The 57,671-nt window shown below is 49.8% G+C and carries 43 protein-coding genes (1 of these 43 only partly in view); 17 read left to right on the top strand and 26 right to left on the bottom strand.

The features are described from left to right. Positions 1 to 2,517: the 5' portion of a SusC/RagA family TonB-linked outer membrane protein gene (locus JTN23_RS14610; RefSeq protein WP_247235595.1), read on the bottom strand. Its footprint begins 780 nt before the window's first position; 2,517 of the gene's 3,297 nt are visible here — the first part of the coding sequence; the start codon lies at positions 2,515 to 2,517; the stop codon falls past the left edge of the window. Next, positions 2,514 to 2,759: a DUF4974 domain-containing protein gene (locus JTN23_RS14605; RefSeq protein ID WP_247235594.1), complete on the bottom strand. Its 246-nt coding sequence runs from the start codon at positions 2,757 to 2,759 to the stop codon at positions 2,514 to 2,516. The genes JTN23_RS14610 and JTN23_RS14605 overlap by 4 nt, the downstream gene beginning before the upstream one ends. Positions 2,760 to 3,448: 689 nt before the next feature. Here JTN23_RS14605 and JTN23_RS14600 point away from each other — a divergent pair. From JTN23_RS14600 to JTN23_RS14590, 3 genes are all read left to right on the top strand, one after another. Further along, complete coding sequence (locus tag JTN23_RS14600; protein WP_247235593.1) at positions 3,449 to 3,985, top strand: YceI family protein; 537 nt, start codon at positions 3,449 to 3,451, stop codon at positions 3,983 to 3,985. 24 nt (positions 3,986 to 4,009) lie between these two features. Beyond that, positions 4,010 to 4,945 carry a ring-cleaving dioxygenase gene (locus tag JTN23_RS14595; RefSeq protein ID WP_247235592.1) on the top strand — a complete coding sequence of 312 codons (936 nt, stop codon included), beginning with the start codon at positions 4,010 to 4,012 and terminating at the stop codon, positions 4,943 to 4,945. Between the two features lie 224 nt (positions 4,946 to 5,169). After that, entirely contained in the window at positions 5,170 to 6,351 is a 1,182-nt protein-coding gene (locus tag JTN23_RS14590; RefSeq protein WP_247235591.1) for a dienelactone hydrolase family protein, read from the top strand. A gap of 223 nt (positions 6,352 to 6,574) precedes the next feature. On the opposite strand, the gene JTN23_RS14585 is transcribed toward JTN23_RS14590, so the two are convergent. Next, positions 6,575 to 6,991, bottom strand: coding sequence for an OsmC family protein (locus JTN23_RS14585; RefSeq protein WP_247235590.1), 417 nt, complete (start codon positions 6,989 to 6,991; stop codon positions 6,575 to 6,577). 140 nt (positions 6,992 to 7,131) lie between these two features. Beyond that, entirely contained in the window at positions 7,132 to 7,989 is an 858-nt protein-coding gene (locus JTN23_RS14580) for a helix-turn-helix domain-containing protein (RefSeq protein WP_247235589.1), read from the bottom strand. A 265-nt stretch (positions 7,990 to 8,254) separates the two neighbouring features. Here JTN23_RS14580 and JTN23_RS14575 point away from each other — a divergent pair, with 265 nt between their 5' ends. Together JTN23_RS14575 and JTN23_RS14570 are read left to right on the top strand one after the other, a co-directional pair. Further along, positions 8,255 to 8,998, top strand: coding sequence for a hypothetical protein (locus tag JTN23_RS14575; RefSeq protein ID WP_247235588.1), 744 nt, complete (start codon positions 8,255 to 8,257; stop codon positions 8,996 to 8,998). A 201-nt stretch (positions 8,999 to 9,199) separates the two neighbouring features. Next, complete coding sequence (locus JTN23_RS14570; protein ID WP_247235587.1) at positions 9,200 to 10,078, top strand: universal stress protein; 879 nt, start codon at positions 9,200 to 9,202, stop codon at positions 10,076 to 10,078. 190 nt (positions 10,079 to 10,268) lie between these two features. On the opposite strand, the gene JTN23_RS14565 is transcribed toward JTN23_RS14570, so the two are convergent. From JTN23_RS14565 to JTN23_RS14550, 4 genes are all read right to left on the bottom strand, one after another. Continuing rightward, the gene (locus tag JTN23_RS14565) at positions 10,269 to 10,892 is read right to left on the bottom strand and encodes a hypothetical protein (RefSeq protein ID WP_247235586.1); all 624 of its coding nucleotides are present in this window, start codon (positions 10,890 to 10,892) and stop codon (positions 10,269 to 10,271) included. A gap of 80 nt (positions 10,893 to 10,972) precedes the next feature. Beyond that, positions 10,973 to 11,509 (bottom strand): histidine phosphatase family protein, encoded by a 537-nt coding sequence (locus tag JTN23_RS14560; protein WP_247235585.1) that lies wholly within the window; start codon positions 11,507 to 11,509, stop codon positions 10,973 to 10,975. Positions 11,510 to 11,522: 13 nt separating this feature from the next. Next, positions 11,523 to 12,338, bottom strand: a complete 816-nt coding sequence (locus JTN23_RS14555) for a DUF4249 domain-containing protein (RefSeq protein ID WP_247235584.1) — start codon at positions 12,336 to 12,338, stop codon at positions 11,523 to 11,525. 39 nt (positions 12,339 to 12,377) lie between these two features. Next, positions 12,378 to 14,705 carry a TonB-dependent receptor gene (locus JTN23_RS14550; RefSeq protein WP_247235583.1) on the bottom strand — a complete coding sequence of 776 codons (2,328 nt, stop codon included), beginning with the start codon at positions 14,703 to 14,705 and terminating at the stop codon, positions 12,378 to 12,380. A gap of 284 nt (positions 14,706 to 14,989) precedes the next feature. Here JTN23_RS14550 and JTN23_RS14545 point away from each other — a divergent pair, with 284 nt between their 5' ends. From JTN23_RS14545 to JTN23_RS14535, 3 genes are all read left to right on the top strand, one after another. Further along, the gene (locus JTN23_RS14545) at positions 14,990 to 15,835 is read left to right on the top strand and encodes a LytR/AlgR family response regulator transcription factor (RefSeq protein ID WP_247235582.1); all 846 of its coding nucleotides are present in this window, start codon (positions 14,990 to 14,992) and stop codon (positions 15,833 to 15,835) included. A gap of 164 nt (positions 15,836 to 15,999) precedes the next feature. Further along, positions 16,000 to 16,611, top strand: coding sequence for a hypothetical protein (locus tag JTN23_RS14540; protein WP_247235581.1), 612 nt, complete (start codon positions 16,000 to 16,002; stop codon positions 16,609 to 16,611). Between the two features lie 44 nt (positions 16,612 to 16,655). Beyond that, entirely contained in the window at positions 16,656 to 17,819 is a 1,164-nt protein-coding gene (locus tag JTN23_RS14535; RefSeq protein WP_247235580.1) for a serine hydrolase domain-containing protein, read from the top strand. Positions 17,820 to 17,898: 79 nt separating this feature from the next. On the opposite strand, the gene JTN23_RS14530 is transcribed toward JTN23_RS14535, so the two are convergent. Together JTN23_RS14530 and JTN23_RS14525 are read right to left on the bottom strand one after the other, a co-directional pair. Beyond that, the gene (locus JTN23_RS14530; RefSeq protein WP_247235579.1) at positions 17,899 to 18,591 is read right to left on the bottom strand and encodes a LytR/AlgR family response regulator transcription factor; all 693 of its coding nucleotides are present in this window, start codon (positions 18,589 to 18,591) and stop codon (positions 17,899 to 17,901) included. Then, on the bottom strand, positions 18,584 to 19,627 hold the full coding sequence (locus JTN23_RS14525) for a sensor histidine kinase (protein ID WP_247235578.1): 1,044 nt from the start codon (positions 19,625 to 19,627) through the stop codon (positions 18,584 to 18,586). Before JTN23_RS14525 ends, JTN23_RS14530 begins: the two co-directional genes overlap by 8 nt. 285 nt (positions 19,628 to 19,912) lie before the next feature. Here JTN23_RS14525 and JTN23_RS14520 point away from each other — a divergent pair, with 285 nt between their 5' ends. After that, a complete protein-coding gene (locus JTN23_RS14520) occupies positions 19,913 to 20,341 on the top strand; it encodes a PH domain-containing protein (protein WP_247235577.1) in 429 nt (142 codons plus the stop codon). A 52-nt stretch (positions 20,342 to 20,393) separates the two neighbouring features. Here the strand turns inward: JTN23_RS14520 and JTN23_RS14515 are convergent, their stop codons facing one another. Next, a complete protein-coding gene (locus tag JTN23_RS14515) occupies positions 20,394 to 20,924 on the bottom strand; it encodes a GNAT family N-acetyltransferase (RefSeq protein ID WP_247235576.1) in 531 nt (176 codons plus the stop codon). Positions 20,925 to 21,042: 118 nt separating this feature from the next. Here JTN23_RS14515 and JTN23_RS14510 point away from each other — a divergent pair, with 118 nt between their 5' ends. Further along, positions 21,043 to 21,750, top strand: a complete 708-nt coding sequence (locus JTN23_RS14510) for a DUF4386 domain-containing protein (RefSeq protein ID WP_247235575.1) — start codon at positions 21,043 to 21,045, stop codon at positions 21,748 to 21,750. On the opposite strand, the gene JTN23_RS14505 is transcribed toward JTN23_RS14510, so the two are convergent. The 6 genes from JTN23_RS14505 to JTN23_RS14480 form a co-directional block, all read right to left on the bottom strand. Further along, a complete protein-coding gene (locus JTN23_RS14505; protein ID WP_247235574.1) occupies positions 21,685 to 22,326 on the bottom strand; it encodes a Crp/Fnr family transcriptional regulator in 642 nt (213 codons plus the stop codon). The two genes, JTN23_RS14510 and JTN23_RS14505, sit on opposite strands and share 66 nt — an antisense overlap. A gap of 67 nt (positions 22,327 to 22,393) precedes the next feature. Continuing rightward, positions 22,394 to 24,112 (bottom strand): serine hydrolase domain-containing protein, encoded by a 1,719-nt coding sequence (locus tag JTN23_RS14500; RefSeq protein ID WP_247235573.1) that lies wholly within the window; start codon positions 24,110 to 24,112, stop codon positions 22,394 to 22,396. Positions 24,113 to 24,328: 216 nt separating this feature from the next. Continuing rightward, a complete protein-coding gene (locus JTN23_RS14495) occupies positions 24,329 to 24,511 on the bottom strand; it encodes a hypothetical protein (protein ID WP_247235572.1) in 183 nt (60 codons plus the stop codon). 8 nt (positions 24,512 to 24,519) lie between these two features. After that, a complete protein-coding gene (locus JTN23_RS14490) occupies positions 24,520 to 25,131 on the bottom strand; it encodes a DUF7010 family protein (protein ID WP_247235571.1) in 612 nt (203 codons plus the stop codon). A gap of 175 nt (positions 25,132 to 25,306) precedes the next feature. Then, on the bottom strand, positions 25,307 to 25,861 hold the full coding sequence (locus JTN23_RS14485; protein WP_247235570.1) for a hypothetical protein: 555 nt from the start codon (positions 25,859 to 25,861) through the stop codon (positions 25,307 to 25,309). Between the two features lie 1,015 nt (positions 25,862 to 26,876). Next, positions 26,877 to 27,848 (bottom strand): NAD(P)-dependent alcohol dehydrogenase, encoded by a 972-nt coding sequence (locus JTN23_RS14480; RefSeq protein ID WP_247235569.1) that lies wholly within the window; start codon positions 27,846 to 27,848, stop codon positions 26,877 to 26,879. Between the two features lie 781 nt (positions 27,849 to 28,629). On the opposite strand from JTN23_RS14480, the gene JTN23_RS14475 reads away from it, so the two are divergent. Continuing rightward, on the top strand, positions 28,630 to 31,311 hold the full coding sequence (locus tag JTN23_RS14475; protein ID WP_247235568.1) for a S8 family serine peptidase: 2,682 nt from the start codon (positions 28,630 to 28,632) through the stop codon (positions 31,309 to 31,311). A gap of 144 nt (positions 31,312 to 31,455) precedes the next feature. Here the strand turns inward: JTN23_RS14475 and JTN23_RS14470 are convergent, their stop codons facing one another. The 4 genes from JTN23_RS14470 to JTN23_RS14455 form a co-directional block, all read right to left on the bottom strand. After that, complete coding sequence (locus tag JTN23_RS14470) at positions 31,456 to 33,390, bottom strand: heparinase II/III domain-containing protein (protein ID WP_247235567.1); 1,935 nt, start codon at positions 33,388 to 33,390, stop codon at positions 31,456 to 31,458. Positions 33,391 to 33,399: 9 nt separating this feature from the next. Continuing rightward, positions 33,400 to 35,280 (bottom strand): heparinase II/III domain-containing protein, encoded by a 1,881-nt coding sequence (locus tag JTN23_RS14465; protein ID WP_247235566.1) that lies wholly within the window; start codon positions 35,278 to 35,280, stop codon positions 33,400 to 33,402. A 98-nt stretch (positions 35,281 to 35,378) separates the two neighbouring features. Beyond that, positions 35,379 to 37,157, bottom strand: a complete 1,779-nt coding sequence (locus tag JTN23_RS14460; RefSeq protein ID WP_247235565.1) for a RagB/SusD family nutrient uptake outer membrane protein — start codon at positions 37,155 to 37,157, stop codon at positions 35,379 to 35,381. Positions 37,158 to 37,237: 80 nt separating this feature from the next. Then, positions 37,238 to 40,486, bottom strand: coding sequence for a SusC/RagA family TonB-linked outer membrane protein (locus JTN23_RS14455; protein WP_247235564.1), 3,249 nt, complete (start codon positions 40,484 to 40,486; stop codon positions 37,238 to 37,240). An 857-nt stretch (positions 40,487 to 41,343) separates the two neighbouring features. Between JTN23_RS14455 and JTN23_RS14450 the strand changes: the two genes are divergently transcribed. The 3 genes from JTN23_RS14450 to JTN23_RS14440 all read left to right on the top strand — a co-directional run bounded on the left by JTN23_RS14450 (position 41,344) and on the right by JTN23_RS14440 (position 47,836). Continuing rightward, positions 41,344 to 43,845 carry a phosphocholine-specific phospholipase C gene (locus JTN23_RS14450; protein WP_247235563.1) on the top strand — a complete coding sequence of 834 codons (2,502 nt, stop codon included), beginning with the start codon at positions 41,344 to 41,346 and terminating at the stop codon, positions 43,843 to 43,845. An 880-nt stretch (positions 43,846 to 44,725) separates the two neighbouring features. After that, the gene (locus JTN23_RS14445) at positions 44,726 to 45,181 is read left to right on the top strand and encodes a TM2 domain-containing protein (protein ID WP_247235562.1); all 456 of its coding nucleotides are present in this window, start codon (positions 44,726 to 44,728) and stop codon (positions 45,179 to 45,181) included. Between the two features lie 975 nt (positions 45,182 to 46,156). Then, positions 46,157 to 47,836: a capsule assembly Wzi family protein gene (locus JTN23_RS14440; RefSeq protein WP_247235561.1), complete on the top strand. Its 1,680-nt coding sequence runs from the start codon at positions 46,157 to 46,159 to the stop codon at positions 47,834 to 47,836. Between the two features lie 74 nt (positions 47,837 to 47,910). On the opposite strand, the gene JTN23_RS14435 is transcribed toward JTN23_RS14440, so the two are convergent. Further along, complete coding sequence (locus tag JTN23_RS14435) at positions 47,911 to 48,507, bottom strand: cupin domain-containing protein (RefSeq protein ID WP_247235560.1); 597 nt, start codon at positions 48,505 to 48,507, stop codon at positions 47,911 to 47,913. Positions 48,508 to 49,072: 565 nt separating this feature from the next. On the opposite strand from JTN23_RS14435, the gene JTN23_RS14430 reads away from it, so the two are divergent. Beyond that, positions 49,073 to 49,483 (top strand): response regulator, encoded by a 411-nt coding sequence (locus JTN23_RS14430; RefSeq protein ID WP_247235559.1) that lies wholly within the window; start codon positions 49,073 to 49,075, stop codon positions 49,481 to 49,483. 315 nt (positions 49,484 to 49,798) lie between these two features. Beyond that, complete coding sequence (locus tag JTN23_RS14425) at positions 49,799 to 50,230, top strand: hypothetical protein (protein WP_247235558.1); 432 nt, start codon at positions 49,799 to 49,801, stop codon at positions 50,228 to 50,230. Between the two features lie 468 nt (positions 50,231 to 50,698). Here JTN23_RS14425 and JTN23_RS14420 read toward each other — a convergent pair whose 3' ends face one another. From JTN23_RS14420 to JTN23_RS14410, 3 genes are all read right to left on the bottom strand, one after another. Continuing rightward, positions 50,699 to 52,885: an LruC domain-containing protein gene (locus JTN23_RS14420; RefSeq protein ID WP_247235557.1), complete on the bottom strand. Its 2,187-nt coding sequence runs from the start codon at positions 52,883 to 52,885 to the stop codon at positions 50,699 to 50,701. A 285-nt stretch (positions 52,886 to 53,170) separates the two neighbouring features. Continuing rightward, on the bottom strand, positions 53,171 to 54,085 hold the full coding sequence (locus JTN23_RS14415) for a universal stress protein (protein ID WP_247235556.1): 915 nt from the start codon (positions 54,083 to 54,085) through the stop codon (positions 53,171 to 53,173). A 161-nt stretch (positions 54,086 to 54,246) separates the two neighbouring features. Next, on the bottom strand, positions 54,247 to 55,080 hold the full coding sequence (locus JTN23_RS14410; RefSeq protein ID WP_247235555.1) for a universal stress protein: 834 nt from the start codon (positions 55,078 to 55,080) through the stop codon (positions 54,247 to 54,249). A 295-nt stretch (positions 55,081 to 55,375) separates the two neighbouring features. On the opposite strand from JTN23_RS14410, the gene glgP reads away from it, so the two are divergent. Continuing rightward, positions 55,376 to 57,058 carry an alpha-glucan family phosphorylase gene (gene glgP, locus JTN23_RS14405; protein ID WP_247235554.1) on the top strand — a complete coding sequence of 561 codons (1,683 nt, stop codon included), beginning with the start codon at positions 55,376 to 55,378 and terminating at the stop codon, positions 57,056 to 57,058. 68 nt (positions 57,059 to 57,126) lie between these two features. Here the strand turns inward: glgP and JTN23_RS14400 are convergent, their stop codons facing one another. Then, on the bottom strand, positions 57,127 to 57,309 hold the full coding sequence (locus JTN23_RS14400) for a hypothetical protein (protein WP_247235553.1): 183 nt from the start codon (positions 57,307 to 57,309) through the stop codon (positions 57,127 to 57,129). Positions 57,310 to 57,671 lie beyond the last annotated feature (362 nt).

Here is a 57,671-nt window from a genome sequence, read left to right as displayed (position 1 = left end):
ATTGGTAGAGAAGTTAAAGTCAGTCGTCCACGTAAAGTCGCCCACCAGGTTACGGCTGGAAACCGTTAGCTCAACCCCCTTGTTTTCGACTTCACCAATATTCTGTAAAGCGTTCGTGAATCCTACCGATGCCGGAACCTGTACGTTCAGCAGGAGGTCTGATGTAAGCTTTCTGTACCAGTCGGCTGAGATATACAGGCGGTTGCGGAACAGGGAGAAATCCAGACCCAGATCTACCTGCGCCGTTTTTTCCCAGGTAAGGTTCTCATTACTTAGCGAAGTCGGAGCAATACCATTCACCAGCACATTGTTCAAGACGTAGTTGTAGGGACTTAACAGGCCAATGGCCGCGTAGTTAGGGATCAGGAAGTTACCGGTTTGTCCCCAGCTTCCTCTTACTTTCAGGTCACTAACCGCGGTTAACCCTTTCATAAAGGGTTCTTCGGAGAGTCTCCATCCCACTGAAAAAGAGGGGAAAGTGCCTGTTTTGTTGCCGGCTCCAAATCGGGATGACCGGTCGGAACGTACCGTAGCTGTAAACAGATACTTATCTTTGAAAGCATAGTTGACCCGGGCAAGTGCCGATACAAGGGACCATTCCTGACGGTTGTCTCCTCCGCTGGTTACCTGACCGCCGCTGATGGTAGGGGAAAGGTCATCGGGGTGGTTTTGAGCATATACCTGATTAGCGTCCAGCCGGTCTTTCTGAGCACTGTAACCAACCACCGCTGAGATGTTATGCTCATTGATGATCTTATCAAAGGATAAAGTGTTTTCAGTAATCCAGTTGTAGTTCAGGGAGGAATTGGACTGCGCATAGGGGTCACCGGTGGTAGCGGTACGGTTCAGGAAGGCTCTGGCCATGTAGAAGGACCGGTTGTAGCTGTTGACATCGATACCCGTATAGAGCTTGTACTTCAGTCCTTTCAGAATCTCATATTCAGCAAATACATTACCAAATGTCCGGAACTGCTTCAGATCATCCGTAACATATTTAATGATTGCCAGAGGGTTACTGGCCGCCGTCATGTTAGTACCACGACCATCCGAGGTGAGCAGATGGGACTGGTTGTCAGTTTGGTTAATCGTACCGTCTGGAAGGTAAGGTTTAACAGTAGGGGAGTGTACCAATGCCGAGTACACAATGCCCGGAGGATCCGCAAAATAGGGGGCTCCGGCCGGTGATCGGTCGGTATCCGTAAAGGAGGGGCTTAATCCGAAGCCTACTTTGAGCTTTTTGGTTGGATTCGCTTCCATATTGGCCCGGAAACTATATCTCTTAAACCCGCTCCGCTCAATGATTCCCTGCTGGTTGAAGTACCCGCCGGAGAAGTAGTACCTTACGTTGTCAGTACCACCTGAAACAGAGGCATTGTAGCTCTGGATAGGAGCCGTGTTGAAGATAAGGCTCTGCCAGTCGGTGTCGGTACCGTCCGGGTTGGCAAAGTCATCCGGTATATAGTAGCTGGTATTGGTGGTTTTGGTATAGCGGGTGGCGTTGTCATCGTTGATGTTAGCACCACGTACATCCTGCATATAGGCATTATTTTTAGAATCCAGGACATAGGCCGTCAGTTCTGCGGAATTCATCAGATCTACCCGCTTGGCCACCGATTGCATACCAAAGTATGAGTCAAAGCCTACTACAGGTTTGGAGCCTAATTTTCCTTTCTTCGTCGTAATCAGTATGACTCCATTGGAGCCTCGGGAACCGTAGATAGCCGCCGCAGAAGCATCTTTGAGAACCTCTATGGATTCGATATCATTGGGATTTAAAGTACCCAGTGGATTGGTAGCGGGAAGTGCAAAGGCGGTAGTCCGGCGGGAAATATCCCCCTGAATACCCGGATCCATATTCTTGGTTACCGGAAATCCATCAATGACATATAAGGGTTCATTACCGGCTGAAACCGACCCTAAGCCACGTACCCTGACCGTAGGCGCGGCACCGGGTTCACCACTGGGCTCCTGTACCTGAACCCCCGCGATCTGTCCCTGGATGGCGTTCTCAAAGTTGGTGACCTGTATCTCTTTGATGTTCTTGGCGGACAGCGACCCGATAGAGCCGGTGATATCGCCTTTCCGCTGCGTACCGTACCCTACCACCATCACTTCACTCAGGTTACTAACGGAGGCATCGAGTTTTACGTTGAGCTGAGTCTGCCCGTTGACGGGTACCTCCTTCGTGACAAATCCAATGAAAGAAAAGACCAACACCGCATTTTGCTCGGGTAAACTGATGGTGTAGTTCCCCTCCATATCGGACACCACCCCTCTGTTGGTACCCTTTAGCAGGATGCTTACACCCGGGAGTCCTTCGTTTTTTTCATCCGTTACCCTTCCTCTCACGGTCATGTCTGCTACCGCCCGCTGGGTTCTTTGCAGTGTGGAAAGCCCTTCGATAACTACGTGACTAGCTGCCGGTGGTCGAAGCATGGAAAGGTCCTGGGAAATACCAGCCCTGGTAATAAGCAGGCTGGTACCTATCAGCCACGTTCGTAGAAATTGTTTTTTCATAGGTTGGGAGTTTGGGAAATTCGTAATTCTATATGATCGGTTTGGTGGGTTATTTTCAGTTCAAGCAGTTCTGTTAGTACCTGTAGCAACTCATCCACCTGTCGGGCCCGGTAGATGCCTCCAATTTTCCGGCTGGCCAGGGAAGAGTCAGGTGTCACGATCTTTACGTTGAATCGCTCCTGGATTGGCTCGGCTACCTCAGCAAGTACTGTATGATCAAAAAGAAAAGGTGTTCTTTCCAAGCGGTAATTGCCTGAAGCTCCTGGGGCTACTACGGTATCTTCCCGAAATAACACATAGTCTTATCCGGGGGAGGTATCCTCAAATCGCTTCGTGAAGGTGTTATTATCCTCAGACGTTTAAGTTATTAATAGCTCAGTCCTATGTTTCTAAGTATAAGTTTATTCTGCATTTCCCAGTGCACAATTTAACAAAAATTTAAAGTAAGGGTAAAAAAAAGTATAAAGTGTTGTAAATAACTAATATAGCAAAATATTATATTTGTATTGTCCTATTGAGGAAGTGACGATTGTGTACTTACCCTATACAGGATTATGATTTTATCGAAAGCTCTACTACGAGCAGAATAATGATAGTGAATTGATTAATTTATTTTGAAACATTTAAGGTTTGGCATCATATTTGTAGTGTATATAGTACCTGTTTGCATGAATGAAATTCATAAATAGTGTGTATAGTGTCGTGAAGTCAGAGGGTACTACCCTCTGACTTCATTGTTTATATACCTTTGCCGTCTCCTCTTCTGCCTGACTCCTCTGCCAATAGCCTCAACTTCCCTGGTTAGCTATGCATACGCTATCTGCTGAACAAAATACCAGCAATAGAAACTTTTGATTAAAAATATATGTATGTACATTAAATGTTTATACATTTGAAAATCGATAACCTATTCACATAAACACAAGCAATTATGGCAACTATCAAATGGTCAGTAGACCCCACTCATAGTGAAGTACAATTCAAGGTAAAGCACCTGATGATCACTACCGTCACCGGATATTTCCAGAACTTCCATGTAGAAGCGGAGACCTCCGACGAACAGTTTACTTCTGCTGAGCAGGTTGTATTTACTGCTGATGTAAATTCGATCAATACCAATAACGACCAGCGTGATACGCACCTGAAATCGGCTGATTTTTTTGATGCTGAAAATCATGGCGAAATCCGTTTTGAGGGTACTAGCTATACCCATACAGGTGACGATGATTACGAACTGCAGGGAAACCTGACGATCCGGGGCATTACCAAACCTGTAACCGTAAAAGTAGAGTTTGGTGGTATTGTAGTAGATCCCTACGGTCAGACCAAGGCGGGCTTTACAATCAATGGCAAAATCAGCCGGAAGGAGTTCGGGTTGACCTGGAACGCAGTAACCGAGGCCGGAAGTGTTGTAGTAAGTGATGAAATAAAATTACAGGCTGAAATTCAGCTGGTAAAGCAAAACTAAAGACCACCTCAGAAAGGTAAAGCTATGGAGAATCAAATAATGGGCCTGCACCATATCACGGCTATTGCCGATCGGGCCAAAACCAATGTAGACTTCTATACCAAAGTACTGGGTCTCCGTTTGCTGAAAAAGACGGTTAATTTTGATGATCCCGGTACGTACCACTTTTACTATGGTGATGAGAAGGGAAGTGCCGGTACCATCCTGACCTTCTTCCCCTACGAGGGAGCCGGTAGAGGCAGCGCCGGAACCGGTATGGCTACGAATATAGCCTACTCAGTACCCGAAGGTAGCTTTGATTTCTGGGTTAATCGGTTTGAAGAGCATAACATTATTTACAACAAGCCTTCTCAGAAGTTTGGTGAGCCCTACCTGACTTTTCTGGATCCGGATGGTTTGAAGCTGGAACTGGTAGTACCCAGGAATGGCGACAACCGGGTAGCCTGGGAAACGGCTGACGTACAGGCTAATGTAGCCACCCGGGGCTTTCACGGCGTTACGCTGACGCTGAAGGATATCAAGCCGACGGCGGCGGTTCTGACGGAGATATTTGGGTACAGGTTTCTGGAGAAAAGTGGAAACCGCTACCGGTATATAACGGATGCGGTAGAGTCGGCCGCAATCATTGACCTGGTAGAGCTACCTAATGAACCCCGTGGAGTAGGAGGGGCAGGTACCAACCATCATATAGCTTTCCGGGTAAAGAACGAGGATGTGTTGATGCACTTCCGCCAGAAGGTGTCAGGTCGAGGACTTAACATCACCGAGAAAATAGACCGCAACTACTTTTACTCCCTGTATTTTAGGGAGCCGGGTGGAGTACTGTTTGAGATCGCTACCGATAATCCGGGCTTTGGCATTGACGAGTCCTGGGATCAGCTGGGAACTAACTTACTGTTACCACCCCAGTACGAGCCCCACCGTAAAGAGATCGAGCGCATACTACCCAGCATAAAGTAACGGGAGGATCGGGGAGGCAGATACTGTCTCCCCTTAGTATTGATTTTGGATGACTTCAAAATTAGATTAATTATCATTTGTTCATTACGTATAATCTAATGAAATGAATCTGGTTCTAATTAGATAGCAGGGGCTTACATAGGAGCTATTTACAGTGGTTTTAGCTCCAATCCGGGTAATTTCAGATTGAAATAATCTTTAAATAAATAGACAAAAAAGAATTTATGAAACTCTTACCCCTGCTCCTTACTGCCCTGTTGGCTTCTTCATCCCTGTGTGCTCAGAACTATGATGAGTCCAAAGTGGGTACGTATACCTTACCCGATGTACTCAAATTAGAAAGTGGTAAATCCGTCACGAGCAAAAAAGTGTGGGAGCAGCAGAGGAGATCCGAGATACTGGGCCTTTTTGAGGAGCATGTGTATGGGCAGTTTCCAACGAGCTATGATAAGCTTGAGTACTCGGTGAAGCGTGAGGATCCCAAAGCCATGAATGGGAAGGCGCATCTGAAAGAAATGGAGCTGGTAGTGTATAAGAACAACAAGCCAGTAAAGATCAACCTGGTCCTGTTTGTTCCAACAGCGGCAAAGGGTCCTGCCCCGGCTTTCCTGCTGATCAACAACCGGAGCCGGCGCAACACCGCCCCCGAACGGGATACCCTGAGTGGCTTCTGGCCTGCCGAAATGGTTATCAACGCCGGCTACGCAGTAGCCGCTTTTCACAATAGCGAATTGGCTCCGGATAATAAAAACTCCTATCAGAATGGAGTCTTGCAGCTATACCCTGAACAGCTCAATGCGGATAACGGGATGAAGGCCATCGGAGCCTGGGCCTGGGGCGCCAGCCGGGTGCTGGACTACTTTGAAAAGGACCCAACCATTGACGCCAAACGGGTAGCTGTGGTAGGGCATTCACGCGGGGGAAAGGCTTCTTTATGGGCAGCAGCCCAGGATCAGCGCTTTGCCATTTGTGTGTCAAATTGCTCGGGCAATACCGGAGCGGCCTTGTCCCGAAGAAATTTTGGCGAGACAGTAACCAGAATCAATACCACCTTTCCCCACTGGTTTAGTACTAATTATAAGAAATACAACGATAAGGAGGATGAACTGCCGGTGGATCAGCATATGCTGATTGCACTGATTGCACCCAGACCTATCTACGTAACCAATGCTTCCAAAGACCTCTGGGCCGATCCCACCGGGACGTTTCTGGCCATGAAAGAAGCAGAACGTGTTTATAACCTCTTTGGCTTGAAGTCAGCACTCCCTCAGTCCCCGCCACCGATCAATACTCCGGTCGTTCATCCACCTATGGGGTATCATAATCGGGAAGGGAGCCATGACCTGACGGAGTACGACTGGGCTCGATTTATTGAATTGGCTAACTACCACTACAAGAAGAAGTAGTAACGCTTTCTGAATTTATTCACTCATGAACTCTAAAATAAAGTTAGGCTGGCAATAAACAAAACACCCTGCCGATAAACCATCGGCAGGGTGTATACTATATATCCACACCATTAAACTAATCTTTGTTGAGAGTACTAAGGAGCACCCATAAGGGTACCCATACGTATAAAATTATAGAGGAGGGCAGTACGCTATTATTTTATATTAATAGATGACCAGCCTACACCAGTGTTGCCTGCAACCGGATGTCCAGATTATAGGCCTTGCTGACGGGGCAATCGGCTTTGGCCCCTGCCGCAATCTTTTGAAACTCTTCTTCGCTGATACCCGGTACCTTGGCTTTTAGTACGAGGTCAGAGGTAGTAATGACGCCATTTTCCAGCGTAATCGTGGCGGAGGTTTCCAGCGTATCGGGCGTATAACCGGCCGTAGTCAGGTCCAGGCTAAGCTTCATCGTAAAACATCCGGCGTGAGCCGCTGCCATTAACTCTTCGGGATTAGTACCTACACCCTCGGCAAACCGGCTGTTGAATGAGTACTGGGTCTTGCTAAGTGTTGTACTCTGGGTAGTCAGGTGACCGTTTCCTTCTTTGATCGTTCCGTTCCAGACAGCGGAGGCATTACGTTTTACATTCATGGGTATGAGCGATTGAGTTTGTATTTTCGAGCCAGTCGTTACGACTTATTGAACAATACAAAGGTACCCCACGTACATAGGCCTACCAATGCACGTTTGTAGACGTGAACAGCACTTTTTTCCCCCTGCGGTTTTGACAGCTAAGAAAAGGTAGCATTTTGGTGGCCCACGTACTGCGAACGAAAGCTCTGAGGAGAAAGTTCGGTCTGATTGGTGAAGAGACGGATAAAGTAGGAAGTGTCCTCATAGCCAAGCCGGTAGCCAATTTCCTTAACGCTTAGAGTAGTATGTGCCAGTAGTCTTTTGGCCTCCAGAATGATCCGGTTCTTGATGATGTCGTTGGGAGTCGTATTGCTGTACCGGGTGATCCGCTTGTTCAATGCCTTCGGAGTGATATGCAGCATCTCGGCGTAGTCGGCTACGGTATGGAGTTGGGTATAGTTCCACTCTACCAGCTGACTGAATTTGCGCGAAAACTCTACCTCCTGGCGGGCTTCTTCATCTCTGATCTGGTGTTCCTGCTTCCAGAGCCGGGTGGCTTTGATGATGATCTGCTTAAGCAGGATCCGTAGCATCTCTTCGGTGGTGGAGTCTTCACTCGCTATTTCTACCTCTATATCGCGTAGCAGCTTTTGAATGGCAGCCGACTGCTCGGCATCCAGCGGTACCACGGGTATTTCGTACACGTTGTGAAACAGAATGCCATCACAGGATACCTCCTTGTCATGGATTTCTACGCAATAAAAGTCCCGGTTGTAATACAGCAGAGTACCGCAGCATACCTCATCCAGCCAATAGTGCTGGCTGCCACTGATGAAAAACAGGGCATCGGTCTCGAGCTGGAACTCCTTGAAATCAATAACTACCTTTCCGCCCGCCCGTACAAAAATAACCTTAATGTACTCCTTAAAGTCCTGATTTAGCTGCTTATCCGGTAGATCATTAGAGAAGTCAAAGTACCCAAACTTCTTAAAGGCAAATTGCTTGAAATGTGGCATGGTATCAGATAATCGTTCTTTCCTATAACACGAGCTACTTCATAGAGTGTTCAGGTATGGATTGTCTACTGTTTCTAACGCTTTTAATAGTAGCTTTTTAAAGCTAAAAATTTTCCTGATCCTTTCTGACGGGCTAATAGCCGCAGGAGCGAACTTCCGGAGCCAGAGAGTAACCCTATAAAATTAATATTAAATAGTATAGGGTTACTTCCATTTTTGGATCAATCAAACTATTTTGCTCACAAAACATACTTGCACACCTGCCATGAGAAAGCTGCTTTCCTTATCCCTGATCGTACTGACCTTTTCGTGTATCCGTATGGATCAGGAGCCCGTACCCGATGCTCCCGTTGAGTACCCTGACTGGTACACCATTACCTCACCCATTGATAAGCCGATCCAAAGTATCTGGGGCGACTGGGATAACACGCTGATCATCTCAACCATGTATGAGCTATTCCGCTCGACCGACCAGGGAAAAACCTGGCAACAGGTACATAGCCAATCAACTGGTATATTTGGTGTCGTTGCTTTGCAGGACACTCTCTTCACCATGAACGGACTCAGGAACATTCAAGAAATGAATGGAAACGCATACAGTGATCTGGTGAATGCAGAGCAATACAGTGTAGACGAGGGATTAACCTGGCAGCGCTACGGGAAGCGGAACGCTGTATTTGAAAGCCTGCATACCTCGTCACCCAGAATACGATTCAAAATCAATCCGGTTACCACCAGCAACGATACTACCTATACAATCAACCGGGTATTTCGGGATGGACCTACGGCTACCACTGGGCCCTTCGAAACACCCGGAGTAATCACATCAGGTGGTCGCCGCATTGACCTGCCCCGGCTCCACCAGCTCAATAGCCTGTACCTGGACTCGAAGGAGCGTCTTTACGTAGCAGGTTCCGATGCGGTATGTGGTCGTGGGTTTGATTTTTCATTTTGTAACAGTAAAGGGGGCCGGGGCGTAGTGTATATTTCCAAGCGCCCGCTGCCCTGATCAGATGCTACTTCCGGTCAGGCAGATCAAGGCCATTTTTCGTACAGTAGCATCAGGCAGGTATAGGGGTAGTGAAAGTCATATATGGGTATGACTCCAGTCATAGCCGGTAAGGATAAAAGGTAGGTACTTTGGGGTATTGATTTCTGTTTTACAGCAAGTACTTCCAACCTGAATTGACCACTCTAACCACTTACTGCTATGTATAAGATCCTGCTCCTCACCGACTATTCTGATGCTTCGCGTCAGGCTATTGTTTATACCCAGCAACTTTTTGCCGACACTCCCGTTGACTTTTGTTTGTTGAATGCCTTTCCGGTAGAAGCCGAAGTGGCGTACGGACTGTCTTATACAGCTATCAACTATTGGCAACTAGCGCAGGACTCCATCGTTGAGCTGCGTCAGGAAGTGGAGAAGAAGTCTATATCTGAGCAGCATACCTTTCGTATTGAGGTACTTCCGGGAGGACCTATTAATGCCCTGGAAGTGCAACTCTCGCGGGAGCCGTTTGACCTGGTTGTAGTAGGAGCTACTGGCTCCGGGATCAGTGAGCGGTTAGGAAGTGTAGCTACGGGCGTAGTTCGTCATGCTACTACTAACGTACTGGTTGTGCCTGCTACGGCCACGGCTGGTCAGGTTGAACAGGTGGTGCTGGCTACTGACTATCAGCCGGCTACTAGCGCTCTTTCATTTGCTTTACTAAAAGATATTGTAGCTCGTAAGAAGGCACAGCTGACACTTCTTCATGTAGAAGCCGATCGGAAGGCCGCCCCCGTTGCGGAGGAAACTATACGCCAGTACCTCTTGAGTAACTTTGCAGGTATCAAAATAGAAACCGCTACCATTACCGATGAGGATGTGTTGCAGGGGATGAACCACTACCTGGACGCCTGCCGGGTAGATATGCTGGTTATGCTGCCTCACCACAAAAGCATATGGGATGTGCTCCTGGGCAACAGCCTGACCCGTTCGATCGCCTACCATCCCCGGGTGCCTTTGCTGACACTCTATGACCGGGTTGTTGAGCCTGTACAGCAGGAAGCCCCACAGGAGGAATACATTCCATTCCTGCCCCTGTAAGTGTAGCCGGTATAACATACTCGTTTGTAGTATGCTACTTAGTAAGCCTATACTATTTAGAACGCATTTAACAGGAGGGAAGTAAGTAGTTGAGGCGTTTGGACTTTATCATCCAGACGCCTCCATATGTTTAGTGAGTAGAGCATACGAGGTCGTTCCTTTACTCGATCTCGTTACTACCAGTATAATATCACAATACCAGCTCCGCCTGCGCATATAGGTTGCGGGTGCATTCCTTGTTCTTAGGCGCACAGCAGCAGGATGGGGTTCTGTTCTTGAGATAAGGGCTACTGCAGTTCCAGCAGGAGGCGGGTTGCTCTTCAGACTTTTGGAAGCCAAAGGTATTAAGTACCTCTGCCAGGGGCTGTGACTGGCTCTCAGTCGTAAATAGTACTTCACTTCCGTTGATGACCGACACCTGACCAGTCAGGGTAAATCCTGCTTTAAGAATTCCCCGCTCCGAGGCCGTGTTCTCAGGGGCGTGCATGATCCACAGGTACTCGGCCTCAGCCAGCTCAATTGTCATTATAAACCGGAGTAAATGCGGATAGATCCCCAGCCCACGGTAAGCAACCAGTGTCCTGAAATTCCATAAGTATCGGTGATTGGGCGGGAGCCTGAACTCGTGGTTCAGTTCCCCGATGCGGGCGCTTTGGGTAGCTACCCAGCCGAAGGCCGCTGGCCTTCCGTGGAGGTAGGCAACATAGGCTTTATGACCCGCCGCAAAGCGATTTTCGGCTTCACCGATGGTTGTTTGCCCGATTTCTGCCATAAAGGAGGGCTCTCTGTTCTGAATGATTTTCAGTCCGTTCAAAGGCTGGAGTAGGGGCAGTGTATTTTGGTGTGTGAATGAGTATAGCATGGTGGTAGTATTTAGGTACTTGATGTGGATGATTATGGCCGTTCGTAAGTGTACAGTACTCCGTTCGGGGGCCTGTTCAGGACCTTCCCGGTAAAGCCTTCCTTCACGAGCAGCCGGCTCAGTACTTCCATGGTAAAAGCGTGGCTGACTATAAGGATATTTCCGTTTTGATGCTCAAGACGCTCAATGAACCACGTCCTGATCCGGCTTTCCAGTACTTCTTTTCGGTGTGACTGCGTAGGGTGGTTGTAAACAAGAGCCAGCCGGATCAGCAGGGCCCACAGCATAAAAGGCAGTCTGACATTGTATTTGAAAAGTGGATCCGGAACGGGCTCATTGAGCAGAGTGGTAGTGATAGTAGGTCCGTGGTAGATAGCCTCGGCGGTCTGTCTGGCTCTGGGAAGCTCACTGGAATAGCAGATGTCCCACCAGCTACCAACATCCACCTGCCGGCTTTGCAGGGGGGCACTATTATACCCATTAAACCACTGCAGTACCTGGGACTGGCTTACCAGCCCCTTAAGGTACTCGTGCTCGACCGGAAAGTGCCTGATCAGACCTACCTTCATGGCTTACCGTTTGCTACTCAATGATTATAGACCGGGTAGAGACGGCACTGGCGGAGAAAAAGCCCACGGCCCCGTTGCTGATGTTGGTAGGCAGATTGGCCGGATTGCGACCAAAAAGTCCTCCCTGTCCTGATAGTCCCTGCAATGCGTTGTAGAACTCGTAGGCTTCCTTGGTCAGCGACAGCAGGCTTACTTCCAATGCATCATTTTTGGCGAAGGTGACAGGAACCTGTATATCATCCAGGTAAGAGCCATCGTATAGCTTATCTTCGGTGATGATGATGTCGCGGGTTTCGTTTTGTTTCAGCTGACCATTGACGGCGATATTCAGCTTGTAGTAATTCTTTACTCCGGCACTATCCCGGAAGGCCGTGGAGATGTAGTAGCCTTCCTTCCGGCCCCGATTATCATTCCTACCGTCTACGTACTTATAGGTAACCTTATCCAGAAGGGCTACCGGGTGCAGCGTAGAGGTGGCGGTGTAGGTTTTACCATTGGCCCGAATGGTCAGGGTATAGGTATGCCCAACTACTCCTGTAAACTTGCCGACTGGCTTGTAGACACCATGGCCTTCGTGGGTGAAGGAGGTGCTGGTGCCGGTATTGTCCACCAGGTCTACCTGTGCATCGGTTACCGCCTGCGGCTCAAGGTTTTTGGCATAGGGGGCTGATAGGTGCAGCTTCACCTGGTTCAGGGTAGGCTGGTCGGTGATGGTGGCCTCTACCGCCAGCCTTGGCTCACTTTGTTCCAGGTCCAGTTCTACCGGGGTTTCGCAGCTGGTCAGTGCCAGGGTAAGAAGGCTTAATAGGATTGCAGTGATGTTCTTCATGGCTTTGCTTAGTTATATCGTAGTTAAAAGAGAGAGTACTTAGAACTTAAAGTTGTAGGTAACGGCGGGTATGGGTGCACCCACGATGGAGATCTCCTTGGCGTTGATGCTGGCAGGTATTTCCTCGGTCTGGTCCAGTTGAATGGAGAAGACGTTCTTGCGGCCGTAGGCGTTGAACAGTGAGAAGTTCCAGCTCGATTCGTACTTCCTGCCGGGGCGCTTCTTTCCGTTCAGCGTCAGGGACAGATCCAGGCGGTGGTAGTCGCGGAGGCGGTAGCCATTGCGTTCGGTGTAGATAGGTACTATGATGTTCCCGTTGCGGAATGAGCCCGAAGGCATGGTCACCACATTGCCGCTGCTGTACACCTGGTTGGCTCCCAGGGTCAGCCTTTCGGACAATTTATAGGAAAGTACCAGCGACAGGTTATGCGGCTTGTCCTGACGTACGCGGTAAGGCTGGTTGTTGTTGATCCCCTCGATGGTACGCTCAGTATGGGACAGGGTGTAGCTGGCCCAGCCGGTCAGCTGGCCCGTCTGCTTCTTTACCATCAGTTCCAGTCCGTAGGCTTTGCCGGTACCCGCCAGGATTTCGGCTTCAATGTTGTTGTTAAACATCAGGTCGGCGTTATCACGAAAATCAATCTGGTTGTTCATGCTCTTGTAGTATACTTCGGCCGAGGCTTCCAGGGTATTGCTACGGAAGTTGTGGAAGTAGCCCAGTGCCACCTGGTTGGCCGACTGGGGCCTGATGTACTTGCCCGATGGTACGTATACATCCAGAGGAGTCGTAGAGGTGGCGTTGGAGGCCAGGTGCAGGTACTGCATGGTGCGGTTGTAAGAAGCTTTCAGCGAGCTGCTGCCATCCAGTATAAAGCGGGCCGATAGTCTGGGCTCCAGGCCACCCTGCGTCTTATAGATGTGAGTACGCTCATAATCCACTACCCCAACGATCTGTTGGCCCGTCTCGTCGTAATCGTACACCCGACCGCCTATGTTCTGAAAGAACGAGTAACGCAGTCCGTAGGTCAGCGAGAGTCGGGGCGATAGCTCCTGCTCATTGCTTAGGTATACCGCATTTTCGAGAGCGTACTTCCGGTCAAGCAGTAGCTCTTTCACTACCGAGTTATCGGAGGCGGGCTTTACTTCGCCGGGCTTGAAGGTATGGTACGTAGAGCTGATCCCGAACTTGAGGGTATTGGCGTTGTTGGGGAAGTAGGAGAAGTCAGCTTTCAGGCTTACATCCTCGATATTGGATTTCCAGCTGAACGCGGTGTTCCCGCTGGGCATACCAACCTGGTAGTTGAAGTTGCTGTAGATGGCGGTAAAGTTAGAGAACAGTTTGTCGGAGAACAGGTGGTTCCAGCGAACTGTGGCGGTGGCGTTGCCCCAGTCCATGCCCATTACCTCCTTAAACTTGAATACATCCTGTCCAAAGTAGCCCGAAATGAACAGGCGGTCCTTATCGCCAAACTTATAGTTGAGCTTGGTATTGAGGTCGTAGAAGTACAGCTTGTTATTTTTTATGTTTTCGTCGGAGCTTAGCTTCAGAAACATATCCGCGTAGGTCCGGCGGCCCGAAATGATGTACGAGCCTTTGTCCTTTACGATCGGGCCTTCCAGGGTCAGGCGGCTGGCAATGGTACCTATACCCCCCGAGGCCCCGAAGCGTTTGCTATTGCCTTCTTTCATCCGGATGTCTACCAGCGAGGCCAGGCGTCCGCCGTACTCCGCCGGTATACCCCCCTTGTAGATCTCTACATCTTTGATGGCATCGGCATTGAAAACCGAGAAAAAGCCCAGCAGGTGCGAGGCATTGTAGACCGGCGCCTCGTCCAGTTGGATCAGGTTCTGGTCGATGCTGCCACCGCGTACGTAAAAGCCCGAGGTACCTTCGCCACCTGACTGCACTCCCGGTAGTAGCTGGATGGTTTTGAGCACATCCACCTCACCCATAAAGGCGGGCAGGGTCTTGATGGTTTCGATGGGTAGTACATCGGCACTCATCCGGTTTTGCTGGATGTTGGCATCTTCCTTTTTGGTTTTGACGACCACCTCCTGCAGGTGTACATCGCTGCCTGCCAGTTCCAGATTGAGGGTACTATTTTCTTTAAGATCAATCTGGCGGGTTTGGGTAGTGTAGCCGATGTAAGAGTACACCAGCGTGTACTTGCCAGCCGGTAACGTTAGGGAGTAAAAGCCGTAGGCGTTGGTAGTAGTACCCGAGGTACCTCCCTGCACACCTACCGTGGCGCCAATCAAGTCTTCGCCATTTTTGGCGTCTTTGAGGCTACCACTGATGGTGAAGCGGTGCTGGGCCTGCATGACCAGCGGTATGAGCAGCAGTAAGAGAACGGAAATTTTTTTCATGGCTTATGTAATTGGATAAGAAAACAGATTATTCGTGCTACAAAGATGCACCTTACCCCTCCAGTGGTTGAAACGAGGTTTACTGAAACCGAAAATCGGACTGATTAACCTGCTAAATCGGCCGATGAAACTTTGGATGGAAGTACTTAGTAGGAGGTGTGGTACTACGGGGGCACTATCGCCAAAGCAGGCAAAAGGAGCGGCTGAGGGGCCAGCGGGTGTTTTTTCAGCGGAAAGCTTACTATCTTTACACCACTTGCTCATGGAGTAACGACAAAGAGCCGATGAAAAATAACAACTACCTAAACAGACTGAAGTACCTGCTCATACCCCTGCAGGCGCTGGTGTTTTTACAGGTTGGACGCCCGTTGCCGTTGTGGGACTATCTGGGCCACCGCGATTTTTACTTTGATCTGATTTTTGCCCTGATCATCGGGTCCATTATATGGACGTATATTCAGTATAGTTATCAGCTCCTGGACCGGACACTGCCCTGGGGTACTCACTTTACCAGGCGCCTGGTCTGCCAGGCCCTGCTCTCCGGATTTTTGCCCATCTTCCTGCTGCTGGCCCTGTATGTTGGGTATATGGAGCTATACTACGCGGAGTCTTTCCGGCTGGAGAAGTCCCTGATCTTCCAGGTGGACCTTCTGCTGGGTACTTTGCTGATCCTGATTCAGAATCTGGTCTTTGTCATAGCTACCCTTATTCATAAATACCTGAAATCGTCCGCGCCGGAGCCGTTGGGAGTACCTATGGACCTACCGGAAGAGAATCAACCGCCAGCCTGGGCTTCCAGTAAGCTACTGGTTGGCAATGGTAGCAAGTACACCCTGCTGGACCGCGATGAGATGCAGTTTATAAAGTTGCAGAACGGCGTATCGGTGGCTTACCTGAAAGATGGTACCAGCTCGGTACTCAATACTCCCCTTAACTCCCTGGATGAAACCCTACCCGACTATTTCTTCCGGGTGAATCGGAACACGATTGTCAACCTGAAAGAAGTGAAAGGCTTTGAGGCGGAGAAAAGCGGAAAGCTGATCCTGCGGCTACACGCGGAGAGTGCCGAGGAAATCATCGTCAGTCAGAACCGCAGCGTTGACTTTAAGAACAAACTAGTGACCATCTAAGGCTTCTTCCTCCTGGATGGCGGCTGTTTTTTAGCCCAAAATCTCCTGATCTGGCAGGTCATTCTCCTGCTTTTGGGTTAGTTTTTCCTGCATGTGTGCTTGGTAACTAGTTGATAATAAGTAGGAGGCGTAATTTTGCCCTCGAATTAAACTAGTATCAAGCCATGAAAAAAACAATTATCCTTTGCCTGTTGCTTAGCCATTGCTTCGTAGCAGTCCGTGCCCAGTCACGTGAGCGGGAGCCGCGAAAGTGGCCCCTTATGGTTTCCGTTTTCAGCGAAGCGTGGGCGCTTCCTTCCACGCAACTGGTCAAAAGTCCCATCCACCCCGGACTTAGTGTGGGTACTTCGTACACCCTGCGCCAAACCACCCGTAGTACCGTTAGTCTGAATGGTACCCTGGGCTATTTCTACCACAAAAATATCCAGAACAACCTCCACCTGCTGGCGACCCTGGGGTATCAGCACCGGGTAGCAGGCGGCCTGCACGTGGGTACGGCACTGGGGCTGGGGTATAGCCATTCCGTCTACCCGATTCAGGTGTACCAGCTGGAAGGCGGAGAGTACCAGAAGGCGACCGATTGGGGAAAATCGGCGCTGGCCCCTTCCTTTGAGCTGAACCTGGGGTACACCATTCACCGTCATTCCCCCAATCCCGTTACCGTTTTCACCCGGTACCAGCTGCTGGTGGAGTGGCCCTATGCACCCGAGAATACCTTCCCGGCCCTACCGCATACCCTGTTCCACGTAGGAGCCAAATTCTATCCTTTTAATTAAGCCTTACCGATCTACATCCGATGAAATATTTAAATCCAACCTATATGTTGGCCGTAGTTTGCTGTGTATCGACCGCAGTACTTACCGGTTGCGAAAAAGAAATAGAGGTAGCTCCTGCCGTCTACGATTGCGCTGTTACTGATCCAGGCCTGGGTACCGCCCATCCCAAGCACCAGGTGTACCACGAGTTTCTGCAATCGTGGAAACGCATAGGCTTACCCGGCTCCATCCTGCTCGTGCGGGATAAGCATGGCCTGTGGGTGGACGCTGCCGGTAAGGCCGATTTGGCCGGTAACGTAGCGATGAAGCCCTGCAACCTGTTTTACATGGCCAGTATCACCAAGACCTTTACGGCGGCGGCGGCCCTGAAACTGCACGAAATGGGGCTGTTTCATATTGACGAGCCGGCAATCAAGTACCTGCCTGAGTTTGCAGGTATACCTCATGGCGACAAGATCACGATCCGGCAACTGATGAATCACACCAGCGGCATTGGCAACGACAACTTCACGGTGTCTACACTCGATTATTTCAATCATACACCCATTGAAGCCAAGTCGCTGGACGATTGGCTGAAGATTCTTCAGAAACCTCGCTTCGCTCCGGGCACCAGTTGGGAGTACTCGTCGGGACTTGATTTTGTGGGGGTGATCATGGCGCGGGTATCGGGTAAGTCAGCCTACCAGGTGATTGAGGATGAGATACTGGTACCGCTGGGACTGCGCAATACCTACCTGAGTGACAGGACCCGCCCCGAGGGACTACCCAAGAAGTACATGGACCTGCAGGCCAATGGGAAGATCATTGAGCTGAAAGTACCCTTTGTACCGGCCAAGGAGGGAGCTCTTGACTTTACCAGTGGTGGCGGCATCAGTAACGCCCACGACCTGATGAAGTTTGCGGAGGCGCTTTTCAAGGGTAATCTGCTCAAGCCCGAGACACTGGAACTGATGAAAGAGTCGGTACCTATTCCCGACGGGCTGATTGGCTGGGATGGTTTTCCCGGTTATGGTCTGGGACTCAGCTTTGTCTCTACGCCGTATGGGTCGGCTATGGGTCACGAGGGTGACCTGTTTGGGGCCTCCTCCTTTATGTTCTATTTTCCGGAGCAGGATATTACCGTCGTCGGGGCTATGAATGTAACGTCGTATCCGCTAAGGCTGGCCTTTGCTGATTACAAAGAGATAGCGCGGGTGGTTACGCAGTAGGAAGTACTTTGAAGGAACAGCAGATATGGGCGCCGGTAACTACGTACCGGCGCCCTTTGCCTTAGTTACCCCTCCGCCGTTACAGTTGATCCAGTACATCCCGGTACCCCCGACCAATGGGAATGGAAACGCCCAGTACCTCTACGTATTCGGCAGTAAAGGAGTCAATCCGGCTGACAGATACGATAAACGACCGGTGGACACGCCGGAACAGCTGGGGGGGGAGCAGGGTCTCTATTTCGTGCGTACTGATCTTGGAAAGGTAGGTAGTGCGGGTGGTCACCAGCTTGATGTACTCCCGCTGGCTTTCGATGTACAGGATGTCCGAAAACAGGATCTTTACCTTCTTCTTTTGCACGTTCAGAAACAGGTAGTCTTTAGAGTCGAGGCCTTCGGATAGCCGGGGATGGGTAGCTTCCGGGGCTTTTACTTTATTGACGGCCACCAGAAAACGTTCAAATTCAAAGGGCTTCAGCAGGTAGTCCGTCACGTTCAGGTCAAAGCCTTCGACGGCGTACTGGTGGTAGGCGGTGGTGATGATCACCGCCGGCGGGTGCGTCAGGGTTTTGAGAAAGGCCATGCCTTTGAGCCGGGGCAGGTGAATGTCCAGAAACATCAGGTCTACCGTATGCTGCCGCAGGAAGTCCGTAGCCATAATAGCGTCGCGAAAGCTGCCCCGCAGATCCAGGAAGGGTACCTGTGAAATATAGTCCGTAAGTACTTTAACGGCCAGGGGCTCGTCTTCAATGATTATGCAGCGTAGTTTAGACATGGCTGGACAGGTTGATATGTAACGTGGCGGTAAAGGCATCACTCCCCTGCACAACCGACAGGGTATAGTCGGTATAGAGGAGCTCCAACTGGCGGCGAAGGTTCGAGAGCCCAATATTTTCCTTCACCCCGCGTTCCACCTGATACGCTTCAATGGAGTTTTTTACTAGGAAGTCCAGTTGCCTCTGTTTTACCGACAGATGAATGTGGACGTAAGGCTCTCCTCTTGATTCGGACACCCCGTGCTTGAAGGCATTTTCTACCAGCGGGATCAGCAGCAGGGGAGGCAGGCTCTGGCGCAGGTCATCCACATCGTAGTTAAAATTGACCCGCAGCGATTCATCGTACCGGAGCTGTTCCAGGGCTATGTAGTCACTGATGATTTTCAGCTCCTGCTCGATGGCGATGTACTGGCCGCCCGTCTCGTACAGCATGAAGCGCAGGATTTTGGACAGGCGCAGGATAGACTCCGGAGCCAGGTCTGATTTGTCGCGGGCCAGGGAGTAGATGTTGTTGAGCGTATTGAACAGAAAGTGGGGGTTGGTCTGTGACTTGAGATAGCTGAGCTCAGCCTGTTGCTTCTCAATGCGCAGCTGCTGGGCGGCCTGTCTCAGCTGCATATACCCGAAGATATGGCGGCTGATTCCGTAAAAGAATATAGCTCCGGCGCTGTAGGACATCTGGGTCTCTACCCCTCTACTGATTCGGTGATAATCCGCCAGGGGCGTGTAGATGTGTAGCCAGATGCCAATCTGCCGCCAGGCATACAGCCCGAAGGAGTACAGCATCAGGTGTACCAACAGCAGGAATAAGCCGGCCAGTATCCGCTTCCAGCTTAGGCGTATAAAGGGGATCGTGTACTCAAAGAGGATAAAGCTGAGTACCGTTACGTAGCTCCATCGCCAGAGGTTGTTCCAGACCCGGGGTACAAATGTATGCGGGTAGTTGGCCAGTTCGATAAACAGCCACATCAATAGGAACAGACCCCCGATCCGCAGGTAAAACAGAAAGCGCTCTCTATCAAAAGTAAGGTTCATACCGCTAAATACGGGATATTTTTCACATACCTGCCACCCGCTGACCCCATCGTCAACAGAAGGCCATTTTTCGTCAACGAATGGTAGTTATACGCCAGTTTCTGTCGTTGGTAGACCCTCTCCCGCTGTCCGTTGATACCAGCATTGGGAGCTCCTTTTTATTGCCTAATCTTGGATAGAGCAAACACACAAGCCCATGAAAGAGAGGCAGTTTCTTCTCATTAAAAGGACCCAGTTTAGGCAGATTTACGTAAAGCACACATTCCATTTAACCAATCAATCTCTATGAAAAAGTTATCTATTACCATGATGATGACCCTACTCAGTGTACTTGCATCACTACCCGCTCTGGCAGGGAGAGCTGTACCGTCAACCACACAGACCGACTCCGCCACTACTGCGCCCAGACGTCCCGGCTTTCAGGTCGGGATGTACCAGTCCATTCGTTCCCAGATACTGAATGTGCTGGTAGAAAAAGACCTCGGGTGCCGGGTACGCGTAAGGCTGCTCAACAAAGGAGGTGAGGTACTCTACGAAGAATTATTAACCAAACGGCAGCAAAAATACTGGCTGAAGCTGAACTTTGCCGATGTGCCGGATGGTACGTACACCGTAGTAGTTACCAACGAAAGCGAGCAAATTACCAAACTGGTTAAGCTGTCCTCCCAGGTACTTTACCAAATGCCCTCCCGGGCCCTACTGGTCATGAACTAAGTATCGGTAGATACAAGCAGCCGGAAGGTATTTACTACTTCCGGCTGCTGAGTTACCTGGAAGGAGAGCTCCCTTGCTCCCACAGCGTCCGGTCGAGTTGGTAGACATAGCAGGCATCTTCGCCGAAAACCCGTTCCTCCACATACCGGAAGCCCAGTCGTTCGTAGAAACGGTGGGCTCTATGGTTCGAAGACAGCGGATCCAGCAGGATGGCTTCTACCTGCGGATCACCAAAGCAGATCTTACTAGCCAGCTCCATCATCCGTGTGCCGTAGCCTCTGCCCAGGTTCTGCTCTTCGCCAATCCAGATATCAATGGCGCGCAGGTGCGGAGGTACTTCTCCCCAGTAGTGGGAGTCTTCCTGAGCCGGGTCAATGATCTGGATAAATCCGATGGGGCGTCCGTCAAGCTCCGCGATCAGTTGCTGACGCCAGGGCGGTTGCCGGTACAGCTCTTCTTCCCAGTTCCAGTCATCATGTGGGTCGGAGGCTACTGTATGCGGCTGCTCGTCCCAGTGCCTTAGGAGTGGTAGGTCAGCCGGCGTGGCGGGGCGTAGTACTATGTTATCAGGAGAGGACGCCATAGTTGATGTATAACAGGGTATTTCTTCTTTATTGATTTAAGTCAATGACATCGTAGGCTTTATCCGGCATTTTTACTGACGATAAGAAAGTCAGAACGTACCAGCCCACCCATACCTAATGAAAACACAGACACTGGCCAGACTAATAGGTAGCATCTTTATCATCATGTTTTTCCTTGGCGTTTTTGCCGAAGCAGTAGTACGCGGTCAGCTAATCAACCTGGAGGATCCCCGGCTGACCTTTACTACTGTTCAGGAGTCTCCCGGATTATTTTTACTGGGTATCATTGCCTGGATCATCATTGCGTTGTTAGATGCTGTCCTGGCGGTTGCGTTTTATGTAATGTTTCAGTCGCTTCATAGCCCGCTGGCCTTCCTGATGACAAGCCTGCGGCTGGTGTATGTGGCAATAAAAGGAGTAGCAGTAGCCGGACTGCTAGTTGCCTCGGATATTTATTCTTCGGCGGTGGGTGCCGAGCCTGGTCAGACCGGCATGTACGCTACTCAGGCCATGTTGTTTCTGAAAATGCACCACTTCGGGTTTGGGGTGGGACTTATTTTCTTTGGGTTCCACCTAGTACTTTTGGCTATGCTTATGCGAAAAACGAATGGTGTTCCGCAATGGCTGGTCAGGTTGATGCTGGTAGCCGGTATTGGGTACAGTATGAATAGCCTGGTCAGTTTTCTCCCAGCCGATTTTGATCAGCTACATGTACTTATCATTGCCGTTTTCATTATTCCCATGACCTTTGCCGAGTTGTCATTCGGACTTTGGCTGTGGCTCCGGCACCGGAGTAGTGTGTTGCTTCCGGGGAGTAGTGTCTGATTGTTTTTGGGAGATCTTCCTCCTGATTCGGCTCAACGTTTCCGGTTTTATACCCAGGTAGCTCGCCAGGTGGTACTGGGGAACACGCTGTAGTAACTCTGGCCTTTGCTCTGTTAGCCGCAGGTATCGTTGCTCAGAGGTAAGGGTCAGCAGGGCAGAACTTAGTCGCTGGTACTTTCCAAATTCCTGACTGATAAACAACGCCGACATCTTCTCGAGTTTAGGATTTTTAGCGTAGGCCTCTTCAATCTGATCCAGCCGTCCAATGACCAGAGTAGTGTCTTCTTCACAAATCCAGTTAAAAGTACTGGGCTCCTGCCTGGCGGCGCTGTCAAAGGCAACCAGGGCCTCTCCCTCGGAATAGAAGTCGGTTGTTTTCTCCTCTCCATCTACCAGTTCATATTGCCGGACAAGGCCCTGAACATTGAAGTAACATTCCCTCGAAATCTGCCCCTGCCTCAGTACATGGGTGCCTTTCCTAAAAGTCCTGTAAGGTAGCTCTTTTACAATCGCCTGCTTTTCCTCTACCGTAAGGGGTACATACTTGGCTATGTAATCCAGAATCTTCTGTTCCATCTCTTCACGTGCTGGGTGTCATCAAGATAGTGGGGATGTCAGGTATAAGTACCTGAAGGCACTCTTCCTACTTACCAGCCACCGGTGGCTGGGCCGAAGCGAAATCGTCACTCAGGCGCTGGAACCACAGGTTCTGCACCCGGCCGTTGTTCATCCTGAGTCCAATGATCCGGTCGGAGCTGTCCCGCACCAGGTCTATGTTCTGCACAAACCACCAGGGCGCCTGCAGTCGGTTGCGGTGAAGTACTCTCAGAGGTACTTCACCGTGCTGCACGTGAATGAGTTTGAGTGTCTCGCCTTCCCGGGCGATGGTATAGACGGTCTCCAGCTCGGGGCTGTAGTACTTACCTACGTACTGCTCCTGCCTTATCTCTTCCTTAACCGGCTGCACCCGTGTACCCGGATGGTTGCCGTTTTGCCGGAGGGTGATGCGGTTCACGGGGCCCGCCTTCGGACGGTGAAAAACAACGGAAGCCTCGACAACTTTCAGGAAAAAAGTAGAGTCCGACGATGGAAACATCTCTACCTCGCTCTGGCCGGTGGCCTGGGTAAAGTAGCGGTCGCCTTCCCTACGGAATTTAATGACAAACCCAGGCGCCTCGGCTAGCTCGTAGGAGCCGGCGTAGGTGCGGAACAGGGTAGAATCGAACTTATAGTTGCCATTGGCTACGGGTGCCTCCACCTTTTTCTCTTCCTTTAGGTAAGGAGCCAGGTACAGGTTCGCCAGCTCCAGACCTTTGCGGTCGGGGCTGAACTCAGCCTGGTTGCTGAGGATAATAAACCCGTAGTCTTCTTTGGGGAAGTAGGCCAGAAACGAGCGGAAGCCGGCATCAGCTCCGTTGTGTCCGTAGAAAGAGAGTCCCCTGTACTGGTTGTGGAACAGTCCCAGCGCGTAGCTAAGGGTATCCCCTTTGGTAATTCGTCCCTTTTCCAGCATCTGCGTCATGGTAGCGGGAGTACCTACCTTTGGTGATCGGAAATTGTCGATCCAGCGGGCCAGATCGCTGACTGTTGTAAACAGACTGGTAGCACCTACGTTGGCATAGTTCAGCGGACTCTTGCTGAACGTACCTACCCCCGGGGTGATGTGGAAGGAGTAGGCCCGTCCCCTGACCAGCCGCTCGTTGTTATCGTAGAACAAGGTACTGTTCATACCCAGGGGTTTGAATACATTCTGCTGCATCCAGTCCGGGAAGGTCTGCTTGCTGATGCGGCTGACGATTTCGGCCAGCAGGGTATAGCCGGTATTGCAGTAGGTAAAGGTAGAGCCCGGCTCAAAGTTCAGCTCCTTCTGGCGCTTAATGAGGTTAAAAATGTGGTCCTTGGTGATAACATCATCCAACCGCCGTCCCGACATAGCCAGCAGGTTCCACTGGTCGCGCAGGCCGCTGGTGTGGTTGAGCAGGTGCCGGATGGTAATCGTCTTCCCGAAATCAGGTACCTCGGGCAGGTACTTGCGGATGTCATCGTTCAGCGATAGCTTGCCCTGCTCCGCCAGCAGCACAATGGCGTAAGCCGTAAACTGCTTGGACACGGAAGCTACGTGAAAAACCGTTTCGGGTGAATTGGGTGCCCCCGTTTCCAGGTCTGCCTCGCCAAATCCTTTCGCATAAATGAGCTTCCCCTGGTGCACTACCCCAATGGCGGCTCCCGGTTTACCGGGCTTGTTCCATTCCGCAAAGAGTGAATCTATCCTGGCGGCCGACGGGGACGACTGGGCCAGTACTAGCTGAATACCAGATACCAGCATGGTAATCAGCAGGAGGGGGTAGACCAATGGTTTCATAGGATTGGCTGGATGGATTTGGTACGTAGTGAGCAGTTGACCGCGGAATAGCAGCGGCTTATTCTGCACAAGATAAGACTGTGCGGCAATACTAGCTAGCTGAAAAGGGCAGACGGTTGGAGAAGTGGGTGAGTGGTTCGTCTATTTTTAGCCGTACAATGGATCAGGGCTGCCAGTATAAAAGTACGGCCGCCGGATACCCAGGTCTGGTCACAATCAGTAAAAGCGTAGGGCCGTATTCATCAGGCACACTACAGGAGTCACCTCTAGCCCGCCGGTAAAGGACCTGGGGAAATAGGAACCCTCGATCCCACCCGGGTTGACGTGCAGTGAGAGAGCCTCAATGGCAACGTTGCCTCCATCCCGCCCGGGGAGTTGATAGGACTCACTGATGGGCATAAGGTATATCAAAATACCTGGTTCATGCCAGGAGCTGTCATTTCAGCCGGTGCCCTGGATGAGAGTGTAGAGTGGTAAAGTACTTTCTTATAATCACGATAAACCCACAGAGCAAGCACCCACAGACTTACCACCATAAACAGACCCGTCCAGAGGGGCGGGGTGTCCAGTCGGGTACTCGTACCGATCAGAGTAGTACCGATGGCAATTACACCTGCCATTACGGCAAAGCCCTTACTTTGGTAAAACCAGGCATAAGGGAAGAAATGAGCGCCCGTAATAATGGCTAGGGCCATGGGCATGTACAGGGGATTCTGGCCCAGCATGATAAATATAAACGGGAAGTAGAAAAGCTGAGCCAGGTTGAGCCATAGTCCCAGATCGTTGAGGGGGTTATCAGGGATCTTCCAGCTGGTACCAAATACCTTGGAGAACAGGAAAGCCAGAGGCAGCATGGGCATGCTGGCATAGAAAGTAAAGTAGGCCCTGCTTACCGTGCTGTACGGGAGGTACCAGATCACGGTAATGATCAGCCAGCAGATACTGGCTGCAACCAGAAAATTAACTCCATTCTTGTTGAGGAGGATAATTTCCTCCCGCTGCTGCTCAAACGATTTCATCGGTACGTATCAGAAAGTAGTATACTTGGGTGACTGGCATCTGCTGCTACTCTCCGGGGGGAAGGCAGTACCAATTGCAGTACAAGTATAAATACTGTAGATGATTGTACCTAATCGAAAAACTCGGGTAGAATGTGTAAAAGCTGAATAGTCAGATAGTCACCGTCGGCAGGTACTAAAACACTTCCTGTTTGGTCAGGCTCGGTTTAGGGAGTACCGTGGTACTTTCCCCTCCTTCCGGCAGGGGAGCCGTGAATGTCTCCATGTTCTGGAGGTATATGGCTATTCTGGCTATGAATTCGGCCCGCTGTACTGTATCTGTCTGGTAAAGAGGAGCGTCAGGGCTGGTCGGGACCCCAGGTACATCAATCAGTTCGTATAGCGATCGGAGAGAAGTGATACCCAGTACGGCCCTGGCCCAGTAGTATACACATACGTATTTCTTCTCGGGTAGTTCAAGCCCATGGTACGTCAGCATCTCCCTGAGATTGGTTTTATGAACTACCATATTATACGCCAGTACGTCGTCCACCTTATCAAAGTAGGCCTGTACCTGTGGCCACACCCCGGTTATCAGTGGGTTGGAGTAGGCCGAACCAGTCAGGGATTGGGAATAGTTAAAACAAGCGGTGTCAGAGATTTTTCCATCCTGCACATAAGCCAGCCCTATTTCGCTGGAATGGACTACGATGACCAGGAAACGTTTATTATTGGTAGAATAATGGTTCATACGCTGATCTGGATAAAGTTGAGTTAACTACCTCCTTATACTAACCTGTACATGCTTCCCTGCACTACTGACTCCTACTTCCACTAGTCCATGCAGACAACTTTATGGCCACGCGATGTTGACTGGAGTGGGGTACTTTCAGGGACTCGTTAGGCGGGCCTCTATATCAATAATACTAGACAGGATTGGAAGTAAGGATATAAACTTATCCAACGGTAAGAGTATCTCCTGAAAGGCAAAGCTACCGTCTGATAGTATTTCTTTGCAGCATAGACAAGTTGAGGATATACTTGTGAAGATTCAAATTACAACCTCAATAGGTGTAGCAATACGGGGTTGTAAGAGGGTGGATATTTCGAAACGGCCTGCATAACTTATTGCAGGCCGTTTTTATTTGTAGCCTTCAATAAGAGTACCTTCAGAAGCACCGCAGTCACCCCATTCCATTCTGAAATACCCGGTGATGTTTTAGGTGTAGCACTATTCAAATATGGGGGATAATTTAATTATATACAGGTTACTTGCACAACTGGATATAAAATAAGTGAGCAATGGATCAATAATTTTTAGCTCTTTACTTTATACACGCTATTTATTTTCAGTATTTATTGTGATTTTTCTCTAACCACTATGACAGAAGCTAGATAGGTGACGGCCCCACTATAAAATACCGTATTTACGGTATTGATTGTATCTTTTCAAGTTGTATAACTTTGATGCGTTAGGTTTACATATATCCATTCCATACCTAGTAAAAGTTCGTGTAAAGCAGTGTTTCCTAGGAAGTACATGTTCACACACTATGCACACATCACTTTATATTCTCTGTTAAGGACAACCTTTAACAGAACATGCCACCTGATAAGTAGTTGACTAACTGCTTCACATCAGGTGGCATTTGTGCTTTTGGTGCCGCACCGGTACTATAAAGCTCAACCCTAACTGGTTGTAGCTTTATCTAGCACTTTTATTTTGTATCTGCTTGCTCACTTCCGTATGTACATAGAGGGTATTCCTACTCCTGAGCAGATAGGGTAATCACTACATTGCCAATCTTTTGGCCCGTCTCTACGTACCGGTAGGCTTCTACGATTTGTTCCAGCGGGTACGTTCGGTCAATTACGGGCTTATACTTTTTCTGCTCGATCAGCTCTTTGAAAAACTTTACGTCATCCTGATTGATGGAGGGAATAGGAAAGAGTACTTTCTTTCCCCCTAGTAAAGGAGTGGTAAGCGCCAGAAGAATATTTTCGGAATTGCGGCCCAATTCAGTGGAAAGGTAGATCCCGTTTTCAGTAAGGAGTTGTTTGCATTGGTCAAATGAACTCTTGCCTACCGCATCGAATACCACGTCAAAGGTTTGATCAAGAGCCGTAAAATCAGTTGTGGTATAGTCTATCACTTCATCGGCTCCCAGCGATCGCACCAGTTCCATATAGGGAGTACTACATACCGCTGTGACCTCCGCGCCCAGGTACTTGATCAGTTGTACGGCGGCTGAGCCTATGCCGCCCGTTGCGCCGTTTACCAGTACCCTCTGCCCTTTTTTTATGCGAGCGGCTCGAATGTTAGATAAAGCATAGTGTGCCCCTTCGGTAATCGGGGCGGCCTCCTGGTAAGATAGCCCGGCTGGCAGGGTAGTTATGGCTCCATTCTCCCGCATCGTCATATACTCGGCATGGGCTCCAAAGCGGGTATCGTTATAACCAAATACTTTATCCCCGATCCTGAGGGAGGTAACCTCCGGCCCAACGGCTTCCACTTCTCCGGCAAACTCATTGCCCAATGTTTTGAATCTGGGTTTGAGAGGTCCGCTGAACAAGCGGGTCAGGAGGTTGTCGGCATTTCGGATGGCGCTATCGGTGCGGTTGACGGTGGTGGCATGTACCCTGATCAGTACTTCTCTGATTTTGGGAGTAGGTGTGTCAACCTCCTGAAGACTGACCACTTCCGGAGGGCCGTATTGTGTGTATATAGCTGCTTTCATTGGGTAATGTTGGTGGGTTAGAGGGGGTTTGCATCGGGTTAAAAAGTAGTCTTCAAATGTAAAGGAAATATATTTTTTTTACTGCTTGTTGTCAAGTGAGTATCCACCTGTACAGACAAATTTCATTTGTGATATAAATTGTGGTATATGCTGGTAACTTATTGGAATTCATGCTACATTAGTGTCAGCATCTGAGGGGCAATAGCATCCCTGGTATGCGATATGGAGTATATTTATTATTAATAAATATACTGCTCCTACGAAACTGTTCTTCATGAAGGTGGCTTGCTTTACACTGCCTTTACAACCGTTTTAAGTCTACTCCCCCTGAGGCTCTTCGTAATCAATACATCCTGTTATTGATATACCTTATTTTGCTTCCACCGCTTTTAAAAATTATGTCTGATCTACGACAAGGGTTGTACTGATGATAGAAACTTAGTACAGCCTGGGTACTACCTGGTGCCCCAATTAATAGTTCCGAAACTGAAACCACTGTCTGGTGGCACTACGCCACAAAAGGACCAGGCACTGCTTCAAAAGCGGAATCTGCTAAAGATCGCCTTCTGTACGAACATGTGTCTTTCCACTGCAATCTGCCCTTCATTGAGGGGGGACCGCCGACATTATTTTTTAGAAATTCATCACCGGCTGTTTCCGTCTTCTATCCGCATCCCGACTAATAAGCCGGAGTGTTTGTCATCCCATTCCGTAGGTTTGGCCATGATCAAAGCTCTGTCTATTTCATTATATTCTACACCTAAACCGAAAGGAGGCCAACATGAGTATCGAGAACTATTCTCTCACCGTAGGAGGAACCCAGGTTCCCCTGAAAAAAGTAGAAGATGTACGGCTTGTCACGCCAGCAAGGGACGAGCATCCTGCCACCGTGGCATCCCGTCTGGGCAGATCAACCCGCTTAGCCATTGATCCCACTTACCCTCCGGAACTGCTCATTGTCAGAGGAGAAAAGCAGAAGCTGCAGGAGATGAAATCATACCCGGATATCCGAAACACGCGGGCCGCTTTTCAGGATCCGGAAGGAAACGTGTTCGTACTGACTAATGATATTCTGATCAGTTTTAAGGAAGGGGCATCTGAGCAGGAGCGGGAGAAAGTGCTGGAAAAGGTGGATGGTGTAGTTATTGAAAAGGGCCCTGACTACTGGAAGTTTCGGGTCAATGATCCGGAGGAGGATGCTCCTCTACTACTTGCCAATGAACTGGCCGCCGAGGATATTGTAGAATACGCCGAACCCAACTCCGTGCAGGCGCCCACTTTTCATTTTCCGCAGGATGCGCCCCGCTTCATAAGTCAATGGCATCTTCGCAATACCGGGCAGGGTGGGGGTACTGCCGGGGCGGATGTGAACGCTCTGGGAGCCTGGGCTATTACTACCGGTAGTCCCACTATCCGGGTGGTTGTACATGATACAGGAGTTGATATCAATCATCCTGATCTGGTTGCTAACATTGATCCGGGTCGGGACTTTGATAACAATGATAATGACGCGACTAACAATGGCGATGCCCACGGTACCGCCTGTGCCGGTGTTATAGCAGCAGCGGAGAATGGTCTTGGGGTAGTAGGTATTGCGCCTAATTGCCGGATAGTACCCCTACGGGCTGCGGGAGCTCATACCTGGGATACCTGGGCACAGACCTTTGATTGGGCTGCTCAGCGAGGGCAGATCATCTCCTGCTCCTGGAGTATCACGCCCAATAACACGCTGACGGCGGCCATTCGCCGGGCCGTTAATAACGGCGTTACCGTGTTCTGCGCAACGGGGAACGGTGGTACCAATACGGTATCCTATCCGGCCAGTCTACCCGAAACCATCGGAGTAGGGGCCAGTACAAACCGGGATGTACGTTCAGGATACAGCCAGTATGGAAACGGACTTGATTTTGTGGCACCCAGTAGTGGAGGTACTTTACGTATAGAAACTACCGATGTACGCGGGGCCTTTGGGTATAATACCAACCCCAACGGAGACTACTGCCAGGCCGCAGATGCCAGTGGCTTTGGGGGAACTTCATCAGCTACGCCACTGGCCGCCGGGGTAGCGGCCCTGATGCTGAGCGTAGATCCGGGGTTAAGACCGGAAGGAATCCGGTACCTCCTGCAGGGATCTGCTACCAAAGTCGCATCTGCTGCCGCTGCTTATGATGTACACGGCCGGAGCAACCAGTATGGCTATGGTCGGATTAATGCGGCCCTGGCGGTACAGCGGGCCCGACCCCTACAACTGGTCATGGCTAACTTCGGCTACAATGCCGGGGGTTGGCGGGTAGACCAGCACCCACGGATCATGGCCGACGTGACCGGCGATGGTCGTGATGATATTGTGGGCTTCGGTAACGCTGGGGTTTGGGTATCACGCAACAATGGTAATGGTACCTTCCAGGCTCCGCAGATGGTGGTGGCTAACTTTGGATACAGTGCCGGGGGCTGGCGGGTCGATCAGCATCCACGCTTCATGGCTGACGTAACCGGTGATGGCCGGGCTGATATTTTGGGCTTCGGTAATGCCGGAGTATGGGTATCGCGTAACAACGGGAACGGCACCTTTCAGGCACCACAGATGGTGATGGACAACTTTGGCTATAATGCCGGGGGCTGGCGGGTTGACATGCACCCCCGCTTTATGGTAGATGTGACGGGCGATGGGCGCTCCGACATTGTAGGCTTTGGTACCGCCGGTGTATGGGTGTCGCGCAACAACGGCAATGGTACCTTCCAGGCTCCGCAACTGGTGGTAGCCAACTTTGGCTACGGACAGGGTTGGCGGGTGGATCAGCACCCACGACTTCTGGCAGATACAACCGGTGATGGTCGTCCGGATATTGTAGGCTTTGGCAACGCTGGCGTATTTGTGTCGCGTAACAATGGAGATGGTACCTTCCAGGCTCCGCAACTGGTCATGGCTAACTTCGGCTACAGCGCTGGTAGTTGGCGGGTCGACCAGCATCCTCGCTTCATGACGGATGTTACCGGAGACGGCCGGGCCGACATTGTGGGCTTTGGTAATGCCGGGGTATGGGTATCACGAAACAACGGCGATGGTACTTTTCAGGCTCCTCAAATGGTAGTACCTAATTTTGGCTACCATGCCGGTGGCTGGCGGGTCGATCAGCATCCTCGTTTTATGGCTGACATGTCAGGGAATGGTCGGGCTGATATCGTGGGTTTTGGTACAGCGGGTACTTGGGTTTCGTTCAATAACGGCGATGGTACCTTCAAGGCTCCGCAGATGGTGGTGGCTAACTACGGCTATGCTCAGGGTTGGCGGGTCGATCAGCATCCCCGCTTCCTGGCTAAGCTTACTGGCGATAAACGTGCTGACATCATAGGCTTCGGCAACGCCGGAGCGTGGTTTAGAAACGGTCTCCACAACCTACTTCCTACCTTGTTGATACCTATTGAGGTAGTGAGGGATACCCAGGATCTGAAACCAGTATAACCTCTGGGTTGACTGGGACGTCAAGTAAGTTCAGCGTCTTTTACTAAACACAAAGAGCCGGAGGTATTCCCCGGCTCTTTGTGTTTAGTAACTACTGATAAGCTTTCTAAGCAGTTAGCATTGCTAGGTAAATATTCACCCTCATTAATTTGGCGTATAGGGGGCGATGGTAAAGCTGTGCTTCCCTTTTTGGGACAAGGAAATATTAGATAGCAGAATACGCTGTACCGGGCGGTTGTCCCATTTTGTTTTGAAACTCCGGTATTCCATACCATCGGTAGAAGGATAATCAGTGGACACTTTCCATTCTTTAGGATCATAACGAAGAACGAATGTCTGCCTGCCGGGGGTAGTTAGCTTCACGAGCCCGGGTTTGGTCGTGTCTACGTCCGCAATAGTCATGAATACTTCCTGTAAAGAGGACGGCTTTTGCTGCATCGTAAACTCATCCGTTACCTCCACCTGATTTTTAGCTCTGTTCAAGGTCACCTTACGATTCCAGTTGGTAAGCCCGGCTGCGGGTGGGTAGGCCGGTGCTATATTCATAGTCAGGGAAGCGTCTTTATCTGAGATACGGCTACTTACATTTTGGGCTTCAAAATTACGACCCGCTAGTTGGCCCAAGCCATTGATGATAGGTAGGTTATGGTACTGTGACTGGGTAAACCACAACTCATACCGCTGGTTCGAAAAAGTGCGGGCGGTGTAGTTCCCCCGGCCTGCGTCAATGATGACGGGTTCGCCATTGGCATAAAGCATAAAGTCTCCCACATCATTATGGTTATGGCTTTCGGCATTATGGCCTCCGTGGGTAGCCAGAAAGAGGCCGTTGCTGGACCGGGCCGTTAGAACCTGTATGTCCGAAAGCCAGGCGTCCTCTACTTTTTTATAGGAAGATTTTGTCGGGCCTATATGCTGGGCCGTCAGCAGATTCTTGATAAAACGGAAGCGGTGGAACCGGCTCGGTGCCAGGGACGACTGAGCATATTTACCCAATGCCCACTGTCCCATTTCCACCATACGCTCATCATTGAGCGCTTTTCCAAACCGGTACAGGAGAAGTCCGTCCGGCATGAGTTTGGGGTCGGCATCGGCAAAATTGACAAAATAATGCTCGTCAATATGTACTTTGTAGAAGTAGCCCCCCATGTTTTGGATGAGTGGCTCATCATATAGATTCACTGTACGATTGGTAGCGTCACTGAGTAGCTCCAGGCAGTCGTATACACTGGCTCCGGCGGCGGTCCAGTAACTAGGACCTTCGTCACAACCTCCATCATCCCCCAGGCTGTTCAGGTAGCGGTCCAGATCTGTCATTGACTTGTGGATCATGGCTGCCCGGCGATCCTCATCCTTTTCCAGCATCAGGGTGGCTGAAATCCAGTTGGACATGATCCACGGGTTCCAGTTGTTAACGGGGCGGGTAGGGCTATTCCAGCCGTAGGTATCCCCTTTGGTCAGCATGGGTGTAAATAATCGCCTGTTGGTTTCAAAGTAGATGCGCTTGCGTACCAGCGGATTTATCTTATCTAGCTGATCCCCCACAAAGTAGTCGGCCAGCCCCAGAACGGCGGCTGTTTCGGCCGCAAACAAGTCTACCACCGGGTTTTCAACATCAGGCAACCCCGTATTACCTATATGGGCAGGTACTCCCCAGAAACTTTCTTCGCAGATGGACCATACTCCATTCAGAATGGCTTCTGTGAAGCGACCTTTCCCTTCCACGCTTTCGGCCAGCATCAGGTCTACCATGGCGTTCCGCTTGCCAAAGGAGATGCCACTGTGCCGCTCGCGGTCACCTGAGCGTACAAAGTCCAGGGCGGTGGAGGCTGTGATGGGTTCAAAGGTATAAGTGAGCTGTTCTTGACCGGCCTTTACAATCCGTGTCAGAACTGAATCCGGTACGGCGGCTTTCCATTCCTGAGGGGTAGTTGGGTAGGGCTTGTACTGCTCACGCGGGACCAATGCTTGTTTTACCTGTTCCTGTGAATACTTCTTCGCCAGGATGTTTCGGGGGGTAACCTGCGCGTGCAGGGTCGAAACGCATAGGGTCATTACTATTATCAATATCTTTTTCATTGCTGTACCTTATTTTTTGCCCCATTGAGCCAGGGGGAGATCAAGGGTCTTTTTGGTAGCTGAGGCTTTCTCGGGTAGGAGTAGTACCTGTAAAGTCTGGGAAGTACCTGCCGGTACCTCGTACTCGAAGCCTACGAGTTGCGTGCCGTCGTTAGGGGCGTCGTAGTCGGTGGTGGGAGCCGTACTCCACGTCTGTATCTGTACCGAAGCCGGAGTAGTCACCCGGAGAGTAAGTTTTTTGCCGTTATGGGTGAGCAGGGCGGTATTATCCTGATTGATGGTTACCTCCGCGGGTGTGAGCATTACCCACCTGACTTTGGCTGGTTTGTCGGCCGCCTTTACTTCATCCCGTACCACTACGTAGGCATCCCCTACGATTCCGATTCCCCGTTGGGCACCGGCAAGCTGGCCTTCGTATACTCCGGACAAATCCGAAACAGCATACTTCAATGCGCCGCTCGTTCCGGACGCGTTGATTCGGGCCTTGCCTTTTACCAACTGGTGCTGATCATTGACGGTAAGGGTATTATGGATCAGATTGTTGTAGCGCTTAATTTGCCAGCGTTGAGCCGTCTGCTCTCCACCCCAGATGTTCAGCCCTTTTGACTCGAGCGAATTGTAATTCTGCATGCCCAGGTCCTGCGCCCACCGTACTCCATCCGATTCCATCACAAAAGAGCCCACATCCATGTGGCCATGACTGGCCGAGGGGGTACCCGTTTTGAATCCGACATAGATAGTACCCGGGTCGGTCCAGGAGCTGCGCATCATGGTTACCGGATTCTTGCCCTGTCCTGTCCATAAGGTAGAGGCCGGCGGAGTGACTTTGCTGAGAGGATTAGAAACACCCCAGATCATCACCGCCGGGAGCAGGCGATCTTTGGTAAAAGCGGAGTAGTCAGACTGCTGTAAGTACCCTTTCTCCACCCAAAGCAGAGAGGGGTCCTGGCTTTTCTGCGCAAACCAGAACATGGCCGGATGAAGACTTCCTTTGCCCGAACTGGCATCGCTGTAATTGAAGGATAGACCCGAGGGACCGGTCATGTACTCCATGTACCGGGCCGTTTTCATGAAGCCCGGCTCCTGCGACAGGCCAAAGTCCGTACCGAAGGCCTTCTCCATGGCACTGATGAATAGTACGTTGAACGAAGTGCCATAGCCCCAGTAGCTGTATCCTTCGAGGTAGGCGCCATCGGGGGCATAGTCTTTCATGGGTAGTTTGATGGTTGTCAGCGCCCGCTGGATGAGTTGCTTCGATAGCTCCGGATTATCCTCATACAAGGCCAGCGCGCCAAAGCTGATTCCCGCATTGCATACCTGGTTCCAGTTGTTAGATACCCGGAGAAATGCATTATACTGATCATCAAGGGAAGTCATCAGCCCTTTTTCGGTAATAGCCTGAGCAATGGTTTTTCGGGACTGCGGAGAGAGCACCGGGTACAGCCAGTCGTAGCCTATGGCCATGGCCATGGTCATCTCGGCTACGTCGAGGTAGTGGGTGGGGTTCCAGTCGGTGAAGCCCGCAATGGCCAGCATTTCCTTTTCCCCGCGCTGCGCGTACCTGCTATCCTGCGTCATCCGCCACGCATAGGATAGATGAAACAGCCGGCGCAGGGCCTCTCGTGATTTGTCCAGCAGCCTTCGGCCGATCTGGATACGCTCGATAGGAGGTAGTTGAACGATCTGGTCCGACTCCGAAAGAATGGCCCCATGCATTTTCTGCCAGGTTGGATCAGCGGCTATGGCTTTCTGGATCTGCTTTTCTTCCCCGGCCAGCAGGAGCAAGCGGGGGTGGTCGGGCGGAGCGGGCAGGTTCTGGGCTACTCCGGAATGCAGTCCTGTAGCCAGGGAGAGCACCAGAGTGGACAAAAGGATGGTCAGGAATTTCATAGGATTTAGGAATTGAGTGGTCAATAAAGTAAAAAGCAATCCAGTAGACTATTATAAGGTCTACCGGATTGCTTTTTAAGAATGATCAGTAAAATAGGTTACTCCCAGCCGGGATTCTGCTTAATGGCTGGGTTCTGGGCCAGGGTGTTCAGCGGAATGGGCCACAGGTAGTGCTTTTTTTCGTCAAAAACCGGAATAGCGAAGTCGGTGCCCTGGTATACGTCTATGTAGGTTTTGCCCGAGACAGGATCTACCTTGGATTTTACGATGGCTTTGGGATACCGGGCAATGGCGGCATCATTCCACCGCATTCCCATCGTCTGAATAGTCAATTTTTTGCCCTGCTTCCAGCGCATGAGGTCCTGGTACCGGTGTCCTTCCATAAACAGTTCAATGCGGCGCTCCCTGCGGATTTCCTGAATCAGGGGCGAAACACCGTCAGCTGTGTAGCGAGGATCTACCGGTACTTTGCCTATCTCCAGATGCGGCATACCCACCCGGTCACGCAGCTTATTAATGGTCAGGTCCAGGTCGGTTTGGGTGATGGTACCCAGTTCGGCATTGGCCTCGGCATTAATGAGCAGTACTTCAGCAAAACGCATAATAATGGCGGGGGATTCGCCCGTATCGAAGGCCTTACCGATCAGATCGGCCGCATTGTAATGCTTGATAATGTGGTAGCCCGTTGTGGTAGTGAAGCCGCCCGCCATGCCGTTGAGTCGGGGATAGGGAAGTCCATCGCCCATGTGGTAGTTATACAGCTTCGTATCTTCGGGATGAAGCACGGTTTGGCGCAGGCGTGGGTCCCGGTTAACAAAAACATCCTCGATTTTGTCGTCCCCTTTGTAGAGTGGTGATAGCGAGATAGGTAGCCCGTCGGTACAGAGGTAATCCTCCACAAGGCTCTTGGTGGCCCCCCCCGTGTAGCTGAAATACGACTGGATGTGATTGGTATATACACCGACCTTGTATTTGCGCCAGTACATTACTTCGGGGTTACCCGTCAGATCAAATACGCGGTGATAGGCATTGTAATCAAGTTGGGGATTTCCGGTCGAGTAGAGGCGAAAAGGTCCTTTGTCCATGATTTCTTTGGAGGCTTTTGCCGCTTCCTCCAGCCACATATTGGCGTCGCTGCCACCGTGGTACTTGCGGAAAGTACCCTCAAATAGACAGATCCGGGCCTTTGCCAGGAGAGCCACCCAGCGGGTTACCCGGCCAGGGGCGCCGCCATCACCCCAGCTGTTGGGGAGCTTCTGGGTGGCGAAGTCCAGGTCTTCCAGCACTTTTTTCATGGCCTCCTCACGAGGAGTTCGTGCGGCGAAAAGCTCTTCCGAATTGATATCCAGTGGCCGCTCTACCCAGGGTACATCTCCGTACTTGGCTACCTTATCGGCATAAAACCAGCCACGGAACAGGCGCGCCTCGCCGATGTACTTGTCCTTGACCGCCTGTGATACATTAGCGCGGTTGTAGTTTTCCAGGCCTACGTTGATTGCCCGGACAAAGTTCCAGCCCCGGTAGCCAAACCAGTCGGGGTTGGCGGGTACGGTGTACTTGCCACTCCTGATCTGTTGAAAGAAGGTATGGCGGGGTTCAATGGGAGCCAGATTATCCGAAAGCTCATCCTGATTCCATATGCTTCCAAAATGGCTGTCGAAGCCGTTGTTATGGCCTTGCAGAATGGGAACGTTCGGTTCCACCCGTATCAGATCATAGAGGCTGTTATTATATACGGCGAGGTCATTCTCCGTATTCCAGAAGGTTTCGTTCGTGATCCGGTCCAAGGGGTACCTTTCCAGGAAGTCGTCGTTGCAGGCACTGACCGCCACCGCCGTAAGGCAGCCTAACCCAAGTTTAAGAAATATCTTTTTCATAGTGAATTGTTTAGATGTTGTATTGTGGATGTGTTGATTCAAGTTGCTCACCGGGAGCATTTCTTATAATCCACTATCCACTAAAAGGATACGTTAATTCCCAGGGTGCCAATTCGTTGCATAGGATATTCGATAACCTGGGTCTGAATGGTTTCAGGGTCGAGTGGCTTGCGAATCTTTGAGAACTCAAACAGGTTCATCCCCGCTACGAATACCTGCGCATTCGTCATTCCGATCTTGCTGATAAGGCTTTGTGGCAGGTTATAGCTAAGGGTGATATTTTTGGCTCGAATGTACCCCGCTTTTTGCAGGAAGCGCGATTGGGTCTGGACGTTCTTCTTGTCGCTGGTTGAAATGTGCGCAGCGGGGAAGTAAGCACCCCGGTTTTCCTCTGTCCAGGTATCGGTGATATAGTAATTCTCTACGTGACCAGCATTGAAGGGGTAGAACCAGGTCCAGTTGCCATTGTCAGGTGAATAGTCTGCCTGGCCAATGCCCTGGAAGAAGGCCGTAAGCCGAAAATCCTTGTAGGCAACACTGGCATTAATTCCGAAACTATACCGGGGAGTGGTGTTGCCTATGATCTTACGGTCTCCGGGGTCGGCCAGGGTGTTTTTTCCTGGGCTGATGATTCCATCCCCGTTCAGATCGGCATACTGGATGTCGCCCGGCCGCCAGTTATTACCAATCCGTGACTGGTCAGGAGCGTTCTTGACGTCTTCCTGCGACTGGAAAATACCTACTGTCTCATACCCCCAGATCTCCCCGATTTTCTGGCCTACGTAGAATATACTACTATTATTGGGCAGCGCTCCTGATGGATTCTCGAACTTGGTAATGGTTGAGGTAGCGTCAGCCAGCGCCAGTGTTACATCATAGCTCCAGTTAGTTCTGATTCTATCGCGCCAGGTCAGGGCCAGCTCCCAGCCTTTGGTGCGCAGATCAGCGGCGTTCTGCTTGGGAGCTGCCGTACCCAGAATATCCGGATACGAGACATTCATGAGCATATCCTTCGTGTCGCGGGCGAACAGGTCAAAGGAAAAATCGAGCCGACTCTTAAGCATTGTTACGTCCAGGCCAATATTTTGCGAGGTTACTGACTCCCAGGTGAGGGTAGGGCTTACGAGTCCGGCCGCGGATACAAACGGGATGGTGCTGTTGGCAAACATGTAAGGTGATTGGCCCGTACCCATCGTAGATACGTAGGGGTAGAAGTTGTTACCCAGCAACTGGTTGCCCAGTGTACCGTAGGAGGCCCGCAGCTTCAGGTTATCCAGCCAACTGGCAGTTCCCGCCATAAAGCTTTCGTTACTGATACGCCAGCCGGCCGAAATGGAGGGAAAGAAACCGAAGCGGCTGTCTTTGGGGAAACGCGAAGTTCCGTCGTACCGACCATTGAATTCGACCAGGTAACGATTGTCAAAATTGTAGGTCAGGCGGTAGAAGGCTCCCCGCAGGGCTACATGCGATTGGCTTCCGAAGGATTGCTGCACACCGGTTGTTGCGTTGATGTCCGTAACCTGGGGTGTGATCAGCGCACGGGCCATAGCCCCTACGTAACGGTTCTGGCCCCGCTCCTGGTTAAAACCCACCAGGGCAGTCACGTTATGTTTGCCAAGTTTTTGCAGCGTATATTCGGCAAAGGCATTTAATACGTAATACTGGTTGTAATCATTGTTGTTTCTGATCCAGTCATCCCCGCTAAAACCATTGCTGATGGGGTTGGCCGCCAACAGGTTGGCATCAACGATTTCTACCTTACTCTGTACATCCTGATGGATGTTGTTGAAGATATTGTAGGAGAAGTTACCAATCACTTTTAACCCCTTCAACGGGGTCAGCGTTACGCCCTGGGTGAGCCAGATGTCATTTCTGGTGAAGGTTTCGCGGCCACCATTCAACAGGTAGGGAAAGAAGTTGGTGCCACCGAAGTACTTGCCAATGTAGGGGGCGTATTTGTCGCGGTCACCCGGAGTGACGTAATACTCAAGGTCCGGAAACTGGATGGGTTGAATAGGGTTCACCCGCGCCAGCGAATTAATGTTCACGTCCCAGTTGTAGAAGTGGGGCTTATTGCTGTTCTGTGAATTAAATATTACCTTTTCATCAAAGCTCAACCAGTCGTTAACTTTGAAGTCAGCCTTCATCAGGACGTTGTAGCGCTTGAACTTCTCGTTGTTCTCGCGCAGGTAGCCATCCTTGCTGAAACGACCCAGCGAAAAGAAGAATTTTGACTTATCTGAACCACCGGAGATGGACAAATCCTGCTGATCGGTGGGGGCGTAGTCGGTCATTATTTTTTCCTGGTACCGGTTATAGCCATAGTACTGAAGTGCCCCATTTACCACGCCCCATTCGTTAGCCGGGATCGGGTTTTCAGAGTATTTCTTGACCGCCGCAACAAAGTCTTCGTTATACGACGGGTTGCCGTTGGTCCTTATGTTAGCTCTGTTCCGGGCGAGTACAAACTGGTAGGGATCCGTCACCACATCCATGTTGAAGATGGGCTTGGCCAGCGAAGTTTGCGCGCCGAAATTGACCTGTACCTTGCCCGATTTTCCGCTTTTGGTAGTAACAAGTACCACACCAAAAGCGGCCCGTGCTCCGTATACAGCTGCCGCTGAGGCATCTTTCAACACACTGATGCTTTCAATATCGTTGGGATTGATGCGGTTAATGTCCATCGGGACGTTATCAACCAGAATTAAAGGACTACCTCCATTGATTGACTGGTATCCCCGGATATTAAACGTGGTAGCCTGGGCAGGGTCACCATTCCGGATGCCGACGTTCAGGTTGGGAATTACGCCCTGTAAGCCTTCGCCCGCATTAGCGATAGGACGATTTTCGAGCCGCTTGGAATCGGCCACGCCCACGGCACCGGTCAGGTTGACTTTTTCCTGGGTACCATAGCCTACCACCACCACCTCATTCAGTACCTTGTCTTCCACATTCAGACTCAGGTTGATTGTGCTTAGATTGCCTACTACTATTTCCTGAGAGGTATATCCCACAAAGCTAAAAACCAGGATCGTGTTATTCTCCGGCACATCCAGTTGAAACTGACCATCACCATTGGTGGTAGTCCCGCGTGTAGTGCCTTTGATCACTACGCTCACTCCGGGCAAACCAGCACCCGTGTCGTCGGTAACCTTACCAGATATGAGTCTTTTGGGCGTTCGGAAAATGCTTTCGCGAGGGGCATGGTTACTTTCGTCATTGGCTACGGCAGCCCCTCCGGTAAGCAACATAGAAAGCATCAGCGAAGTAGCCACTAAGCGCGTACTCCTGCGGAGTAACGGGCTGCAGTACGGTACATGTTTTTTCATGATTCTACTGGTAAATTAGGTGAGCAATAAGTACTGGAATTACTACCCGATCGGGTAGGTACTGGAAGAATAGGTAAGGAATGATGTCGTAAAGTACTCAGTTCAGAAAGGAGCTGGATGTACTGTGTTACAGCTAGTTGATCAGCAGGTTAGTCTTGTATGCTCCTTTTGAATTATTACTACCGGGAGGCTCCATTGAATCAGGAGCCTTTGATTTTAGATCGTAAATGCGTGAACCAGAAAATGCAAGGTCCCTCTTTGCCAGCTTCCTATTTACTTTGATTTGAAAGGCTAGTCAGGTACTGGGGGTATAGATATCTAAGAATGTAACCTTCGGGTAATATCCAGGCACCTATAAATAAATTTGTCAGTCAAAGTCTGTATTTAGTTACATCTACCGATGCCTTTGGAAGAATTTAAAAAAGATTATAAATATTTTTAACCGACAGCTTACTAAGGCTGTAACGATTGATAATCAGCGATAAGCATGTGCCTGGTTCAGAATACAGATAGGGTACTTTAATTCTACTATAATAAATGCCTCTACTCAACTAAATCATCATAATCTGGAAAAGAAAAGGAGTCAGAGACACCTGGCCCTGACTCCTTTGTCAGTTTTGATTCTAGCCATGCCTAATGCTGTATTTCGTGTCCGGGCCATGCTAGTGCTCCGTCCATTTTCTTTGATCGGGTAAGGGGACAGCATCCACTCTCTTTCCCCTTTGCATAGGTAATTTGGACTAGGTTTCATTCAGCCTTAACATACATTTCCTGTTCTGGAAGAAAATCCTTTATAAATTGCCGACTACCCGGTATAGCATCAACTTTTACGTATTTCTTCATTCCTAAACCAGCCCATGAATTCAAGAAGAGATTTTATAAAAAAGGCCGCCCTCCTGTCAACGGGACTGTCCGGTATCCTGCCTGAATCAATCCAGCGAGCCTATGTGATAGACCCGCCAGCGGGTACTACCTATCTGGATGCCGAGCACGTAGTCATTCTGATGCAGGAAAACCGCTCCTTTGATCATACCTATGGTACCCTGCAGGGCGTCCGGGGCTTCAACGATCCGCGGGCCATTGATCTACCCAACAAGAATAAAGTATGGCTTCAGTCCAACGCTAAGGGTGAAACCTATGCGCCCTTCCGACTCAACATTAAGGATACCAAAGCGACCTGGATGAGCGCGTTACCGCACTCATGGGAAAACCAGGTAGATGCGCGTAATGAGGGGAAATACGACGGATGGCTGGAAGCTAAGAAATCGGGGAATCGGGAGTATGCTAAAATGCCACTTACCCTGGGGTACTACGACCGGCAGGACATCCCCTTTTACTACGCCCTGGCGGATGCCTTTACGGTCTGTGATCAGAACTTCTGTTCTTCGCTGACGGGTACGACTCCCAATCGCCTGTACCTATGGACGGGTACCGCCCGTGACCCACGTGATCCCAACGCCATCGCCAATGTCCGCAACGAAAATGTTACCTACCGATCAGAAGCCAGCTGGAAAACCTTTCCCGAGCGGTTAGAGGAGCAGGGGATTTCGTGGCAGATTTACCAGAATGAAATCAGTATAGATACAGGCCTGACGGGTGAAGAGGATAGCTGGCTGGCTAACTTCACCGATAATCCCATCGAGTGGTTTTCGCAGTACCGGGTTCGCTTTCATCCGGCCTACTATGCGTACATCAAAGAGGAGTCGGCCGTATTGCCGGACCGGATCGGAAAATTGGAAAAGAAGCTGGAAGGTCTGAAAGAGGGAGATGAAGACTACGCAAGTACCCGAAGAGATTTGAATCGGCAGAAGGCCTGGTTAGAAACCGTCAAACGTGAGCTGGTGGAGTACGCCCCGGAAAAGTTTGAAGCCTTGTCGCAGCGTGAAAAAAATATTCATAAGAAAGCGTTTTCCACCAACACGGGTGATCCGGATTACCGCGAACTGGAGTCGATGGTCTATCAGGATGGTGATACTGAGCGGCGCATGAAGGTACCCAAGGGGGATGTGCTGCACCAGTTCCGGTCGGATGTAGAGAACAAAAAACTACCGACCGTATCCTGGATCGTAGCTCCCGAAAACTTTTCTGACCATCCGGGCGCTCCCTGGTACGGGGCCTGGTACCTGTCGGAAGTTATGGACATCCTGACCAAAGATCCCGAAGTCTGGAAAAAGACCATATTCATCCTGGCCTACGACGAAAACGATGGGTACTTTGACCACGTTCCCCCCTTTGTGCCTCCCCATCCCGACCAGCCCGAAACCGGCCTGACCAGTAAAGGTATCGACACCCGGTCTGAATTTGTCACCCAGGAGCAGGAAAGTCGGCGCAGTAATGGTGGGCGTACCGGACCGATTGGGCTTGGCTTCCGGGTACCGCTGGTCGTTGCATCACCCTGGAGTAGAGGAGGGTATGTCTGTTCCGAGGTATTTGATCACACCTCGGTACTGCAGTTTCTGGAGCGCTTCCTGAGCCACAAGAAGGGGGCACCCGTTGAGGAAAAAAACATCAACAGCTGGCGGCGCACTGTCTGTGGTGATCTGACATCGGTATTTCGTCCCTATCAGGGGGAGAAGATAGCCTTACCAGCCTTTGTGAAGAAAAAACCGTTCATAGAGAGCATCCACAAGGCCCAGTTCAAAGAGGTACCTACGGGCTTTAAGGTACTTAGCCCGCAGGAAATCGCTCAGATCAATACCAGTCCGACCACGGCACCTTACATGCCCCGACAGGAAAAGGGCGTTCGGCCTGCGTGTGCCCTGCCGTACGAGCTATACGCTGACAGCCGCTGGCAGCAGGGGCAGCTTGAGCTGACCCTGGCAGCCCGCAACGAGGTATTTGGTAAACAAGCCCTGGGAGCTCCGTTTCAGGTGTACCAGATCTTTGATAACGACCTGCGCGTTCGCTCCTACGCCGTCGCCGCCGGAGATACCCTTGTTGATACGTGGAAGGAAGAGTACCATCTGCGGGTATACGGGCCCAATGGCTTCTATCGTGAATTCAAAGGCGGGAGTCAGCAACCGGCCATCCAGGTATCGTGCCAGTACAAGCAGGGTACTAACCGTCAGTTTACCGGAAACGTACTACTGAAACTAATTAATCATGATCCCGGCCGTGCGTATCAAATCAGGATTACAGATAATGCCTACCATGCCAAGCCCCAGCGACTTGAGCTGTCCAAAGTCGGTAGCAGAGGCTCCGAGCTAACGGTTGAGCTGGATCTAAAAAAGAGTTTCCAATGGTACGATTTCACCGTTGGGGTTGAAGGATTTGACCACTTTCATTGTAGCTACGCCGGACGGGTTGAGACTGGAAAAGGGGGCTGGAGTGATCCACAGATGGGTGGCACCGTAATTTAAAAAGCTACTATTTGATGTATGCCTGCCGTGAGCGGGACTGGTTATTACGATACATTATTGAAGAATGCTATGGAAGTAGTCTAACATCAACCTGTTAGCTACTTTCGTAGCATTCTGTTTTTCAAACAACTCTACTTTATAGTTACATGGATTCATGCCGACAAAACCAGAACATGGTATCTTTTATCCTTTTTATCAATCACAGGTAGTTGAACAGGCAGATCTTTCCCCACAGCATCAATGGTATTAGTAGTTGGTCAAGCTACAAGAAAAGACTGGTATTATGAATCGTTCGGAAATTTAATGCATACTCATTAACATCTTAAAAAGCAGTAAATAGATGGTCTAATTATTGCTCCAAATTTTAGCAAGCTACGGTACGTAGTTTTTTAGAATAACACACGCTGCTTCACATTATATACGCACTGCTTAAAAGCGAGAGGGGCTAACTGTATGCTCAGTTTAGCTTCATTGATTCAACCTGACTTATTTTTGTACTCTATCCATACAAATGGATCATTGGGAAAGGTATGCCCTCATTAACCTAATGGCTAATTCAGCGTATAGGACTACTAAACACGAAATGGTACATAGTATTTTAGGCTTTTTCCTATTGATGACCTGATTAACTAGTATAGTATTAACTAAAAAATTTGCCTATGGATAAAACAGTATACAAGTAAATGAAGCCCGAATTTTGAATTTGGTGGTAGTAGTTTACTGCCATCTAAATGCCTCAGATGCTGCGCTTTTAGCCTTGGTGTAGCACCAGAAACCTTATAAGGCCAACCTGATTGATTTAACCCATAAATGAAAATTGAATGGTAATAATATACACCGTATATCTGTTATCGTCAAAAAGTAACTCCTCTGCTTTACTATGAAAGATAAGAATATTGCTGGCTTGATAGCTCTGTTTTTGGGTGGGCTAGGTCTCCACCGCTTTTACCTGGGGCAACCTGTGCTTGCCGTTTTTTACCTGCTGTTTTGCTGGACATTCATTCCTGTTATTTTAGGATTTATTGATGCGCTGGTGTTTTTCAGTGAATCCAGAAAATCATTTGATGTTAAGTACAACAACGGGGCTTACTCTATGAATTCAGGTAACCCGCTCTCCATGCGTGCATCTAAGGAGGCACGTTTGAGTAGCCTACTTGATGAAACGGATATCCGCCCCGAAGAAAGCGCAGCTTCAGGTGCAATTCGGGGACGATCAGGAAGGAGAGCCATTTCCAGAACAACCGCTTTGTACTACAATGGAGAGAAGGTGGCCTACGTACCGGGGAAATACTCTTTTACCGTTACGAACGTGAATACCACAGAAGATTTACAGTAACAGAAGTCTGAGTGGTCTAGTTTTTAAAACTCCCACAAGGGCTTCCATGTATAAGTATAAAGCCCCACACCAAGTGGGGCTTTATTATTTAGTACAAATACTGGTTCATATAACATACCGCCTGATAAGTTTCACTTGTAGAACCTTATCAATAGCTAATGTGCTTATATGGAGACAGTAGCGAATATGAACAGAAGGAATAACAGCAGAAAAGTAAAAAATGCTATTTTCTCTGTCTGGTGTGCGGTAATAGGTAGCTTAGGATGATAGCCAGTAAGTAAAGACTGGCGAAAGTCTGACTGAATCACTTTTTTCACGATCCTGGAATTAAAGTATTTATAGATAGGAGATCCTTTCGCAGGTAGTCTTAAAAGTCAAAGTTACCTATGGTAACAAATAGTACAAATTCAAGATTTAAGAAGCTGTAGGATAGATCAAAATAGGTTGCTTCAAAATCTATACCTGCTGCAAATGACTTAGTTGATGGGGAAATGTTTTCTCAGCTATTGCGTATATACCCCACATTGACTTACAGGCATAGGATGAATGTATGTCAACAACGCTGATTTTGATAAGTCCCTACTGCTGGCACGCTAATTACAGGAAGAAGTGAGCTAAGCACCAATAGTACCCGACTAATCCATACCTATTAATGATAAAACACTACTGTATCCCACCATTTAAAAATTATATAGGAAAAGGCCTCCTGTCTGTAGGAGGCACTTCCACTTTATTCTCTATACCACTTGTAAGCGCCGAATACTAGTGCCTACTGTTAGTTATTAACAAATACCGACAGGGCAAATAGTCGCTTACCTATTGGAGATGATTTGTAGCTGCGCATCAGCAAACTCCTCCCGTTAGTACCTCACTGTTTCGTCCGGTTTCATCTATTAGCCAGTATAAATAGTTCTGTTCATTAACATTAAGGAATCCACACCGGGAGTTCCTGCTATCGTATTTAAAAGGGAAACCATGAATAGATGTATATTGCTGGTAGTAAGTATGCTGTCGTTGGCAGCTCAGGCCCAGGAGCTTCACAAGGAGCCCAATGATCTTGACTTCAATTTTACCGGAGCTCGTAAAGCCATTACTCCCAGCAACTCCCTCTCTACCAATTCTTCAAACGAACAATCCACTACCGGACCGGCAAGTGCTGACAAAGAAGAAGTTAAAAATAAAGATTTTGGCTGGCGTACTACCCGATTTCAGGTAGAAGCAGGCACATATCTAGCGCAAACCTCCGGCCAGCTTCAACCATTCTGGTTCAGAACCAATCAGTTTGGTACGGCTCCAAAAGGTCCCGTTGCGGCTACTTTACGGGGTAGTATCCATACCGGCTACCGCTCTCAGCCTGTGACAAGTACCTGGGATTGGGGGAAGCTTGACTTTGGATATGGGGTAGAGGTAGTACTCAACACATCAACTAATCATACACAGGTACTGCTGCCCCAGGCCTACGCCAAGATGCGTCTGGGCCCTCTGGAATTATACGGAGGTCGTCGCCGTGAGGTAGTGGGACTGATGGACACCTTGTTGACCTCGGGGTCTTACATCTGGTCAGGTAATGCCCTGCCCATTCCTAAAATAGAACTGAGCATACCCGAGTACTGGCCCGCCCGTTCCTTTGTAGGTTTTAAGGGTAATTTCTCCCATGGCTTCTTCGAAAACTCGCGTCCCTTCGTCCAGGGAGCTATGCTGCACCAGAAGTCGCTGTATGTGCGGCTGGGAAAGTCGAATAGTCGCGTGAGGCTTTACGGCGGATTCAACCATCAGGTACAGTGGGGGGGGCGCTCTCCTTTCTTCTCATCGGAAGGGGAGCTGCCAGACAATATGCTGGCTTACATGTATGTACTGTCAGCCAAGAGTGTACGGGGCGACTCACTTAAATTCGGTAACAGCTTTGACGGGGGTAACCGCGTGGGCAACCACCTGGGATCATTTGATGGGGCAGTGGAATTAAATTTTGCCCGGTCGTCGCTGCTATTTTACCGGCAAAGCATTTATGAAGATGGTTCATTGTTTCTGTTGACAAGTGTTGCCGATGGGCTTCACGGGGTCAGCTGGCAGAACCGCAGCCGCTACCGGAACGGGGTATCACTACAACGGCTGACCGTTGAGTATCTGCATACAATGAGTCAGGGAGGATCTGTTTTTCAGGATTATCCGGCCAAACTCCGTGGGCGTGACAACTACTTCAATCACGGGCAGTACCGCGATGGATGGTCGTACTTTGGCCGGACTGTAGGTACTCCTTTTATAACCTCCAATCAGGATCTTGGTCAAAACGTACCGCCAGCCGGAGGAGCCTTTACCAGCAACAACCGGGTGCAGGTCCTGCACATGGGAGCAGCAGGACGTTTTTCACAGGCGGTGAGCTTCCTGGGCAAGGTATCTTACTCGCGCAATGCAGGTACCTATGATGTAGGGTTTCAGCCCATGCTACCCCAACTCTCCGCCTATCTGAGCGTGGGGGCGGACCTGGCATTTCTGGAGGGAGTACAGGTAAGTGGTGCCGTAGGCTGGGATAAAGGTCAACTGCTCGACGACGCCCTGGGACTTCACCTGCGCATCAGGAAGACCTGGACCGACCGCTATAAGCGGGACATCGTCCAGAACAACCAGGACTCACAAAAGAAATTCACCAAGCGCTAATACATGTCATAGAATAAGCAGAAAGGCCTGGATGATCATCCAGGCCCTTCTGCATTGTATAATGGTACATTAACTTAATCCGCCTGCTCCAGGAGTGACGACTGGGCCTTATTTATTACTCTGGCAGGGGTTGAGTACTTCGGGTAGTACTCTTTATACCCAAGGATATTTGCTACGAAACGCAGAAAGTGGTAGGACATCGTATTGGTCTTTGTGGGAAGGCCTTCTACTTTCATATCGTATGCTTCTGCCAATACCACCTGCTGTAAATAGGGGATGTCTTCATCCACTGTCAGCTGTCCATCATTGCATAAGCCGACCAGTTGTTCCAGCAGTACTTCTGTGTTCAGTGCCGGTTCAATGGTCACTACCGCCTGTACCTCCTCCCAGGTAGGGTTCCACCACTGGTGTTGCTGACCTTTCGGGATAATCAGGGTGTCCCCTGGCTGGAGATGATGAGTATATCCGTTACACTCAACCGTCAGTTTGCCCGCCTCTACCCGTATGCATTCAGTTTGGTAGCTGTGGTAATGACGCATTATCCTCCTTGATTTGGGGGCGATATTCCACCTGTACTGCAGATATCTCCCTTCAGTATCTACTGACGTTTTCAGCCACAGGATTCGTTCACCCGTTACTGTATTCTCAAGAATCTCACCTGCTGTTGCCATGCCTATTACTAGCTTTTTTGAGTATACCATTCAGAAAATTACAGCCAGCCGTGCACCTGGAGCTATGCCGCGGGTAGCAGAACGTACTCAGCCTACTCTCTTCCCGGGCAGGTATAGCGACTGCAGGTTACTATAATCTTCCAGCCTAATGAGTACAGGTAGGGGTGAATGGTTGGAAGTGTCAGGTAGATGATCAGGAATTAACCTCTCCTTTGGCAGCAGGCCCACTGCTGTTGCTGTGCAAGAGGATTGTCGGCGATTGATACGTCCAGGTGTGGTTAATCGATGTTGTATATGCTGACGTTTATAATCATACGTCAACGAATTTCCCGCTCCGATCAGCAATGCCCCTCGTACTGAATAAGGATAAAGCCATAAAAAGGGCTAGAAAATCTCATATAAGTAACCGTTGGTGTCCTAATCATGAACTAAGGAACCTGTATGTAGAGCTATTAAATCTACCTGTGCGGTTGTATAACGTATATTACTTATATTTGCTCAACCTCTATCGATACCTGGTACATATATTAGCCATCAAAAATGTAATCAAACCCCCTCCTGAACTATGAAGAAGATTAAGATTGTGATTGTTGAAAATGATGAGGATGAACGCTTCTTCATGAAGCAAGGCTTTGAAGGCTCCGGTGTGTTTGAACTGGTTGGACAGCTAACCAATGGAGATGATCTCCTTGAGTGGCTGGAAACGAATCGCACCGCCTTGCCTGATGTCATACTGTCGGACCTGAACATGCCCGGGAAAAATGGCTACGACATCCTCGATTATATTAATGCTAATCCGGACTACTCCAAGGTACCTGTCATTGTTACGTCCTGTTCAACGCTGAATAGCACGATCAACCGATGCATTGCCAAAGGAGCCGCGGACTTTGTTCCCAAGCCGGAGACACTTTTAGAGTACGAGCCTTTTGTACATTCACTGCATCATCAGATCCGGCAGAAACAGCTGGTAAAGTAAGCGCGGTGGCTACCTGAATGACAGGTGGCGGTACCTTTACAATATATACCTCTGCATACAGGCAGAACTAGGGTGTAGATCTGATCCTGCACCACGGTCTTTCTATTGTCTGTTCCCATTCACTATCCAGCCGTATCCGCTGGATAGTGAGCCCCTGGGCCTGCGTCAACAGTAGAAAATTCAACAACCTTTAAGTAAATACTCTTAAACTCCGCTTTACTATATAGTTATTGTATAAATCCACATCAATGGCTGTATAAGACTCTACCCTCCTTAGATCATTACTGTTGTTTAATCTTAACTTTAATCAGCTCTATGAATCGGGGACTACTTCCAAAATCAAGAGTAAAAGACAACGTATTTTTTGTTCTTGCCTTTTCTGGCTGGATTGGCATTGCCAGTCTACTATTTAGCGACGAAGAAGTACTTAAAATCAATAATCGCTTCCTGAATAAAGGAGTAGTGGGTAATACGGCTATCTTGGAGGGCTCTATTGACACCGATGATGATGTAATGTTATTTCTGGGGGACTCTCAACCCATACCGATCAGGAACGGGCGCTTTATTTGTAAAGTGGCTCTGCCCGATTCGGTTAATGTTTTTGACATCCGTGCTGTACATAGCAGCGGTATACTCGTAGATTCCAAATCCATTACAGTGGTTCGGAAGCCTGATACTTCCATCATGCCGGTAATGGAAATCGGCCTTTTGAATGATTTTGAAAGTAGGGAAGCGTTGAGCGAGTAGCCTGTCAACGGCAATGTACTTACGCAAATGCGGGTACTAGGTAGCATTACGTCAGGGCTGCCTGCCCGTACCGGTGGTGGTCAAAAGAGGGAACCGGCAACCAATGGCTACTGGCTCCCTATATTCTACCACAAGAAAACACGCTTATGCATGCTTCCACTACTAAGTCCCAAAAATCTATTCCAGAAGTAGTTACCTCTGCATACTGTTTTTCTGAAATACTGTTTTGATAGTAGAGTCAGGCTACTTTCCCGTTGCATAAAGTTGGGCTCAGGCTATGCCCGGTTATAAGGAATCCCCGCCTGAGACCTACACCTGCCGCTATAGTTCCAAATTTCATAGAACTTAAAGCAAACATCCTCCGATGTAATCCACTGGAATTACATCGGAGGATGTTTGTTATGTGATAGGGGAGTACCTACATGTTAATCGGTCCGGTATAGAGCAGGTACTTGTATGTCAGAATCCCTATCTAAAAGTTTTAGCCTGTACCTTATAACCTGGCTTATCTTCGTACCAATCTTTCTTCTGAGAGCCTCCGCTCAGGGCCCAGTCGGCAAAGAACAGATAGGCATCGGTGATAGGTACTGACTCGGCCGGGTAGTTGAACTCTACGGGTAGCTCAATCGCCCACGGCAGGTTGCCCTCGGTGCGGTAGTAGCGGCCTGAGCCAGGCTTGGAAGTATCTTTGAGGGAGCCAAAGCGGCTGGTGTTCACCTTGGCCGTAGGGGCAAAGTTGCCCAGATGCACCTCTACTTCCCGCTTACCATCCACGATGATGAACGGGTTGATCTTCTCCTGACTTACCTTGGCCGGATCCAGTGGTGTTGCAAAGCGTATTACAATGTTGAGCTGCCCGGGAGTACCTACTGGATTGGCCTTTACCGTGTTGAACATAGAACCTGCCGAGCGCTTGATCAATGACTCGGGTGAATCATAAGCAACGATAACGGCTTTGGGTTGTTCGGCTTCGGTCTTGTTGGGGGCCAGCTGTACGTACCCCTTGGTATGGCTGTAACCCGATACGCTGGCGACCTCGCTGCTGCTGACGCCGTCGAGCTGGAAGCCGAAGCCATTGTCATAGGCGGCACCGATGGCCCGGATGATAATCTGGTTATGAAGCTCAATCACTTTGTTGTCGGCGTTGAATACGCGGGTAATGCGGGAGTTGATCACCAGGTCGTTGAAATCGTAGTCACCCTGAGCCGGCCACAGGTCCTCGAAGCCGTAGGTGGCCCAGCCGGTAGCCGAAGGGTAATAGCTCTGGTACACACGGTTGGGGTCGGTAGGGTAATCGTCCTGTGCATCGGCTACGCCGTCTTTATCGGTATCAACCAGGGTGGGAGTACCAAAGCCCTCCGGATTACAAGCTGATTTGGGCACGAAACTGCCTGTACAACTCAGGTAGCTGCCGGTAATGCGGGAGCTGTTCTGTTCCACTCCATTGGCGTCACAAAGCACCACGGCTCCTGACATAGCGGCACTTCCCGTGAGCTTTGACTGACCCGAAACCTTTACAACCGAGCTGGAGCCACTACCGGTAATGGTACCGTTGAGGTTGATATCGCGGGTGCTGAGCATAGCGCCGTCGGCCAGTTTCAGGCTGCTGTTGCCGGTGATGGTTGTTTCGCCATCTACCTTGATGTATCCCCGGTTAACGAAGTTGTTGTTGGTCTTGAACTCATCACCTACATACAGGTTACAATTGTTTTCGTTGATAGAGCTGCCTTCGGCCTGGTACTTATCATCCACGATCATGATGTTGTTGTTGACAAAATGACGGTTGTTGCTGAAGGTACCTTTAACGTGAAGCTCACCGTTGTTCACAAAGGTATTGGTATTGTTATTGCTGACCGTGAAGTTACCGTTCACCAGTATTTTGCCATGGTTCTCAAAGGAGCCTCCCATGGAGATTTTATCTGCCATGGTAAGGGACTGAGAGTAATTGTACACCTTGGTACTGGGTGTGTTGCCTACGATGTCCAGTAGCTCAACAATTGATCCTTCCAGGAAGTACACTTTCCCGTTGTTGTTATTCAGATTGATCTTCAGCCCGGTAGCGGTACCACATATACGTAGCTCACCCCCCCTCATGGTGATGGTGCCGCTGTAGGTACCTTTGAGGCTTACTATTTCCCCCTCATTGATGGTAATATTACTCTTGTGATTGGTATAGGGCTTGGTTACTCCTGTCGCACAGTCAAGGCCGGAATTGGCCTGCATACGCAAAGCCAGCGTTGGAGTAGTGGTTTTGAATTCGGCAGAAATGTAGCTGTCGACCTTTACTTTCTTGACTTCCGAAGCGCCGTAGGCATTGATCTTCTCGATGTATAGCTCAGTCAGCGGAGCCGGGGCCCTGAATTCCAGCTTCAGACTCTGGTCGGAGGCGGTGATGCCTGAGGCCAGTACCTCACCTACTGTAGGCAGATCATTGTAGACATTGATCCGGATTCGTTCACCGGCAAAGGAGGGACTGCCTGCCTTAATATTCAGCTGGATGTCGCGGGTGGACTTAAAATCAAAACTATCGTTGACTTTCATGTCCTGAATGACTACCTGTGTCTGGTTGCGGGTGGGATCCAGGTGCTTGGGGATACAGCCAGAAAATAGAAGTACCAGGAGGTACAGGTACGCTTGTGTGGGGATAGTGCGCATAAATTGTGGTTGAATAATTAACAGTTAGAGGTAGAGTTAACCCTTTAAAACGTTAATTTTTAAGCAAGAATCGAGCCAGTTAGTAAGTACTTTAGAGGCTGGACGAGTCTGGTTTATCAACCGGAAATGCGCTGAAATATGAGCAATAAGTACCCTTTATAACAAAGAAAAACCTGAGGTAGGGTAAGCCTGTTAAGAAGCTCACTTTACCTCAGGTCATATCAATAGTAGGCTCACTAAGACTACTACCGTTTCCTACTTACTTAGGTTATCGGATCTATACAATTAGCTATTGGAAATGGATTGGGTTGAATCAGGGGCATGCTCAGGTGCAGGCAGCGTCTCCAGAAAATCCACCGGAAGTGCCAGAATGGGGACCGTAGCCTGATGGACTACCTCTTTGGTTAGGCTCCTGTGAAACATCCAGTCCAGCAGGTTGGTCTGCTTTGATTGCGCAATCACCAGCATATCCGCCCTTTCTTTTACTGCGTAATGCAGGAGCGTATCGGACGTATCTTCACCCCGAACCAGGTGGTAGGGCAGCTCAGCCACATCCAGATGCAGTAGTTTGGCTAGTTTGGCCTGATACGATTTAAGGAGCTTATCTTCCTGTGCCGCAAAAGTCATATTGAATACAGCATGTACCATCTGCAACTCGGCATGAAGCTGGTCTTTCAGCCTGGCGGTGTAATGAATACCTTTGAAGTCAGTACTTTTGTAGTCACTGGCGTAGAAGATCTTCTTAGGTACTCTGAACTCAAAAGTAGGAGGAACAGCCAGCACCGGACAGGCGGCCTCACTAATGACATGGGAGGTAAAGCTACCAATCAAGACTTCTTTGGCGCCGGTGGCTCCGGTAGTACCCATTATAACCAGGTCAACACAATTCGTGGTGCAATAGGCTGTAATACGTTTGATATCTGTACCTTTTTCCAGATAGATACTAACTGGTACCTGGCTGCCACTTCTGATTATTTCATCCCTGATGGTGTTCAGTCGATCCCTGAGTTTTTGTTCTTCTTCGTTATTTTCCTCATCACGCATGGCCTCCGGAAAAAATCCGCTTTCGATGGGCGAATACGAATGATATAAAATAATGGAAGCACCAAGCAGGGGGGCCAACTGTACAGCATAGTGAAGTCCGTTTTGAGCCGCCGGAGAAAAATCGGTTGGAACCAGTATTTTATGGATGGCATTCATGAGTTAAAGTGTTTAAGGGTATAGAAACCAGTGTTTTACAATACTAAATCGTACTCAGATCAGGAGCCTTCGAGGGACTGCTACTATCTTTAGAGAAAGGACTCGCTGTGAGTAATCTATATAACCACCAATACGTGCCGATTGTCTACGTGGGGATACATTTACAGGGGTCTTTTCCTGAAAATCAGCAAGGGTACTTTGGTAATAAAAGAGAGCTCCGCTGAGTTGCTGGGCCAGAACAGGCGGTCGAGCCAGCTACGGTTTGACTTCGTGAACAGAACAACCATCGAAGGCCTGGAATTATGTACCTCATCGTTAAGATGCTGCGGCAGCGATTTTTCGAGCGTAGCCTTTTTGAGCATAAACGTTACCCTGTCGGTCTGGTGGTTTATTTCTGCTTTGCTGACCAGTTGATCAGCCACCTCAAGCAGAGGGCTGTACTCAAAGTAAACTGTGGAAATAGCGGCATCCAGTGGACCAGCCACGCTCTTTACCAGGTCTAGTTCATGCTTCAGGTCTTGCAGGTCACTGGCATACAGCAGGTGAGTAACGGGTACTCTCCTGTACCGGGCAGGAACCACTACTACCGGTATCGGGGAACTAGCCATGATGGCTGAGCTCAGGGTACCTACCAGTCGGCCCATGACTCCGGCCCCCTGGGTACTCATACAGATCAGGTCCACCTTTTCTTCTAAGGCATAGTCTATGATACATTGGTCAACGGGTGCACCACCTCTCACGACACACGTATAGTTACCGGGTGTTACACCGGCTTGCTTGTATACTTTGCTGACAAAGCGGTTAAGCTTTTCCTGGTGTTTCAGCAGGGTTTTATCAGTAAAGCTCTCTTCTGCAAGCCAAGGGTTCCTCAGTTCTTCAATGATATTCAGGAATACCAGTGAGCTTCCTGTCTGGGCTGCCAGCTGAACGGCAAACCGTATGCCTGCCTTTGAGTTAGCAGAGAAATCCGTAGTAACAAGAACCGTTTGTGCCATGTTGAGTTATATGATTTTAAGCAAAGGTAGAGGTACGCACCCTGAGTGTCTATGATGGCAGTTACGCCCAAAACATGAGCTTGGTCATGTATACCGCCCGAAGTGGCGCGGTGGATGGACGGTCTTAAAGATCAGTTTCAGAACTGACTACCATCAGTCAATTTACATCCGGTGAGGTTGCTACTTTGCAAATAGATACGGCTCCGGTGCAGTGAGGTGGGTGTACGGGTATTTTTGAATGTCCGGTACCGAATACGCTATAAATAATCAGTCACTCTAAAATCACTTCAGACCAATGACCAATTATTCACTCCCTTATATTCCCGATCCGAAGTATACCACCCGGGTTGCTTATCTAAGCATGGAGTATGCGATTCATCAACCTCTCAAGATCTACGCCGGCGGTCTGGGCTACCTGGCCGGCTCGCACCTGCGTAGCGCGGCGCATCTGCTTCAGAATACCATCGGTATTGGTATCCTGTGGAAGTATGGCTACTACGACCAGACCCGCCAGCAGGATCAGCATATGGGAGCCACGTTTGTAGAGAAGCACTATGAGTTTCTGGAGCCGACTCATATCAAATTTCAGATCACTGTACACCAGGCTCCCGTTATGGTCACAGCATACTACCTTGACCCCAGGTACTTTGGTACGGCGCCGCTATTCCTGCTATCGACCGATCTACCCGAAAACGACTACCTGGCCCGCACGATTACACACCGGCTCTATGATGCCAATCCAGAGACAAAGCTGGCGCAGCAAATGCTCCTGGGAACAGGTGGGGTAAAGCTGCTGGACGAACTCGGACTGACCCCCGAAGTATACCACCTCAACGAGTCACATGCCCTGTCGGCGGCCTTTGCCCTGTACGAAAAGTACCACGACTGGGAGGTGGTTCGCCGTAAGATGGTGTTTACCAATCATACGCCGGAAGAAGCAGGTAACCAGAAAACCGACCTGCGCTTACTGGACCGAATGAGTTTTTTCGGGCAGGTTACAGTGGAGGAAGCACTGCGTGCTACCCAGCAAGCGGGTCAGGTGTTTGATCATACGCTGGCAGCTTTTCGGCTTTCGTCCATTGCCAATGGCGTATCCCGTATGCACACCGAAACCGTCAAACGTACCTATAGCCAGCACGGGGGCCTGTGCCCTACTATTGCCATCACCAACGCTCAGGATCAGCACTACTGGGCCGACAAGGACCTGTACCGCCATACGCATCAGCACGATTTGGCCGCCCTGCTGGAGCACAAACAGGCCATGAAGCAGCCCATGCTGGAAGAGGTAGCCGACCAGACCGGTAAGATCTTTAGTCCCAGGGTACTGACGATGGTGTGGGCGCGGCGCTTTGCGGGTTATAAGCGTCCGGAGCTGTTACTGCACGATATGGACCGCTTCCAGAGGCTGCTTTCCAACAAGCAGTTCCCGATTCAGATTATCTGGTCGGGCAAGCCTTACCCTACCGATTACACAGCCATTGGTACCTTTGACCTGATCGTGGAGACTTGTAAGCAGTACCCCAACTGCGCTATCCTCACCGGGTACGAGCTGCGGCTATCCAAAGAGCTCAAACAGGGGGCGGACGTATGGCTGAATACTCCGCGGGTTACCCGCGAGGCATCAGGTACCAGTGGAATGACCGCGGCCATGAACGGAGCCATCAATCTGTCAACCCTGGACGGATGGTTTCCCGAGTTTGTAAGAGATGGGATCAACGGGTTTGTAATCCCGCCGGTGGATTACCAGAAGCCGCACTTTGAGCAGGATGCTGCCGATGCGGCGCAACTCTATGACTTGCTGGAGAACAAGGTACTGCCCATGTACTATCAGGAGCCCGGGCGGTGGGCGGCTATGATGCGGAGTAGTATGGATGACATTTTGCCGTACTTCGACTCGGAGCGTATGGTGGCCGAGTACTACGACCGCATGTATCATCAGGAGGTCCGGAGCCCGGTAGCTAAGCAATATTCATCCTGATCGTGCTCAACCAGGAGTAAACGCGGCCCGTGGGAGGAGGAATGAAGTACATACCGAAACCTCCTCCTTCAGTCCCGGTTGGTGAGAGTTTTGGAGACTATGTAAATGGTAATCACAAGGACAAGTACCAACATGAAGAGACCACCACATACCCCTGCCTTGCTGGAAGTATAAGACATGTACTGGCAACTGCTCAGGATGCAGACAGGTCCCAGCAGGATGTAGTACAGCAAGTGCTTTGTATAATTCATAGGGTAATCGTTGATTACTTCAATGGAAATCGGTTATATCCGCTGCCTGTAACGGCTGAAATATAGTCACTAAACGTGTAGAAGAAAAAGTTATGATACCATAACCCGTATTTCTCCGCGGGCTTACTTCCGAAACTTTCAGTAAAAGTACCCTGAGTAGTAACTCTAATGACTGAACTTAAAGCAGCCGTCTCAGCAGCAGTATAGATAGTCGTATATAGCCGTCCGTTACACAGTTTCACCACCTGATAGCTCGTACGTAGTGCTATTACAGTAAATTCTTTTAAATATGAAAGCGCCCGCTGAGGAAACTGTCGCTGCCTTACTCACTGGTAGTGTCTATATCTACCCCGCACAGTCTC

Source organism: Telluribacter roseus, assembly GCF_017355915.2.
GTDB lineage: Bacteria > Bacteroidota > Bacteroidia > Cytophagales > Spirosomataceae > Telluribacter.
This window is presented reverse-complemented; position numbering and strand designations above follow the sequence as displayed.

Coding starts and splice junctions, on each gene's coding strand:
- JTN23_RS14420 (WP_247235557.1), bottom strand. CDS start 52,885: ATGCGCACTATCCCCACACAAGCGTACCTGTACCTCCTGGTACTTCTA.
- JTN23_RS14580 (WP_247235589.1), bottom strand. CDS start 7,989: ATGCCACATTTCAAGCAATTTGCCTTTAAGAAGTTTGGGTACTTTGAC.
- JTN23_RS14415 (WP_247235556.1), bottom strand. CDS start 54,085: ATGAATGCCATCCATAAAATACTGGTTCCAACCGATTTTTCTCCGGCG.
- JTN23_RS14475 (WP_247235568.1), top strand. CDS start 28,630: ATGAGTATCGAGAACTATTCTCTCACCGTAGGAGGAACCCAGGTTCCC.
- JTN23_RS14465 (WP_247235566.1), bottom strand. CDS start 35,280: ATGAAATTCCTGACCATCCTTTTGTCCACTCTGGTGCTCTCCCTGGCT.
- JTN23_RS14450 (WP_247235563.1), top strand. CDS start 41,344: ATGAATTCAAGAAGAGATTTTATAAAAAAGGCCGCCCTCCTGTCAACG.
- JTN23_RS14435 (WP_247235560.1), bottom strand. CDS start 48,507: ATGGCAACAGCAGGTGAGATTCTTGAGAATACAGTAACGGGTGAACGA.
- JTN23_RS14505 (WP_247235574.1), bottom strand. CDS start 22,326: ATGGAACAGAAGATTCTGGATTACATAGCCAAGTATGTACCCCTTACG.
- JTN23_RS14525 (WP_247235578.1), bottom strand. CDS start 19,627: ATGAACCTTACTTTTGATAGAGAGCGCTTTCTGTTTTACCTGCGGATC.
- JTN23_RS14535 (WP_247235580.1), top strand. CDS start 16,656: ATGTTGGCCGTAGTTTGCTGTGTATCGACCGCAGTACTTACCGGTTGC.
- JTN23_RS14510 (WP_247235575.1), top strand. CDS start 21,043: ATGAAAACACAGACACTGGCCAGACTAATAGGTAGCATCTTTATCATC.
- JTN23_RS14595 (WP_247235592.1), top strand. CDS start 4,010: ATGGAGAATCAAATAATGGGCCTGCACCATATCACGGCTATTGCCGAT.
- JTN23_RS14530 (WP_247235579.1), bottom strand. CDS start 18,591: ATGTCTAAACTACGCTGCATAATCATTGAAGACGAGCCCCTGGCCGTT.
- JTN23_RS14570 (WP_247235587.1), top strand. CDS start 9,200: ATGTATAAGATCCTGCTCCTCACCGACTATTCTGATGCTTCGCGTCAG.
- JTN23_RS14480 (WP_247235569.1), bottom strand. CDS start 27,848: ATGAAAGCAGCTATATACACACAATACGGCCCTCCGGAAGTGGTCAGT.
- JTN23_RS14555 (WP_247235584.1), bottom strand. CDS start 12,338: ATGAAGAACATCACTGCAATCCTATTAAGCCTTCTTACCCTGGCACTG.
- JTN23_RS14500 (WP_247235573.1), bottom strand. CDS start 24,112: ATGAAACCATTGGTCTACCCCCTCCTGCTGATTACCATGCTGGTATCT.
- JTN23_RS14490 (WP_247235571.1), bottom strand. CDS start 25,131: ATGAAATCGTTTGAGCAGCAGCGGGAGGAAATTATCCTCCTCAACAAG.
- JTN23_RS14600 (WP_247235593.1), top strand. CDS start 3,449: ATGGCAACTATCAAATGGTCAGTAGACCCCACTCATAGTGAAGTACAA.
- JTN23_RS14410 (WP_247235555.1), bottom strand. CDS start 55,080: ATGGCACAAACGGTTCTTGTTACTACGGATTTCTCTGCTAACTCAAAG.
- JTN23_RS14470 (WP_247235567.1), bottom strand. CDS start 33,390: ATGAAAAAGATATTGATAATAGTAATGACCCTATGCGTTTCGACCCTG.
- JTN23_RS14440 (WP_247235561.1), top strand. CDS start 46,157: ATGAATAGATGTATATTGCTGGTAGTAAGTATGCTGTCGTTGGCAGCT.
- JTN23_RS14460 (WP_247235565.1), bottom strand. CDS start 37,157: ATGAAAAAGATATTTCTTAAACTTGGGTTAGGCTGCCTTACGGCGGTG.
- JTN23_RS14590 (WP_247235591.1), top strand. CDS start 5,170: ATGAAACTCTTACCCCTGCTCCTTACTGCCCTGTTGGCTTCTTCATCC.
- JTN23_RS14545 (WP_247235582.1), top strand. CDS start 14,990: ATGAAAAATAACAACTACCTAAACAGACTGAAGTACCTGCTCATACCC.
- JTN23_RS14550 (WP_247235583.1), bottom strand. CDS start 14,705: ATGAAAAAAATTTCCGTTCTCTTACTGCTGCTCATACCGCTGGTCATG.
- JTN23_RS14520 (WP_247235577.1), top strand. CDS start 19,913: ATGAAAAAGTTATCTATTACCATGATGATGACCCTACTCAGTGTACTT.
- JTN23_RS14575 (WP_247235588.1), top strand. CDS start 8,255: ATGAGAAAGCTGCTTTCCTTATCCCTGATCGTACTGACCTTTTCGTGT.
- JTN23_RS14585 (WP_247235590.1), bottom strand. CDS start 6,991: ATGAATGTAAAACGTAATGCCTCCGCTGTCTGGAACGGAACGATCAAA.
- JTN23_RS14445 (WP_247235562.1), top strand. CDS start 44,726: ATGAAAGATAAGAATATTGCTGGCTTGATAGCTCTGTTTTTGGGTGGG.
- JTN23_RS14430 (WP_247235559.1), top strand. CDS start 49,073: ATGAAGAAGATTAAGATTGTGATTGTTGAAAATGATGAGGATGAACGC.
- JTN23_RS14495 (WP_247235572.1), bottom strand. CDS start 24,511: ATGCCCATCAGTGAGTCCTATCAACTCCCCGGGCGGGATGGAGGCAAC.
- JTN23_RS14425 (WP_247235558.1), top strand. CDS start 49,799: ATGAATCGGGGACTACTTCCAAAATCAAGAGTAAAAGACAACGTATTT.
- JTN23_RS14560 (WP_247235585.1), bottom strand. CDS start 11,509: ATGAAGGTAGGTCTGATCAGGCACTTTCCGGTCGAGCACGAGTACCTT.
- JTN23_RS14515 (WP_247235576.1), bottom strand. CDS start 20,924: ATGGCGTCCTCTCCTGATAACATAGTACTACGCCCCGCCACGCCGGCT.
- glgP (WP_247235554.1), top strand. CDS start 55,376: ATGACCAATTATTCACTCCCTTATATTCCCGATCCGAAGTATACCACC.
- JTN23_RS14455 (WP_247235564.1), bottom strand. CDS start 40,486: ATGAAAAAACATGTACCGTACTGCAGCCCGTTACTCCGCAGGAGTACG.
- JTN23_RS14400 (WP_247235553.1), bottom strand. CDS start 57,309: ATGAATTATACAAAGCACTTGCTGTACTACATCCTGCTGGGACCTGTC.
- JTN23_RS14485 (WP_247235570.1), bottom strand. CDS start 25,861: ATGAACCATTATTCTACCAATAATAAACGTTTCCTGGTCATCGTAGTC.
- JTN23_RS14540 (WP_247235581.1), top strand. CDS start 16,000: ATGAAAAAAACAATTATCCTTTGCCTGTTGCTTAGCCATTGCTTCGTA.